At 71.8% G+C, this 55,492-nt stretch carries 51 protein-coding genes and 1 pseudogene (2 of these 52 cut by a window edge); 29 read left to right on the top strand and 23 right to left on the bottom strand.

Annotation, left to right across the window (positions count from 1 at the left end):
• A protein-coding gene (gene galE, locus ACFYQQ_RS13745) for a UDP-glucose 4-epimerase GalE (protein ID WP_355790920.1) crosses the window boundary here: on the bottom strand, positions 1–915 show its 5' portion. 177 nt of this gene lie to the left of the window's left edge; only the first 915 of its 1,092 coding nucleotides appear in the window; its start codon is at positions 913–915; its stop codon lies off the left edge, out of view.
• Positions 916–920: 5 nt separating this feature from the next.
• A complete protein-coding gene (locus tag ACFYQQ_RS13740) occupies positions 921–2,759 on the bottom strand; it encodes a glycosyltransferase (RefSeq protein ID WP_355790917.1) in 1,839 nt (612 codons plus the stop codon).
• A 135-nt stretch (positions 2,760–2,894) separates the two neighbouring features.
• Here ACFYQQ_RS13740 and ACFYQQ_RS13735 point away from each other — a divergent pair.
• A pseudogene (locus ACFYQQ_RS13735) lies at positions 2,895–3,152 on the top strand (TetR family transcriptional regulator); the annotation flags it as partial.
• A 770-nt stretch (positions 3,153–3,922) separates the two neighbouring features.
• On the opposite strand, the gene ACFYQQ_RS13730 reads toward ACFYQQ_RS13735, so the two are convergent.
• Positions 3,923–4,876, bottom strand: a complete 954-nt coding sequence (locus ACFYQQ_RS13730; RefSeq protein WP_356242748.1) for a TauD/TfdA family dioxygenase — start codon at positions 4,874–4,876, stop codon at positions 3,923–3,925.
• A gap of 494 nt (positions 4,877–5,370) precedes the next feature.
• On the bottom strand, positions 5,371–6,117 hold the full coding sequence (locus ACFYQQ_RS13725) for an MBL fold metallo-hydrolase (RefSeq protein ID WP_356242751.1): 747 nt from the start codon (positions 6,115–6,117) through the stop codon (positions 5,371–5,373).
• Between the two features lie 189 nt (positions 6,118–6,306).
• Between ACFYQQ_RS13725 and ACFYQQ_RS13720 the strand changes: the two genes are divergently transcribed.
• Positions 6,307–6,540 carry a MarR family winged helix-turn-helix transcriptional regulator gene (locus ACFYQQ_RS13720; protein ID WP_356164309.1) on the top strand — a complete coding sequence of 78 codons (234 nt, stop codon included), beginning with the start codon at positions 6,307–6,309 and terminating at the stop codon, positions 6,538–6,540.
• A 14-nt stretch (positions 6,541–6,554) separates the two neighbouring features.
• On the opposite strand, the gene ACFYQQ_RS13715 is transcribed toward ACFYQQ_RS13720, so the two are convergent.
• Positions 6,555–7,256: a hypothetical protein gene (locus ACFYQQ_RS13715; RefSeq protein ID WP_356164307.1), complete on the bottom strand. Its 702-nt coding sequence runs from the start codon at positions 7,254–7,256 to the stop codon at positions 6,555–6,557.
• Positions 7,257–7,294: 38 nt separating this feature from the next.
• Positions 7,295–7,978 (bottom strand): response regulator transcription factor, encoded by a 684-nt coding sequence (locus ACFYQQ_RS13710; protein WP_355795770.1) that lies wholly within the window; start codon positions 7,976–7,978, stop codon positions 7,295–7,297.
• A gap of 556 nt (positions 7,979–8,534) precedes the next feature.
• Here ACFYQQ_RS13710 and ACFYQQ_RS13705 point away from each other — a divergent pair.
• Entirely contained in the window at positions 8,535–9,329 is a 795-nt protein-coding gene (locus ACFYQQ_RS13705; protein ID WP_356242756.1) for a GNAT family N-acetyltransferase, read from the top strand.
• An 82-nt stretch (positions 9,330–9,411) separates the two neighbouring features.
• Here the strand turns inward: ACFYQQ_RS13705 and ACFYQQ_RS13700 are convergent, their stop codons facing one another.
• The gene (locus tag ACFYQQ_RS13700) at positions 9,412–10,158 is read right to left on the bottom strand and encodes a TetR/AcrR family transcriptional regulator (protein WP_356242759.1); all 747 of its coding nucleotides are present in this window, start codon (positions 10,156–10,158) and stop codon (positions 9,412–9,414) included.
• A gap of 187 nt (positions 10,159–10,345) precedes the next feature.
• Here ACFYQQ_RS13700 and ACFYQQ_RS13695 point away from each other — a divergent pair, with 187 nt between their 5' ends.
• Positions 10,346–11,305 carry an NAD-dependent epimerase/dehydratase family protein gene (locus ACFYQQ_RS13695; RefSeq protein ID WP_356164299.1) on the top strand — a complete coding sequence of 320 codons (960 nt, stop codon included), beginning with the start codon at positions 10,346–10,348 and terminating at the stop codon, positions 11,303–11,305.
• A gap of 106 nt (positions 11,306–11,411) precedes the next feature.
• Positions 11,412–12,326: an NAD-dependent epimerase/dehydratase family protein gene (locus ACFYQQ_RS13690; protein ID WP_388904577.1), complete on the top strand. Its 915-nt coding sequence runs from the start codon at positions 11,412–11,414 to the stop codon at positions 12,324–12,326.
• 89 nt (positions 12,327–12,415) lie between these two features.
• On the opposite strand, the gene ACFYQQ_RS13685 is transcribed toward ACFYQQ_RS13690, so the two are convergent.
• From ACFYQQ_RS13685 to ACFYQQ_RS13670, 4 genes are all read right to left on the bottom strand, one after another.
• Entirely contained in the window at positions 12,416–12,856 is a 441-nt protein-coding gene (locus tag ACFYQQ_RS13685) for an SPW repeat protein (protein WP_356164295.1), read from the bottom strand.
• Between the two features lie 311 nt (positions 12,857–13,167).
• On the bottom strand, positions 13,168–13,920 hold the full coding sequence (locus ACFYQQ_RS13680) for an anti-sigma factor (protein ID WP_356164293.1): 753 nt from the start codon (positions 13,918–13,920) through the stop codon (positions 13,168–13,170).
• Positions 13,917–14,501, bottom strand: a complete 585-nt coding sequence (locus ACFYQQ_RS13675; protein WP_355787911.1) for a sigma-70 family RNA polymerase sigma factor — start codon at positions 14,499–14,501, stop codon at positions 13,917–13,919. Before ACFYQQ_RS13675 ends, ACFYQQ_RS13680 begins: the two co-directional genes overlap by 4 nt.
• A 154-nt stretch (positions 14,502–14,655) precedes the next feature.
• Positions 14,656–15,249, bottom strand: a complete 594-nt coding sequence (locus ACFYQQ_RS13670) for a sigma-70 family RNA polymerase sigma factor (protein ID WP_356164291.1) — start codon at positions 15,247–15,249, stop codon at positions 14,656–14,658.
• 109 nt (positions 15,250–15,358) lie between these two features.
• Here ACFYQQ_RS13670 and ACFYQQ_RS13665 point away from each other — a divergent pair, with 109 nt between their 5' ends.
• The gene (locus ACFYQQ_RS13665; protein WP_356164289.1) at positions 15,359–16,384 is read left to right on the top strand and encodes a MerR family transcriptional regulator; all 1,026 of its coding nucleotides are present in this window, start codon (positions 15,359–15,361) and stop codon (positions 16,382–16,384) included.
• Positions 16,385–16,543: 159 nt separating this feature from the next.
• Positions 16,544–17,785: an NAD(P)/FAD-dependent oxidoreductase gene (locus tag ACFYQQ_RS13660; RefSeq protein WP_388904573.1), complete on the top strand. Its 1,242-nt coding sequence runs from the start codon at positions 16,544–16,546 to the stop codon at positions 17,783–17,785.
• 50 nt (positions 17,786–17,835) lie between these two features.
• On the opposite strand, the gene ACFYQQ_RS13655 is transcribed toward ACFYQQ_RS13660, so the two are convergent.
• Together ACFYQQ_RS13655 and ACFYQQ_RS13650 are read right to left on the bottom strand one after the other, a co-directional pair.
• Entirely contained in the window at positions 17,836–19,209 is a 1,374-nt protein-coding gene (locus ACFYQQ_RS13655; RefSeq protein WP_388904571.1) for a cryptochrome/photolyase family protein, read from the bottom strand.
• Between the two features lie 100 nt (positions 19,210–19,309).
• Entirely contained in the window at positions 19,310–20,845 is a 1,536-nt protein-coding gene (locus ACFYQQ_RS13650) for an SDR family oxidoreductase (RefSeq protein WP_356164283.1), read from the bottom strand.
• A gap of 149 nt (positions 20,846–20,994) precedes the next feature.
• Between ACFYQQ_RS13650 and ACFYQQ_RS13645 the strand changes: the two genes are divergently transcribed.
• From ACFYQQ_RS13645 to ACFYQQ_RS13635, 3 genes are all read left to right on the top strand, one after another.
• Positions 20,995–21,516 carry a MarR family winged helix-turn-helix transcriptional regulator gene (locus ACFYQQ_RS13645; protein ID WP_356164281.1) on the top strand — a complete coding sequence of 174 codons (522 nt, stop codon included), beginning with the start codon at positions 20,995–20,997 and terminating at the stop codon, positions 21,514–21,516.
• A gap of 139 nt (positions 21,517–21,655) precedes the next feature.
• A complete protein-coding gene (locus tag ACFYQQ_RS13640; RefSeq protein ID WP_356164279.1) occupies positions 21,656–23,755 on the top strand; it encodes an MMPL family transporter in 2,100 nt (699 codons plus the stop codon).
• A gap of 55 nt (positions 23,756–23,810) precedes the next feature.
• Positions 23,811–24,005 carry a hypothetical protein gene (locus ACFYQQ_RS13635; protein WP_356164277.1) on the top strand — a complete coding sequence of 65 codons (195 nt, stop codon included), beginning with the start codon at positions 23,811–23,813 and terminating at the stop codon, positions 24,003–24,005.
• Between the two features lie 110 nt (positions 24,006–24,115).
• Here the strand turns inward: ACFYQQ_RS13635 and ACFYQQ_RS13630 are convergent, their stop codons facing one another.
• The 3 genes from ACFYQQ_RS13630 to ACFYQQ_RS13620 form a co-directional block, all read right to left on the bottom strand.
• Positions 24,116–24,541, bottom strand: coding sequence for an ATP-binding protein (locus ACFYQQ_RS13630; protein WP_356164275.1), 426 nt, complete (start codon positions 24,539–24,541; stop codon positions 24,116–24,118).
• 7 nt (positions 24,542–24,548) lie between these two features.
• Positions 24,549–25,424: an MEDS domain-containing protein gene (locus tag ACFYQQ_RS13625; protein ID WP_356164273.1), complete on the bottom strand. Its 876-nt coding sequence runs from the start codon at positions 25,422–25,424 to the stop codon at positions 24,549–24,551.
• A 183-nt stretch (positions 25,425–25,607) separates the two neighbouring features.
• A complete protein-coding gene (locus ACFYQQ_RS13620; protein ID WP_356164271.1) occupies positions 25,608–26,549 on the bottom strand; it encodes a LysR family transcriptional regulator in 942 nt (313 codons plus the stop codon).
• A gap of 137 nt (positions 26,550–26,686) precedes the next feature.
• Here ACFYQQ_RS13620 and ACFYQQ_RS13615 point away from each other — a divergent pair, with 137 nt between their 5' ends.
• The 5 genes from ACFYQQ_RS13615 (at position 26,687) to ACFYQQ_RS13595 (ending at position 31,071) form a co-directional block, all read left to right on the top strand.
• The gene (locus ACFYQQ_RS13615; protein WP_355794513.1) at positions 26,687–26,770 is read left to right on the top strand and encodes a putative leader peptide; all 84 of its coding nucleotides are present in this window, start codon (positions 26,687–26,689) and stop codon (positions 26,768–26,770) included.
• A gap of 231 nt (positions 26,771–27,001) precedes the next feature.
• The gene (gene sfnG, locus ACFYQQ_RS13610) at positions 27,002–28,126 is read left to right on the top strand and encodes a dimethylsulfone monooxygenase SfnG (RefSeq protein WP_356164269.1); all 1,125 of its coding nucleotides are present in this window, start codon (positions 27,002–27,004) and stop codon (positions 28,124–28,126) included.
• Between the two features lie 34 nt (positions 28,127–28,160).
• Positions 28,161–28,715 carry an NADPH-dependent FMN reductase gene (gene ssuE, locus ACFYQQ_RS13605; protein WP_355784735.1) on the top strand — a complete coding sequence of 185 codons (555 nt, stop codon included), beginning with the start codon at positions 28,161–28,163 and terminating at the stop codon, positions 28,713–28,715.
• Positions 28,716–28,720: 5 nt separating this feature from the next.
• Positions 28,721–29,905, top strand: a complete 1,185-nt coding sequence (locus tag ACFYQQ_RS13600; protein ID WP_388904566.1) for an SfnB family sulfur acquisition oxidoreductase — start codon at positions 28,721–28,723, stop codon at positions 29,903–29,905.
• Between the two features lie 23 nt (positions 29,906–29,928).
• A complete protein-coding gene (locus ACFYQQ_RS13595; protein WP_355791254.1) occupies positions 29,929–31,071 on the top strand; it encodes an LLM class flavin-dependent oxidoreductase in 1,143 nt (380 codons plus the stop codon).
• A gap of 191 nt (positions 31,072–31,262) precedes the next feature.
• On the opposite strand, the gene ACFYQQ_RS13590 is transcribed toward ACFYQQ_RS13595, so the two are convergent.
• A complete protein-coding gene (locus tag ACFYQQ_RS13590; protein ID WP_355791251.1) occupies positions 31,263–31,949 on the bottom strand; it encodes a hypothetical protein in 687 nt (228 codons plus the stop codon).
• Between the two features lie 721 nt (positions 31,950–32,670).
• Between ACFYQQ_RS13590 and ACFYQQ_RS13585 the strand changes: the two genes are divergently transcribed.
• Positions 32,671–33,753, top strand: a complete 1,083-nt coding sequence (locus tag ACFYQQ_RS13585; RefSeq protein WP_388904564.1) for a GNAT family N-acetyltransferase — start codon at positions 32,671–32,673, stop codon at positions 33,751–33,753.
• A gap of 19 nt (positions 33,754–33,772) precedes the next feature.
• On the opposite strand, the gene ACFYQQ_RS13580 is transcribed toward ACFYQQ_RS13585, so the two are convergent.
• Entirely contained in the window at positions 33,773–34,492 is a 720-nt protein-coding gene (locus ACFYQQ_RS13580; protein ID WP_355794057.1) for an alkaline phosphatase family protein, read from the bottom strand.
• 491 nt (positions 34,493–34,983) lie between these two features.
• Between ACFYQQ_RS13580 and ACFYQQ_RS13575 the strand changes: the two genes are divergently transcribed.
• The 7 genes from ACFYQQ_RS13575 to ACFYQQ_RS13545 all read left to right on the top strand — a co-directional run bounded on the left by ACFYQQ_RS13575 (position 34,984) and on the right by ACFYQQ_RS13545 (position 42,662).
• Positions 34,984–36,813, top strand: coding sequence for a glycosyltransferase (locus ACFYQQ_RS13575; protein ID WP_356164257.1), 1,830 nt, complete (start codon positions 34,984–34,986; stop codon positions 36,811–36,813).
• Positions 36,810–37,238 (top strand): hypothetical protein, encoded by a 429-nt coding sequence (locus ACFYQQ_RS13570; RefSeq protein ID WP_355794803.1) that lies wholly within the window; start codon positions 36,810–36,812, stop codon positions 37,236–37,238. The genes ACFYQQ_RS13575 and ACFYQQ_RS13570 overlap by 4 nt, the downstream gene beginning before the upstream one ends.
• A gap of 208 nt (positions 37,239–37,446) precedes the next feature.
• Entirely contained in the window at positions 37,447–38,205 is a 759-nt protein-coding gene (locus ACFYQQ_RS13565) for a glycosyltransferase family 2 protein (protein WP_388904561.1), read from the top strand.
• A 47-nt stretch (positions 38,206–38,252) separates the two neighbouring features.
• The gene (locus tag ACFYQQ_RS13560; protein WP_355786495.1) at positions 38,253–39,497 is read left to right on the top strand and encodes a glycosyltransferase; all 1,245 of its coding nucleotides are present in this window, start codon (positions 38,253–38,255) and stop codon (positions 39,495–39,497) included.
• A gap of 56 nt (positions 39,498–39,553) precedes the next feature.
• Positions 39,554–40,849: a hypothetical protein gene (locus ACFYQQ_RS13555; RefSeq protein ID WP_356164249.1), complete on the top strand. Its 1,296-nt coding sequence runs from the start codon at positions 39,554–39,556 to the stop codon at positions 40,847–40,849.
• A complete protein-coding gene (locus tag ACFYQQ_RS13550) occupies positions 40,846–41,850 on the top strand; it encodes a glycosyltransferase family 2 protein (protein ID WP_356242820.1) in 1,005 nt (334 codons plus the stop codon). The genes ACFYQQ_RS13555 and ACFYQQ_RS13550 overlap by 4 nt, the downstream gene beginning before the upstream one ends.
• Positions 41,847–42,662 (top strand): polysaccharide deacetylase family protein, encoded by an 816-nt coding sequence (locus tag ACFYQQ_RS13545; protein WP_356164245.1) that lies wholly within the window; start codon positions 41,847–41,849, stop codon positions 42,660–42,662. The genes ACFYQQ_RS13550 and ACFYQQ_RS13545 overlap by 4 nt, the downstream gene beginning before the upstream one ends.
• Before the next feature lie 43 nt (positions 42,663–42,705).
• Here ACFYQQ_RS13545 and ACFYQQ_RS13540 read toward each other — a convergent pair whose 3' ends face one another.
• From ACFYQQ_RS13540 to ACFYQQ_RS13520, 5 genes are all read right to left on the bottom strand, one after another.
• A complete protein-coding gene (locus ACFYQQ_RS13540) occupies positions 42,706–43,440 on the bottom strand; it encodes a glycoside hydrolase family 16 protein (RefSeq protein WP_355793169.1) in 735 nt (244 codons plus the stop codon).
• A gap of 218 nt (positions 43,441–43,658) precedes the next feature.
• Entirely contained in the window at positions 43,659–44,714 is a 1,056-nt protein-coding gene (locus ACFYQQ_RS13535; protein WP_355793171.1) for an aminoglycoside phosphotransferase family protein, read from the bottom strand.
• Positions 44,715–45,191: 477 nt separating this feature from the next.
• A complete protein-coding gene (locus tag ACFYQQ_RS13530) occupies positions 45,192–46,406 on the bottom strand; it encodes a glycoside hydrolase family 16 protein (protein WP_356164242.1) in 1,215 nt (404 codons plus the stop codon).
• A 483-nt stretch (positions 46,407–46,889) separates the two neighbouring features.
• Complete coding sequence (locus ACFYQQ_RS13525; RefSeq protein WP_355785143.1) at positions 46,890–47,285, bottom strand: hypothetical protein; 396 nt, start codon at positions 47,283–47,285, stop codon at positions 46,890–46,892.
• Positions 47,286–47,466: 181 nt separating this feature from the next.
• Positions 47,467–48,528: an acyl-CoA dehydrogenase family protein gene (locus tag ACFYQQ_RS13520; RefSeq protein ID WP_355785141.1), complete on the bottom strand. Its 1,062-nt coding sequence runs from the start codon at positions 48,526–48,528 to the stop codon at positions 47,467–47,469.
• Between the two features lie 100 nt (positions 48,529–48,628).
• Between ACFYQQ_RS13520 and ACFYQQ_RS13515 the strand changes: the two genes are divergently transcribed.
• The 6 genes from ACFYQQ_RS13515 to ACFYQQ_RS13490 form a co-directional block, all read left to right on the top strand.
• On the top strand, positions 48,629–48,985 hold the full coding sequence (locus ACFYQQ_RS13515) for a YciI family protein (RefSeq protein WP_355785138.1): 357 nt from the start codon (positions 48,629–48,631) through the stop codon (positions 48,983–48,985).
• Positions 48,985–50,226 carry a sigma-70 family RNA polymerase sigma factor gene (locus ACFYQQ_RS13510; protein ID WP_355785135.1) on the top strand — a complete coding sequence of 414 codons (1,242 nt, stop codon included), beginning with the start codon at positions 48,985–48,987 and terminating at the stop codon, positions 50,224–50,226. The genes ACFYQQ_RS13515 and ACFYQQ_RS13510 overlap by 1 nt, the downstream gene beginning before the upstream one ends.
• A gap of 230 nt (positions 50,227–50,456) precedes the next feature.
• Positions 50,457–51,779 carry an aldehyde dehydrogenase family protein gene (locus tag ACFYQQ_RS13505; RefSeq protein WP_355785132.1) on the top strand — a complete coding sequence of 441 codons (1,323 nt, stop codon included), beginning with the start codon at positions 50,457–50,459 and terminating at the stop codon, positions 51,777–51,779.
• Positions 51,780–52,137: 358 nt separating this feature from the next.
• On the top strand, positions 52,138–53,028 hold the full coding sequence (locus tag ACFYQQ_RS13500; protein WP_355785129.1) for a glycoside hydrolase family 19 protein: 891 nt from the start codon (positions 52,138–52,140) through the stop codon (positions 53,026–53,028).
• Positions 53,029–53,132: 104 nt separating this feature from the next.
• Positions 53,133–54,503: a phospholipase gene (locus ACFYQQ_RS13495; protein WP_388904555.1), complete on the top strand. Its 1,371-nt coding sequence runs from the start codon at positions 53,133–53,135 to the stop codon at positions 54,501–54,503.
• A gap of 130 nt (positions 54,504–54,633) precedes the next feature.
• Positions 54,634–55,492, top strand: partial view of an endonuclease NucS domain-containing protein gene (locus ACFYQQ_RS13490; protein ID WP_355787218.1) — the 5' portion only. The gene runs 257 nt beyond the window's last position; 859 of the gene's 1,116 nt are visible here — the first part of the coding sequence; it begins with the start codon at positions 54,634–54,636; its stop codon lies beyond the right edge, outside the window.

Genomic DNA, 55,492 nt, shown 5'->3' with positions numbered 1-55,492 from the left:
CACGACCTCGTACGGGATCGGCCGGCCGCAGGCGGCACTGAAGGCGCTGACGACGTCCAGCACCGAACTGCCCCTGCCCAAGCCGAGGTTGAACACCCGCATGCCGGGTCCGTCGGTGAAGTGGTCGAGGGCGACGCGGTGCGCCTCGACGGTGTCCATGACGTGGAGGTAGTCGCGGATCGCCGTCCCGTCGGGTGTCCCGTAGTCGTCGCCGAACACGTGCAGCCGCTCCCTGCGGCCCACGGCCACCTGCGCCACGTACGGCATCAGGTTGTCCGGTGTGCCGTGCGGGTCCTCGCCGAGCAGTCCGCTGGCGTGGGCGCCCGCCGGATTGAAGTAGCGCAGGCACAGCACCGCGAACTCGGGTGTGCGGCGGCAGACGTCGGCGAGTATCTGCTCGCACAGCCACTTGGAGGTCGCGTAGGGGTTGGTGGGACGGGCCGGGGTCGTCTCGTCCAGGGGGCCGCGCCCGGCGTCGCCGTAGACGGAGCAGGAGGAGGAGAACACCAGCTGGTGCACCCCGTGTTCGCGCATGACGGACAGCAGAGCGGTCGTGCCGCCGACGTTGGTGTCGTAGTACTGGATGGGCATCCGTGTCGACTCGCCCACGGCCTTGTGCGCGGCGAAGTGCACGACGGCGTCCACGGAGTGTCGGTCGAAGACGGCCGAGAGGGCGCGCCGATCACGGATGTCCAGCTCATAGACGGCACCGACGAAGCGTCCGGCGATCCTCTCCACGCGCGCGAACACTTGCGGGGTGCTGTTGGAGTAGTCGTCGACGACGATCAACTCATAGCCGTGGTCAAGGAGTTCCACGCAGGCATGGCTGCCGATGAAGCCCGCCCCGCCGGTGACGAGGACGGTCGACGGCGTGCCCGACGCCGGGATTCCCTTGTGGTTCGGCCTCGTTCGCACTGTGTTCACCAGCCCAGGACGGCGGCGGCGTACGCCGGGTAGAAGACGATGGCCACCGCCGCGGGCAGCGCCGAGAGAAGGCCGAGTGCCAGCGGCAGCCGTGCCGTGGGCAGGGCCGAGGTGAAGCGGGTACCCGCGGCCCGGGCGGACTCGTGGACGTGCAGCAGTGGTATGGCGACGGCGACCACGGCGTAGGTCACCCCGGCGAGCAGGCAAAGGAAGACGTATCCGGCCGACGGCCCGGTCAGTTCGCCCAGCAGGGCGACCGAGGAGAGCACCACGGCCAGCGTCGCGAAGGGCAGGACCAGCCGCGCGAGCAGCGGTTGCGGCCCGCCGGGGTCGCCCTTGGGGGTGACCTTGAACGTGACCGGGCGCGGGCTCACCCGCTGGGCGGCCGCCCCGAACAGGCCCCAGATGACGAACGGCCAGCGGGCCAGCGCGAACAGCCAGGTCTCCCAGCTGATGAGCGGTGCCGTGCGCGGACGCAGCAGCCCGCGGCGACGCATCAGGAACAGGGTCAGGATCAGCCAGACCGGCATCGACCAGAAATGGACGAGGAAGTCGAAGTAGTTGACGTTCATCCACGGGAGCCCGGTGAGCACGGCGATCGGCGGCAGTGACAGGCCTGCGACGATCATCAGTCCCAGCAGCGGGTAGTACGCCAGCGCGTAGGTGAACCGCAGCTGGAGCAGGAACGGCAGTCGTCCCACGTGGCGCGGCAGCAGACCCGTCAGCATGGTCGTCAGGCTCCGGGACCACTGGTACTCCTGCGTCACCATGTCGGGGAAGTTCAGCGGCCCGTCCCCGTGCGCCTCCGCATCGATGGCGAAAGCCCCGTGCCAGCCCGCCGAGTTGAGCAGGTAGGTGGTGGAGAAATCCTCGGCCAGCTCGGGGCCGAGCCCTCCGATGTCGCGCAGGGCGCGGGTGCGGACGGCGTAGTGGGACCCGATGCACATGGGCGCCAGTCCGTCGCTGTGGCCGAGCTGGACGGCGCCGTGCCAGACGGCCTCACGGTGCAGCCGGCCGCGGGCCGCCCATGAGGTGTCGCCGTTCGCGTCGCAGATGCTCGGCGCGGCGACGTACCCGATGGCGGGGTCGGCGAACGGGCGGACCACCTCGGCGAGATAGGTCGCGGCGGGCACGTGGTCGCAGTCGAGCTGCGCCACGACCTCGTAGAGCTCGTAGCCCCAATGGTCGTAGAAGTAGGCGAGGTTGCCTTCCTTGCAGCGCGTGCGCCGGGGCCAGCCGGCCCGCTGGTAGGCGGCGTCCCCCTGCCGGGAGGACATCCGCACGTGGTGCGCAAGGCACCACAGCGCCGTCTCCTCGGTCGGCACCTCCTCGCACAGCCAGACGTCGTAGGGGTGCGGGAAGTCCTGGGCGAGCATCGCCTCCAGCGTCCGCCGCACGGTCGCCCAGGGTTCCGAGGGCGCCCGCGTCACGGCGAAGGCGACCGGAACGGCGGGGACGGCCAGCGCGGGGTCGACCCGGCGCAGCCGCAGGGCGGTGACGAAGAAGTACGCGGGCAGTGCCGTGAGGTACAGCAGCAGGGCGCTGTTCACGATCAGGCCCACCCAGCCCGCCCGGTGCTCGGGCTGGAGCCACCAGGACCAGAACCAGACGAAGCTCACCAGCCACGCCGCGGCGATCACCGCGAGGAGGGCACGGTCCCGTGCGGGGAGCAGGGGGACGAAGGTGCCGGGGCGGACGCTGCGGCCGGGATACGTGTGCCCGAAAACGGGACCGCTCGCGGCCACTCGGACGACGTTGCCGTCCGAGATCCGCTCCAGATGACGCTCCACCTGGATGAGGTCCGGGGGGTCGGTGACCGGCTTGCTCTGCGCCATGGGGCGACGCCTCCGCCCTGGAAGTGCGGGGGTTTCCGTACACTGATGGCGTACGTTTACGACGTATATGTACGACTTTGCGCCTATTGTTTCCTTACGTCAAACGGTTCCGCCGGGAGCGAGGAGCAGGCAGCCATGCCGAACGGGACAGAAGGCGGCGGGGGCCGCCGGGCCAGTGACCGCGGGCGCTACGGACGGCTGACCAGGGAGCGTGTGCTGGCCTCCGCCCTGGAGATCGTCGACCGCGACGGGCTCTCGGGGCTCAGCATGCGCAAGCTCGGCGCGGAGCTGGGGGTGGAGGCGATGGCCCTCTACCGGTACGCGTCGGGGAAGGACGCCCTGCTCGACGGGCTGGTCGAGGGCTTCTGCCTCGAACTGGAGGCGGAACTCGCGACCGGGCGGCGCCGGACCGGAGGGGAACGCGGCAACCCACCCGCGACGGACGGCCCGGCCGCTCCCGGGCGCCCCGGCGACGTACCCGGCGCGGATGGCCCCGCGAATTCCGCGGGTCCGGGCAAGGAGCCCCCGACGCTCGGACCCGTCGCTCCCGAGGCCCCCGACGAGGGGCCTTTCCCGGGCGGCCCGGACGTGAGTCACCCGGCGGACGGGGGCGGGCCCTCAGGCGCGAGCCTGCCGGCGGACGAGGGCGGTCCCTTGGACAGGAGTGGTCCGGCGGACGGGAGGGGGCCCTCGGACGCGAGCGGCCCGGCCGGGGACGGGTGGGTCCGTGAGTTGCACCGGATCGCGCTCGCCGCCCACCGGGTCGCGATGCGCCATCCCCACGTCGTCCCGCTGCTGGCCACCCGGCTCCTGTCCACGCCGCTGGCCCGCCGCCCCGCCGCGGTCCTGCGCAGCGACGAGCGCGTGCTGGCCCTGCTGCACGACGCGGGCTTCGACGAGGAGCGCACGGTCGCGTTGCACCGGGCCTTCACCGCGTGGCTGCTGGGCTACCTGCTGGTCGAACTGCGCGCCATGGACGACGATCCCGCCGAACCCGACCCCGCGTTCCGGCTGGGACTGCACCGCATCTCCGCACGGGAGCTGCCCCGGCTGCGTGCCGTCGCCGTCGTTCTCGCCGAGCGGGGCGGGCCCTCCGGTCTGGCGGCGGGACTGGACGCGCTGCTCGACCGCTTCCGCTGAACCGCCCGTTGCCCGGGCGGAGTTCAGACGGCGCCGGACGCGCCCGACGGGATGCCGAACCCCGGGTCCGGCACCGCCGCGGGCTCCACCAGCACCGAGGGGCGTCCGTCCACACCGACGGGCACGTCACCGTCGACGGTGACGCGGCGCAGCCTGCGCTCGTGGTCGTCGGAGTCGTCCACGCCGTAGTGCTGGGTCGCCCGGTTGTCCCAGATCGCCACGTCACCGGCCTGCCACTGCCAGCGCACGGTGTTCTCCGGGCGTTCGACGTGCGACTGGAACAACTGGAGCAGCGCCCGCGAGTCGGCGGCGGCGAGGCCGACCAGGCGCTGCACGAAACTGCCGAGCAGCAGCACCCGTTCACCCGTCTCGGGGTGGACACGCACGACCGGGTGCTCGGTGCGGAACGTGGTCGACGTGAACACCCGCTGGTACTTCTCCAGTTGCTCCGGCACGGCGTCGGGGCGCAGCGCCGCGTAGTCGTAGTCGTTGGTGTGCAGGGCACGCAGCGAGTCGGCGAGGGCGCGCAGCGGCGCGGGCAGGTTCTCGTACGCCGTGGCCGTGTTGGCCCACAGGGTGTTGCCGCCGTAGGGCGGGACCACGACCGCGCGCAGGACCGAGAACGCCGGGTACGCGGGCACGAAGGTGACATCGGTGTGCCACTGGTTGGCGCGGCCGCCGTGGTCGGAGTCGATCCCCAGGGCGTAACGCCCGTCCGCGGACGGCACCGTGGGATGGGCGACGGGGGTGCCGAGCAGCCGTCCGAACGCCTCGTGACTCTCCTCGTCGAGGTGGTCCTGGCCGCGCAGGAAGACCACCTTGTGCCGGAGCAGGGCCGCCCGGACGGCCGCCACGGTGCCGGGCGCGAGGTCGCCCCCGAGCCGGATCCCGGAGAGCACGGCACCGAGCCGCCCGCCGAGCCGCTGGACGGTGACCTGCCGGCCGGGGGAGGCGTCGAGCGCGGGTGCGGAGGCCATGGCTGGTTTCCCTTCGGGGACGCGCGAAGACGGAGCGGTCTCGCGGAGGAGGAAGGAGGAGCTGAGGAGCCGCGGAACCGGAGGTGGGGGCGCGGGCTCGGCCCCGAGCGTCGCAGCGCCCGCGAAGACCCGTCAAGGACGGACCGGCCGCCCGACAGGGGCCGCCCCGCGGACGGCTCGGTCCCCCGGAGCCGTCCGTCCCGCACCCGTACATGCCCGCTGACCTGCTGTTTTCTGGATGTCAGGGTGAGGGGCCGGGAAGCGGGCCGACGGCCCGGACGGCGTGCGCGATGTTCACACCGCCGCAACGATGCCGCCGGATCCGGCCCCTCGGTGGGACGTCTCAAGCGGCCCGCCGCCCGGAAACGCCCGCCGGCGCCCCAGCGCGACGACGGCCGGCGCGGCCGCGACCAGCGGCAGCGACCTCCACGGCACGAACGCGGCGGCCGGGCCTTCCCGTGACACCGGCGGCGAGCCGGGCCGCGAACCGCCTCCTAGCCGAGTTCCCGGGCCCGTTGCACCGCCGCGTGCACCGGCCCGCGGTGCACCGGACCGTGCCCCGGCAGCAGCACGTCGGCGGCGAGACCCTCGATGTCCCCCAGCGCCGCGAGACCCTGTTCGCGCTCGGCGTCGAACATGGCGGGCAGCAGCTGCGGACCGCTGACCCGGGACGTGGGGTGCTCGCTGACCAGCGCGTCACCGGAGATCACGACGCCGGCGTCCGGGAGGTGGAAGACACAGTGACCGGCCGTGTGGCCGGGGGTGTGGACCGGCACGGGGCGGCCCGGCAGGTCGAGCGGGCCCGGGGCCGGGAACGGTAGCGGCCGCGTCACGCGGACGTCCGCCTTGCCGCCCGCCCGCAGGGCCCGCACCGACCAGGGCAGCACGCCCGGCCGCCACGCCTGCCGCATCACCTGTCCCACGGACACCTGATGCAGGAACTCGCGCCGCGCGTGCGGGAGTTCGGCCTCGTGCAGATGGACCGGGACGCCGAAGGCGCGGTTCAGGTACTCGGCCGAGCCGAGGTGGTCGTTGTGTGCGTGCGTGATCAGTACGGCGGTCAGTGCCTCCGGCGCGTGGCCCAGGGCCCGCAGTGAGGCGAGGACGGCCGCCCGGTCACCCGGGTAGCCGGTGTCGACCAGCGTGACCGCGTCGCCGTCGGACAGGACGACCCAGTTCGTGTCGCTTCCGTGGACCAGGTGGACTCCGGATGCCACCTGGACGATCGCGTCCTCGCGCATGGCTCTCCCGCGGCTGTGGACCTCGCACGGCCGGGCCGGCCGCGTCAGGGCGAAGCTATCGCGCGCGGATGACGAGCCGATGCGGACCCCGGGCGAGTTCGCGGCGCACGCGCCGACCGCCACCGGTTCCGCGCGCCGACGGCGACTCGACCGTGCGTCGGAGGGACCTGCCGGAGGAGGGACAGGGTCTTGCACGGGCTGATCGCCATGGGCCTGCTCCGGCAGGTTCCCGACCCCGACTCCGCCCGCAGACGGCTGATCCGCACCACCACCGAGGGCCGCCGCGTCCCCGAGCGGGCGCAGGCGGCCATCGCCGTCGTCGAGTCGGTCCTCGCCGACGGCATCGGCAAGGCCGGCGCCGACGCGCTGCGGCAGGCCCTGACCGCCGACTGGGGCCGGCCGCCGTTCGACCCGGCACCCTGACACGGGGGCGGACGTCAGCCGGCCTCCGCCAGCCACGTCCGCCACACGTGCCGCGAGTTCGGCACCCCGGGGCGGTCGAGGATCCACAGGAGGTACCCGGCGTGCAGCCGGGCCCAGGGGTCGTCCGACTCCCGTGCCCCGGCGAGGCGCCCGCGCAGCTCCTCGCCGTCGACGGCCCTGGCCACCCGCACGTACTCCCGGTCCTTGCAGCGGTACGCCCGCCCGACCACGGTCGCGGTCAGGTCCACGAGTTTCGCCCGCACCGTCTCGTCCCCGGCCGCGGCGGCCACGTCCCGGATCAGGGCCTGCTTCGTGCCCCAGGCCTTCGCGTACCGCGTCCACTCCTGCGGGTACCGCGCCTCCCACTCCAGGAACAGCAACGCGTACGGCAGCCCCGGCCACCCCGCGATCTCCGCGCGGTGCGGGCCGTCCCACAGCCCGTCGGGCAGCGACCGCCGCTGGACCGCGACGTACTCGTCGTGCGCCCGCCGCACCGCGGGAGCGTCGAGCGGCGACCGCACTCCCTGCCCCGAGGCCAGCCGCCAGGCCTCGTCGAAGCGCCGGCGGGCGAGGCCGGTGCTGCGCCGGGCGGCGGCCAACCGCTCCTGCGCCGCGTCCCGTTCGGCCGGGTCGGCGGCTATCAGCCCGTACGCCCAGCCCAGACGTTCCTCCCACGCCCGGGCATCGTCGACGCCCGGACCCATCACCTCTGCCATGGCCCGATCATCCCCGAGCCCGGGCCGCAAGGCGACAGTCAGTACGCGGCCGGTGGCGCGGGCTGTACGAGGCCGGACTGGTGGGCGATGACGACCAGTTGCACGCGGTCGCGGGCGTTGAGCTTGGCCATGGTGCGCCGCACGTGCGTGCGCACGGTCAGCGGGCTGACGACGAGCTGGTCGGCGATCTCGGCGTTGGACAGGCCCTCGGCGGCCAGCGCGAGCACCTCCCGCTCGTGGGCGGTGAGCGAGTCCAGCGCCTCGGGGGGTGCGAGCGGGCTCCCCGGCGCCGGGGTGGCGAGGTAGCGGGTGATGAGGGCGCGGGTGGCCAGCGGGGAGAGCAGCGCGTCGCCCCCGGCCACCGTGCGCAGGGCGCTGAGCAGCGCGTCGGCGCCGACGTCCTTGCCGAGGAAGCCGCTTGCGCCCGCCCGCAGGGCGTGGGCCACGTACTCGTCGATCTCCAGGGTGGTGAGGATGAGCACGCGCGTCGTGGCCAGTTCGGGGTCGGCGCAGATGGTGGTGGTCGCGGTCAGGCCGTCGGTGCCGGGCATGCGGATGTCCATGAGGACGACGTCGGGGTGGTGGGCGCGCGCGAGGTCCACGGCCTCCCTGCCGTCGGTGGCCTCGGCGACCACGTCCATGTCGGCGCAGGACTCGATCAGGATGCGGAACGTGGCCCGGAGGAGGGCCTGGTCGTCGGCGAGCAGGACGCGGATGGTCATCGGGTTCGTTCCTCTTCCGATTCCGTGGGGGGTGGGTGCAGCGGGGGCCGGGTGACGCCGCCCGCGCGTTCGGGCGTGCCGACGACTTCGCAGCCGCGGTCCGGCGGGGTCCGCGCGAAGTCCGGCGACGTGCGGGTGGTGCGCGGGCGGGTGTCCGGGTACGGCTCCGGCGTCGTGGCCATGGGGTTCTCCGGTCTGGGACTGAGTCCATGGTGGACGACGCCGTGTCCGAACGGCCGCCGACGACCGCCCGTGTCGGCCGGTGTCGTGGGGGGGGGCCCCGGCCCCCCCCGGGGGCCCGCCCCCCCCCCCGGGGGGGCGGGCCCCCCCCCCCCCCCCCCCCCCCGCCGCCGGGGGGGGGGGGGGGGGGGGGGGGGGGGCCCCCCCCCCCGGGGCGCCCCCCCCCCACGACAGCGGGAGGCGCCGGACGACCACGTCCGCCTCACCCGCTGGGGCCGGTGAGGCGGACGTGGCGGACGCGGCCGGAAACCGTTCCCGGGGAATCGCACCACGTAATCCCATTGCAGGGACTCCCGGCGGGTGCTGGAGTGACCCCATGGATCACGTGGGAGTACTGGCCCTGTTCGACCGGGACATGCGGGAGGGCGCGCGGCCCGACAGCCCGGGAGCCCGGGTGGAACGCGTCGGCAGGGTGGTGCGCCAGGTGGGCGCCGAGCAGGGCTGGAACGGAGTGGTCTGGTCGGACCTGGACGAGACGAGCGCCGACGCGGCGATCGCCGGGCAGATCCGGTACTTCACCGGTCTCGGGCGCGAGTTCGAGTGGAAGCTGTACGGACACGACCGGCCGGACGACCTCGGGCAGCGGCTGCGGGCGGCCGGGTTCACCCCGGAGCCGGAGGAGACGCTGATGGTCGCCGAGCTGGGCGACCTGGCCCTCGACGCGGCGCCGCCGGACGGCGTACGTCTGCTGCCCGTCACCGACAGCGCCGGTGTCGACCTCGTGGCGGACGTCCACCGGCAGGCGTTCGGCACCGACAGCTCGCGTATGCGCCACCAGCTCCTCGCCCAGCTCACCGGCGACGCGGACGACGTCGTCGCCGTCGTGGCCCTCGCCGGTGACGTCCCGGTGAGCGCGGCCCGCATGGAACTCCTCCCCGGCGCCCGGTTCGCGGGACTGTGGGGCGGCGGCACCGTCGAGGGCTGGCGTGGCAAGGGCATCTACCGCGCCCTGGTCGCCCACCGCGCCCGGGTCGCCGCCGACCGCGGGTACCGCTACGTGCAGGTCGACGCCTCCAGCCAGAGCCGCCCGGTCCTCGCCCGCCTCGGTTTCGTGCCGCTGACCACGACGACGCCGTACGTGTACGCCCCCGGTTCGGACGCCCCGGCGTAGACGGCGTCACCGCTCGCAGGCACGCGGGCCGCCCAGGGTTGAGTCCTGGAGGGCCGCCCGTGCCCCGCTCCCGTCCGTGCCGTCAGTCGAGACCGAACGCGTCCGCGAGCGACTCGACCTGTGCGGTCAGCAGCGTGCCGCCGTCGTGCCCCATGCCGTCGAACTGGCCGGACACCTCCAGGCCGACCGCGCCGTGCAGGTGCGACCAGGCGAGCACCGCGCCGGCGAGCGCCACCCCGGCCGCCTCCTCATCCATGTCCCGCGATGCGGCAGGCTCCCCGTCGGCACCACCCGTGCTGCGGGCGACCCAGCCGGCGACCTCGGCGTCCGCGCGCACCCATGCCGTCGTCTGCGCGACCACCGGCCGTACCGCCGGGCCGGGACGCGCCCCGTGGAAGGCGGCGAGGAAGGGCGCGAGCACCGCGCGGGCACTCTCCAGCGTGTCGGGCGGCGCGCTGTAGCCCGGGACCGGCGTGCCCTGGATCAGCAGGTAGCGGTGCGGCTGTGCGACGGCCCACCCCCGGCACCCGGCGGCGAGCGCCCGGACCCGCTCGCGCGCCGGAGCGTCAGACGGGAGATCCCCGGCGGCCGCCGTCACCGCCGCCGCCAGGTCCGCGTAGGCGTCGCGGATCAGATCGCTCAGCAGCGCGTCGCGGCTGTCGAAGTACCGGTACAGCGCGGGCCCGGAGAGGCCCACCTCCTTGGCGATGCGCGTGAGCGCCACCGCGGCCGTACCGCCCTCGGCCACCTGGCGCAGCGCGATGTCCTTGATCTCCGCGCGCGTCTGCTCGCGGTAACGGGCCCTCGGACCCTGCTGACTGCCGGCCACGTACGGCTCCTCTCTCGATCCCGCTACACACCCTAACGAACCGCGAGTGGAAACCACTCTTGCTGCTAGCCATCGCAAGAGTTACGGTGTCTAACAGAAGTGAGGAGCGGTCACCGACACGCCTCTCCCGCACGCCGTGGCTTCCTCCGCGGACCCGTGCGACCACCTCCAGAGACAAGGACCCCGTATGTCCACCGCCACGCACACCTCCCGCGCCCTCCACGTCGTCCTGGGATCCGGGCCGGCCGGAACGGCGCTCGCCCGGGAACTCGTCCGCCGGGGCCACGCCGTCCGGCTCGTCGACCGCAAGGGCACCGGACCCGCCCTCGAAGGGGTCGAGCGCTTCGGTGCCGACGTCGGCACCGAAGAGGGCGCCGCGGCCGCCACGGCCGGCGCCGAGGTCGTCTACCACTGCGTGAACGTCGCCTATCACCTCCAGGTGGAGGTCATGCCGCGCATCCAGGACGCCCTGCTCGGCGCCGTGCACGGCACGGGCGCCCGGCTGGTCGTCCTCGACACCCTGTATCCCTACGGCGAGACCGGGGGAGCGGTGATGACCGAGGAGTCCCCGTGGAACGCCACGAGCCGCAAGGGCCGGATGCGCGCGGACCTCGACGCGAAGTACCTCGCCGCCCACCGGGAGGGCCGCGCCCGCGTCGTCCTCGGCCGGTCCGCGGACTTCGTCGGCCCCGGCGTCCTCAACTCGACGCTCGGCGCCCTGGTGTTCCCCGCCGCCCTGACCGGCGGCGAGGCCGTGGGTCTCGGGGACATCGACCTGCCGCACAGCTACACGTACATCGAGGACGTCGCCACCGGCCTCGCCACCCTCGGCGAACACCCCGAGGGCGACGGCCGGGTCTGGCACCTGCCCACGGCGCCCGCGCCCACCACCCGGGAGGTCCACGCCCTGATCGAGAAGCGTCTCGGCCGCCCGGTGCGCGCCGTGGTCCTGAAGGACGCGGCGCCCTACGGCCCCTTCGACGAGCAGTTCATGGCCGAGTACGCCGAGATGTTCTACCAGCACACGGAACCGCAGATCGTGGACTCGTCCGCCTTCGAGCAGGCCTTCGGGGTGCGGCCCACGCCGCTCGCCGACGCGCTCGACGCGACGCTCGCCTGGTACGGGGAGTGGCTCGCCCGCCAGTGAGCGGGCGCGACGGGAGTGCCGCGAGCCCCGGGGCGTCCGCGTCCCGGCCGCCGCACGACGCGGCGTGGCATGTCACATCCCGGCCCCTCGGATCCGTCCCCTCCGTATGACCACGAACCAGCAGATCCTTCTGGCGGGCGCGAGCGGCGTCCTCGGAGCCCACGTCACCCGCGCGCTGACCGCGGCGGGCCACACGGTCACCGGTCTCGGCCGGGGTCCCGCCAACGGAGTACGGGCCGACCTGACGGACCGGGACGCGCTGCTGCGCGCCGTCGACGGCCGGCGCTTCGACACGGTCGTCCACGCGGCCACGGCGCTGAGCCGGCCGCCCCTGCGCCACCGCGACATGCACGCCACCGACACCCTGCGCACCGACGGCACGGCCCACCTCGTCGAGGCCGCGCGGATCACCGGCGCCCGGCGGTTCGTCGTGGAGTCCATGGTCTTCGGATACGGATACGGCGACCACGGCGCGCGCGAACTGGCCGAGGACGACGACCTGTTCGGGCCGCCGGGAACGACCCCCGAACTGGAACGGCACATCGCCGCGATGCGCACCAAGGAGCGACTCGCGTTCGACGCCCCGGACCTGGAGGGCGTCTCCCTGCGCTTCGGCCTCTTCTACGGGGCCGGCGGCACCGACGCCCTCCTGCCCCTGCTGCGCAGGCGGGCGCTTCCCGTCGCCGACGACCGCGGCCGTGTCCTGCCGTGGGTGGAACTCGCGGACGCCGCGGCCGCCGTGCTCGCCGCCGTGGAGCGGGGCCGCGGCGGCCAGGCGTACAACGTCGCCGACCGCACGCCGATGGGTTTCGGCGCCCATGTCCGGTCCGTCGCCGAGGAGTTCGGGCTGCCGAGGCCGATGACCGTACCGCTGTGGCTGCTGCGGCCGATGTCGTACGCCCACGTCGCGGCCTCGTCCAGCCTTCGCGTGTCCATCGCCAAGGCGGAACGCGAACTGGGCTGGAGCCCCAGGTTCGCGTCCCCGCGTGAGGGTCTGGCCGCACTGGCCGGACACTCCTGAACGCGCGGCCGGGGCGGCCTCCCGTGCCCACCGGCCGGGCCGGACCGGTCCGCGCGAGGCGACCCGGCCCGGCCGGTGGCGTCCTTCCGTCACGCCCGAGGCGTGCTCCGCGTCGCGTTGACGATGCACACCATCCCCAGCACCACGGCCAGCGCCCCGATGATGATGCTGTTCAGGACGACTCCGGTGTCGGGGCTGGAGCCGACGATCCACGGCGAGATGATCATCCAGGTGCCCAGTGCGCACAGGGCGCCGCTCAGGCCGTACATCCGTTCCGGCGAGTTGGTGAATCCGAGCGCCAGCACGCCGATCGCGATGCCCATGATCAGGTTGTGCGCCACGAGCGGGGGCTGGCTCGTCGTGTAGTGGAGTATCCACGGCGACGCGGCGCAGTACAGACCGAGCAGGAACACCGGTCCGTCCACGAGCGCCACGTCGCGGCCACCGAGCAGGCGGGCGTACCGGGCCCGCATCTCCGGGGCGTCGGGGTGACCGGTCATGTCACCCCGGGTGTGCGAGACGTCGGCCATGACTCGTCTCCTTCGCTCTTGACGGGCTCGACCGCTGGGAGAATGTGCGGTAAGCACCGCGTAAGTACCATCGTGCGCTTATTTTTCCTTTATGTGTAGCGGTGCGGTAAAGGGAAAACTCGCCGACAGCGGTGCGTGGACGTGGTGTTCACCGGACCACGGCTGCCGTTCCGGAGGCGAACGCGCAGGTCGAGGGTGCTCGCGAGGAGCCAGGACATGCAGCGTCGCCCGCCGGTCGCGGGGACCGGCGGGCGACGCCTGGGAAGACCGTCGGGGACGGGGCCGCCGCCGCGGACCCGACGGTCCGGTTCTCAGGCCGGCAGCGCCATCAGCGCCACCGGGGACGAGGTCGGTTCGGCGGACCCGCCGGCCGGTTCGACGGTGACGCCCATGCCGGACGCCCCGTCGACGGACCCCTCCATCAGGACCGCCTCCGTCGTGCGGCCGGGGTCCATCAGCCCGGCGGACCGCATGGTCCCCGCGTCGTCGAACCAGAGCTGGTACACCTTGCCGGCGGGCGGCTCGGCCATGCCCGAGGCGATGAACACGGCCTCGTCCAGGCTCTTGGAGACGACGACCGTGCCCCGGGCGCCGTCCGCGAGCTTCGCGCTGCGCGTCCTCGCGTCCGGCGCGCCCAGCACCGAGGCCACCGCGTCCGTACGCTGCTCGGCCCGCTGCGCCTGCTGCCGTGCGTCCTGCGCGCGGTCGTGCTGCCAGACGGTCGTCCCGCCCAGCGCCGCCGCGGTGGCGACACAGGCGGCGAGCGCCCAGCGCGACAGGCCGCGGGCCCGGGCCGCCGACCGCGCGGACCGCGGCGGGGGGACGGTACGGGGAGCGTCCTGGCGGACCGTCGTGATCCGTTGCAGCACCCGGGCCCGGAGTTCCGGGCGCGGTACGGCCGACACCGCGAGGGCCAGCCGCGCGGCCGTCTCGGTGAGTTCGCGGACCTCCTCCGTGCAGGCCTCGCAGTCCGCCGCATGCCGTTCGAAGGCGCCGCGCTCGTCCTCGGAGAGCGCGTGCAGCGCGTACGCGCCGGTCAGTGTGTGCAGGTCGACGGTGCTCACGCCGCCACCCCCAGGCAGTCGCGCAGCCGGATGAGACCGTCGCGCAGCCGGGTCTTGACCGTGCCGAGCGGCAATGACAGCAATTCCGCCACCTCGCGATACGTGAGCCCCCGGTAGTACGCCAGCGTCACCGACTCGCGCTGCAGTTCCGTCAGGGTGCGCAGACAGCGCCGCACCTGTTCGCGCTCCAGACGGGCCTCCACCTGTTCGGTCACCTCGTCGTACTCGGGCGTGCGTTCCAGCAGGGCCGCCTTGTGGTCGCGCGCCACCGAGGCCTCGACCGAGCGCACCCGGTCCACGGCGCGCTGGTGGGCGAGGGTCAGCACCCAGTTGATCACCGAGCCGCGGTCGGGCCGGTAGCGGGCGGCCGTCCGCCACACCTCGACCAGCACCTCCTGCGCGACCTCCTCCGACTGGGCCCGGTCGCGCAGCACACTGCGCACGATGCCCAGCACCGGACTCGCCACGGCGTCGTAGACGGACGCGAAGGCCTCCTGGTCCCCGCGCGCCACCTCGCCCATCAGCTCCTGCAGACTCGGCTCCGTGTACGGGTTTCTCCCGATCTCCACGGCTTCTCTCACGGGACGGTCCTCCAGGGCTTACGAGTGGTACACGATTGATCCGGAGCCGGTGCCGCGGCGGATTGGTCCGCTGCCGGAACCGTCAGGTCCGGTGACTCGCCCTCGCGCCGTCACCGCATCCCGGAACGGGCTGTCAGTGCTTCCTCCGCGCCGGTCACCGCCAGGCCGTCACCTCCTGCTGGAGGCAGCTGCGCAACTGGTGGAGCCCTCGGCGGGCGTGGCTCTTGACGGTGCCCAGCGGCCAGCCGGTGCGCTGGGCGATCTGCGTCTGGGTCAGGTCCTCGTAGAAGGCGAGGTGCAGGACCCGGCGCTGCGGAGCGGGCAGTCTCGCCAGTTCGTGCCGCAGGAGGACCCGGTCGAGGACGGACTCCGGATGCTGGGCGGAATGGTCCGCGGCGGCGAGGGCGGAACCCGCGGCGGCGACCAGGTCGCTGCGCCGGGCCCGCGCGGTCAGGGCGTCGGCGATCTTCCGACGGGTGATGCCGACCAGCCACCCGGCGAAGACACCGCGGTCGGCGCGGTAGCCGGCGCGGCCCCGCCAGGCGGCGAGGAACACCTGCTGGGTGACGTCCTCCGCCTCCCTGGTGTCGCCCAGGGAACGCCAGGCGAGGGTGTGCACCAGCGCTCCCCAGCGCCGGTAGGCGACCGCCAGGGACCTCTCGTCGCCCGCCACGAAGCCCTCGACGAGGTCCGTGTCGGCGATCGTCTCCGCCTCAGGGTCCCTCCGGGGCAACGTAGTTGCCGTCATGACCACGACTCCTCACGGTGGGGCGCAATCCGCTTTTACGGTGGTCTCATGCTCCGAAGCGCACGTACGGAGGACAACTCGCATCGTTTCTGCGTCGTATAGTCGACGCATGAGCGAGAGTGGACCGTCCGGGCGGCTTGCGGAGCCGCCGCCCCCGGAGGCCGGCGTCACCACCGGCGCCCTGGCCCGCCGGCTGGGGGTGTCGCCCACGACCCTGCGCTCCTGGGACCGCCGTTACGGCGTGGGCCCCGCGGTGCGCGCCGACGGACGTCACCGCCGCTGGACGCCCCAGGACGTGGCGATGCTGGAGACGATGTGCCGCCTGACCTCGTCCGGGGTGCCGCCCGCCGAGGCGGCCCGCGCCGCCAAGGAGGCCGCGGGCGCACTCCCGCCGTCACCGGGACCGGCGTCGGCCACCGGGACGGGCGCCCCCGGCCGCTCGCGCGCGGCCGGCGCCCTGCCCCTCGGCAACGCCCGGCAGGAGTGCCGCGGCCTCGCCCGCGCCGCCGTCCGGCTCGACGCCCCCGCCGTGGAGCAGCAGCTGGCCTCCCTGGTGGAACTGCACGGCGTGGTCGCCACCTGGGAGGACGTGATGGTGCCGACGCTGCACGCCGTCGGACGCAAGTGGGAGTCGTCCGGGGACCGGTACGTGGAGGTGGAGCACCTGCTGTCCTGGCACATGTCCACCGCGCTGCGCCGTGCGACCTGGCCGGCCGGCCCGAAGACCGCGGACACCGGGGCGGGCCCCGTCGTCCTCGCCTGCGTCCCCGGAGAACAGCACACCCTGCCGCTGGAGGCACTCAACGCCGGACTCGCCGAAGCCGGCCTGCCGACACGGATGTTCGGCTCGGCCGTCCCCGCGGAGGCCCTCACCGCCGCCGTGGGGCGACTGGGCCCCTCCGCCGTCGTGCTGTGGTCCCAGGCGCGCTCCACCGCCAGCCTCCCGCTGGCGCGGCACGTCGCGGGCACGCGCTGGGGCGTCAAGGGCGCGCGCCGCAGGCCGGTCGTGGTGCTCGGCGGCCCCGGCTGGGCGGGCCACCGGACCCAGGGGATGCTGCGGCCCCCGGGGCTGCGGGACGCGCTCGCCGCACTGGCCGGCACGTACGGCACCGGCGCCCAGGAGGCACACACCTGACCGTCCCGACGGCCCGACGACCTCGGGCGCTCCCGCATCCATGCATCCGCGGAACCGGGGCAACGGGAAGAACGGGGTGCGGCACGTGCGCGACCGCGTACGGCGGATGCCCGCGGGCGTCCCGCCGGGACGCCCTCCACACTGTGAAGGGTGGTAGCCATGGCCGGGACCCGCGCAGCGGCGGACGTGCTGGTGGTCGGAGCGGGTCTCGCCGGCCTCGCCTGCGCCCGGGACCTCATCGACTCGGGGCTGACCGTCCGCGTCCTGGAGGCGTCCGACGCGGTCGGCGGACGCATGCGCACCGACCGGGTGGGCGGCTTCACCGTCGACCGCGGCTTCCAGGTCTTCAACACCTCCTACCCGCAGGCCCGTCGGCGGCTGTCCGTGCGCGACCTGCGCCTGCGGCCCTTCACCCCCGGGGTCCTCGTCCACACCGACGAGGGCAGGCTCCGCTTCGCCGACCCGACCCGCACGCCCCGCATGGCGGCCGATCTGCTGCCCGGACGGCTCGCGGGCCCCCGCGACCTGCTCGCCCTCGGCACCCTCTCGGCCCGCGACATGCTCGCGCCGGCGCGCCTGCTCAAGCGCGGGCAGGATCGCACGACCCGGACGGCACTGGCCGCCGCCGGGTTCTCCGAGGACTTCGTGGAGCGGTTCTTCCGGCCGTTCCTCTCCGGCGTCTTCCTGGAGGACGAGCTGGAGACCTCCAGCCGCGTCTTCCACCTGGTCTGGCGCAGCATGCTGCGCGGCACCCTCTGTCTGCCCGCCGACGGCATCGGAGCCGTGCCCCGTCAGCTCGCGGACGCCCTGCCTTCCGGAACGGTCCGCCTGGAGTCCCCCGTGGACAGCCTCACCGACGAGGGGGTCCGGCTGAGCGCGGGCGACGAGGTCCCCGCGCGCGCCGTCGTGGTCGCCACCGGGCCGGGCCCCGCCGCCGGACTGCTGCCCGAGCTCGACCTCCCGCCCTACCGCGTCGTCACGACGTACTACCACGTGGCGGAACGCTCACCGCTCGCCGAACCGACACTGCTCACCGACACCAGCCGCCGCTTCCTCAACACGTGCGTGCTCAGCGAGGTGGTCCCGGGCTACGCGCCACCCGGCTCCTCACTGGTCGCGACCTCGGTCCTCGGCGGCGACGACGAGGGCCGTGAGGCCGGCGTACGCGACGCCCTCGCGGAGGTGTACGGGACGCCGACGGACGGCTGGCAGCTGCTGACCGTGCGGACCGTGCCGGACGCGCTGCCCGCCATGCCGCCCCCGCAGCCGCTCAGCCGCCGTGCCCTCGTCGCCCCGGGACGCTACGTGTGCGGGGACCACCGGGCCACCGGCTCCGTCCAGGGAGCCCTCGCCAGCGGGGCACGGGCCGCCCGCGAGGTCCTGCGGGACCTGGGCCGGTAGCCGCGCGGGCCCGGCGGACCGGGCCTCCTCGGGCCGGGGTGGCGTTCCGCTCAGCCGCCGCTGCGGGCCTGCTTGAATCGGGCCAGCCCCTCCGAGAGCTCGACGACCGGGCCGGGGTAGTCGAAGGCGGCGCGCTCGGCGCCCGCGAGTTTCCAGGGCTCGTGAACGGCGGAGGCGTCCAGCCCCGCGAGTTCGGGCACCCAGCGCCGTACGTACGAGCCGTCGGGGTCGTAGCGCTTCGCCTGGATCACCGGATTGAGCACCCGGTTGGGCCGGGTGTCCGTGCCCGTGCCCGCGACCCACTGCCAGTTGAGCTGGTTGTTGACGAGGTCGCCGTCGACCAGCAGGTCCAGGAAGTGCCGGGCCCCGACGCGCCAGTCCACGTACAGCGTCTTCGTCAGGAAGCTCGCGGTCAGCAGCCGGCCGCGGTTGTGCATCCAGCCCTCGTGGCGCAGCTGGCGCATCGCCGCGTCGACCAGCGGGTAACCGGTGCGCCCCTCCTTCCAGGCGGTCACGTCCCGCTCGGCGGAGGCGCCGGACCGCCAGCGGTCGTTCCGCGGGCGGTAGTCGGCGGTGGCCGCGTCCGGTCGCGCGGCCAGCACCTGGTGGTGGAAGTCCCGCCAGGCGAGCTGCCGTACGAAGGCCTCGGAGCCCGGTCCGCCGGCCCGGCGGGCGCGGTGGACCAGCTCGACGGGCGAGAGCGTCCCGAAGTGAAGATGGGGCGAGAAGCGTGACGTGGCGTCCCCGGCCAGGTCGTCGTGCCGGTCCTCGTAGCCCGCGATCCCGTCGCGCAGCCAGGACGCGAGCCGCTTGCGCGCCTCCGTCTCACCGCCGGTGGCCAGCCCCTCGGAGGTCCCCGGCGTGGCGTCGCGCGAGGGCAGCGGCTCGGAGTGGACGCCCTCGGGCACCCGGACCTGCCGGGGCGCGCCGAGGACGTCGCGCAGGTGCTGTTGGGACCAGCGCCGGAAGTAGGGGGTGAAGACGGAGAAGTGGTCGGCGGAGACCGGCGTGACGGTCCCCGGCGCGACCGCCGTGATCACGGTGTCGTGGACGTGCAGTCGGCACCCCTCCGCCTCCAGCGCGGCCCGCAGCCGCTCCTCCCTGCGGTGGGCGTAGGCGCTGACCCCGGCCGCCATGTGGACCTCGTCGGCCTCGGCCTCGGCCACCACCTTGCACACCTGGTCGACGACGTCCCCCGAGCGCACGACGAGCCTGCCGCCCCGCTCGCGCAGCTGGGCGTCGAGGTCGGCCAGGCAGTCGGCGAGGAACGCCAGCCGGTTGGGCGCGGTGAATCCGGCCGCGTCGATGGCCGCGTCGCGCACGAACAGGGGCACCACCTCCGCCGGGCCGTCGAGCGCCGCCCGCAGCGGCGGATGGTCGTTCAGGCGCAGGTCGGAGGTGAACAGGACGACCGAGACGTTCATGGTGCGACTCCGGTGCGGGCGGCGGGGAGGGGACGACCGACTGATTCGGGCGCGGCGCCCCCGGCGGATGCGCGGGTACGGGCGGGCCGTCGCGCCGCGGTCACGGGGCGTGCGAGGGCGCGGGCTCCGGCGCGCCGGCGGTGGCGTCCCTTTCCGCGGCCCTGGCGATGTTGCGGGCCATCCCGCCGAAGACGACGGCGTGGAAGGGCGAGACGCTCCACCAGTAGGCGTGTCCCAGGAACCCGCGTGGATGGAACAGCGCCCTCTGCCGGTAACGGGTCCGCCCGTCGTCGCCCACCTCGGCGTACATCTCGAGCCAGGCCAGGCCCGGCAGCCGCATCTCGGCGCGCAGCCGCAGCAGATGACCGGGCTCGATCTCCTCGACGCGCCAGAAGTCCAGGGAGTCGCCGACCCGCAGCCGGGCGGCGTCGCGGCGGCCCCGGCGCAGTCCCACCCCGCCCACCAGCCGGTCCAGCCAGCCGCGGACGGCCCAGGCCAGCGGGAAGGAGTACCAGCCGTTGTCCCCGCCGATGCCCTCGATGACCCGCCACAGCGCCGCGGGGGAGGTGTCCACCGTCAGCTCGCGCCGGTCCGTGTAGAGGCTGCCGCCCGCCCAGTCGGGGTCGGTGGGCAGCGGGTCGCTGGGCGCGCCGGGCACGGACGCCGACGACCACCGCGTCGTCACCTGGGCGTCGCGCACGCGCTGCAGGGCCAGCCGCACCGCGTCGTCGAAGCCGATCGGGCGCCCCGGCGGGTCGGGGACGTACCGCGTGATGTCGTGCTCGTGGCACACCACCTCGTGGCGCAGCGACTCGGTGAGCGGGCGGGCGATCGACCGCGGCACCGGGGTCACCAGCCCGACCCAGTGGCTGGACAGCCGGGGAGTCAGCACGGGCACGGGCACGATGAGACGACGCGGCAGACCGGCGATCGAGGCGTAGCGGCGCATCATGTCGAGGTACGTCAGCACTTCGGGGCCGCCGATGTCGAAGGCGCGATTGACGTCGGCGGGCATCCGGGCGCTGCCGACGAGGGTGCGCAGCACGTCCCGTACTCCTATGGGCTGGATGCGGGTGTGCACCCAGCTCGGGGTGACCATCACCGGCAGCCGCTCGGTGAGGTAGCGCAGCATCTCGAACGACGCGGAGCCGGAGCCGATGATGACGGCGGCCCGCAGGACGGTGGTGGGCACGCCCGAGTCGAGCAGGATGCGGCCGACCTCGGCGCGGGACCTGAGGTGCGGCGACAGCTCCTCCTCTGGCACGCCGTCGGGGGTGAGGCCGCCGAGGTAGACGATGCGCCGGACGCCCGCGGCGCGGGCCTGCTCCCCGAAGACGCGGGCCGCCCGGCGGTCGGTGTCCTCGAAGTCCTTTCCCGTGCCGAGCGCGTGCACCAGGTAGTACGCGACGTCCATGCCGCGCATCGCCTCGCCGACCGACCCGGCGTCCGTGACGTCGCCGCGCACGACCTCGGCGTCGCCCGCCCAGGGATAGTCGCGGAGCTTGGCGGGGGAGCGGGCCAGACATCGGACGCGGTGCCCCGCGGCCAGCAGTTCGGGGACCAGCCGGCCCCCGATGTAGCCGGTGGCGCCGGTCACCAGACAGTTCAGGCCGGGGCCGGCCTCGTCAGCGCTCATCGCTTCTCCGCTCACCATGTCGTCCGTTTCCGTCGGCCCCCTTCACGATCTCTTCCACGCGGAGGGCCCCGGCGGATGCGCGCGTGTACTCCGTCCGGGGCCGGGGCCTTCGCGCGCGGGCGGAACGCGGACTTCTATAGGCTGATCGCGTGGCTGGACGAGACGACGGTGACGACCGTGCGCGTGACCGCGAGCGCGACGGCGACCCGGCGCGCACCGGTACGGCGCCCGCGGACCTCCGTGCCTTCGCGGTGCAGCTGCGCCGGATGAACGGTGAGATCAACCGCCTGGTGCACGGGTTCGCCGGCGAGCACGGTCTGCACGCCACCGACATCCAGGCGCTCGCCGCGATCCTCGACTCGGCCGAGCCGCTCACGCCGGGGCGGCTGCGCGAGCACCTCGGGCTCACCTCGGGCGCCGTGACCGCCTGTCTGGACCGGCTGGAGCGGGCCGGTCACGTCCGCCGGGTCCGGGAGAGCGCCGACCGCCGCGTCGTCCACGTCCACTACGTGCCCGACGCCCGGTCGGCGGCGCGCGCGCACTTCCGGCCCCTCGCGCAGGCCACCGAGACGGTCCGCTCGCGCTTCGGCGAGGAGGAGCTGTCGGTGGTGCTCCGCTTCCTGACGGCTCTCAACGAGGAGCTGTCCACCGTGCGGTCACCCGGCCGCTGAACCGCCCGCCCGGTGCATCCGGGCGGGCGCCTGGTCCGGAACAAGAGGGCGTGGGCTACGATCCGGACCCACTATTTCTCAATGATTGAGATTGTTTTTCATTGAGATACCTGATAGCTGTACTCGTCCCTGGAGAACCATGTCCCCCCTCACCCCGCGGCGAGCCCGATGGCTGCTCCCCCTCGTCCTGCTCGTCGCCTGGCTCGGTATCGGCGCGACCCTGGGGCCCTACGCCGGAAAGCTGGGCGATGTCGCCACCAACGACCAGGCCGCCTTCCTGCCCCGCAACGCCGAGTCGACCAAGGTCATCGCCGAGCAGCGCGCGTTCCGGCAGAGCGAGACACTGCCCGCGATCGTCGTCTGGACCGCCGACGGCGCCGAGCTGACGGCGCGGCAGCGCGCCGCGGCCACCCGCGCCCTGGCCTCCCTCGCCGGCGCGCCGGGCGTCGTCGGCAAGGTGTCGCCCGCCCTGCCCTCCGAGGACGGCGAGGCCCTGCAAGGAGTCGTCCGGCTGGAGCCCGGCCTCGGCGAGGAACTGCCCACGGCACTCGACCGGATCCGCACGGCCGCCGGACAGGTCCCCGGTGCGACCGTCGAGATCGCGGGCCCCGCCGCCAGCCAGGCCGACCTGTCCGACGCGTTCGCCGGCATCGACGGGCTGCTGCTCGGGGTGGCCCTGCTGACCGTTCTGGTGATCCTGCTGCTCGTCTACCGCAGCCTGCTGCTGCCCCTGGTCATCATGATCGGCGCGGTCTTCGCGCTCGGCCTCGCCTGTGCCGTCGTCTACGTCCTCGCCGACCACGACGTCGTACGCGTCGACGGCCAGGTGCAGGGCATCCTGTCCATCCTCGTCATCGGCGCCGCCACCGACTACGCGCTGCTGCTGACCGCGCGCTACCGCGAGGAACTCGCCGCCCGCGACGACCGGTTCACGGCCGCCAGGGCGGCCCTGCGCCGGTCCTGCGGCGCCATCGTCGCGAGCGCCGGGACCGTGGCGCTCGGCCTGCTGGCCCTGCTGCTGAGCGACCTGACGAACAACAGGGCCCTCGGGCCCGTCGGCGCCATCGGCATCGTCTGCGCCGTACTGAGCACGCTGACCTTCCTGCCGGCCGCGCTGGTCCTCCTCGGTCCCGCCGCCTACTGGCCGGCCAAGCCCCGCTCCGCCGAGGCCGGCGGAGGCGGACATGGCATCTGGCGCCGGGTCGCGGCGCTCGTGGACCGCGCGCCCCGGAAGGTGTGGGCGTCCGCGCTGGCCGCGCTGTTCGTCTGCGCCGCGTTCGCACCGGCGCTCACCGCGCGCGGGGTCCCCCTGGACGAGACCTTCGTCAACGACGCCCCCTCCGTCGCCGCGCAGGAGACCCTCGGCCGTCACTTCCCGGGCGGCTCCGGCAACCCGGCCGTGGTCGTCGCCGACGCGGACCGCCTCCCGCGGGTCACCGCGGCCGCGCGCGGTACCGAGGGCGTCGTCTCGGCCGTGCCGGTCACGGCGAGCGGACGGCCCGGCGGGGGAGACCCGCAGGTCGTCGACGGCAGGGCGCGCCTCGACGTCACGCTGCGGGCCCCCGCGGACAGCGACGCGGCCAAGGACACCGTGGCGCGGCTGCGCGAGGCGGTCCACGCCGTGCCCGGAGCGGACGCGCTGGTCGGCGGCTACACCGCGCAGCAGTACGACACGCAGGACACCGCCGAGCGCGACCGCACGCTCATCGTCCCCGTGGTGCTCGCCATCATCCTGCTCATCCTGACCGGACTGCTCCGCTCGCTGCTGATGCCGGTCCTGCTGGTGGCCACGGTCGCCCTCAACTTCCTCGCCACGCTGGGCGTCTCCGCCCTCGTCTTCCGGCACGGCTTCGGCTTCACCGGCACCGACGCCTCCGTCCCCCTGTACGGCTTCGTGTTCCTGGTGGCCCTCGGCGTCGACTACAACATCTTCCTGATGTCCCGGGTCCGCGAGGAGTCGCTGCGCCACGGGGTGCGCCAGGGCGTGCTGCGCGGACTGGTGGCCACGGGAGGTGTGATCACCTCGGCCGGTGTGGTGCTGGCGGCCACCTTCGCGGCCCTCGGCGTCATCCCGCTGGCCTTCCTCGTCCAGATCGCGTTCATCGTCGCCTTCGGCGTGCTGCTCGACACGCTGGTCGTGCGGTCCCTGCTCGTACCGGCGCTCGTGCGGGACCTCGGGCCCGTCGCGTGGTGGCCCGGCCCGCTCAGCCGCAGGCGCGAAGGCGGCCGACAGGAGTGACATGTCCCGGCGGAACGCGGGCAGCCGGTATGTACGAAGTTGCCAGGCGGAGTCGATGGTGGAGGTGTCTGCCGGTATGGGTGCGAAGGTGTTGGAGCGGTTTCCAGCGGGGTCTCCGCGCGGATCGTGGCCGGCGGAGGAGTACGCCGCCCGCCGCCGGGCCGAGGGTGAGCCCGCCACCGTGGTGATGGACCTCAAGTCGGACGCGTTCCTCGTGGTGGTCCCGGCGCGGGACGACGACCGCGGCTGAGTACGACGTGGGGCAGCGGGGTGAGGGCGTCGCCGCCCCCCGACGAGGAGTGGTCGCGGGCCGGTGCGGGAGCCCGGCCCGTAGCTCGCGGGACGCGGACGCCGCGGGCGTCAGAGCAGCCGCATCGCGAAACTGACGGTCGTCCCGTGGGCGCCGGGCGTGATGGAGAGCCGGTCGGCGACGAGCCGGGTCAGCCACAGTCCGGCGCCCTCCGCGGACGCCTTGGGGGCGTGGGGGAGGTCCGCGAGTACGGCCTCGGTGCAGCCGGGGCCCCGGTCGCTGATCCGGCACTCCAGTTCACCGCCCCGCCGCAGCAGGACCAGCGTCCCGTCCCCGCCGCCGTGCTGGACGGCGTTGGTGGCCACGGCGTCCATGGCGACGACGAAGTCGTCGCGCCGCGGCTCCACGAGCCCGGCCAGCGTCGCGTGCCCCTCCACGAGCACCCGCAGGCGCGGGAGGTCGCCGCTCGCGAACCGGCTGTGCAACAGGACGTCGTGAGGGGTCGGCGCATGCCCGTCACCCGTGTCCAGAGGCATGGGCCGATCACCCGGACACTTCGATGTCGGCCGGTCGCGCACCCAGGCGGCTCAGCAGGGTGGCGTGACGGGCGGAGCAGCGGATCCGCACCCGGTGCCCGGAGTCCCCGTCGAGCAGCCGGACCAGATCCCGCGCGCACCGCACGCTCAGGAACTCGACGCGCCGCAGATCCATCGTGACCGGGACGTCCCCGACGGCGCGGTCCAGGGTGTCCCGCAGCGCCCGGACGAAGTCCGCCCGGGTGGTCAGGTCGGCCTCACCGACCACGTGGAGCGTCCTTCCCGCGTGCAGACATCTCAACTGCCCGATCCGGGTGAGGAGATCACGGGGGTGCGCGTGCCGCATGGTCCGCAGCACGGGCTCCTCGAAGCGGTCCTCGTCGTAGGCGCAGATCTCGCTGTAGAAGCCGTCGGCGAACAGATGCCCCGCCCGCCGCTCCCGGTCCATCATCGCCTCGACGTCGGCCCCGAGGTCCGCCACCCAGCCCATGTCGATGTAGGTGCGCAGTCCGGTGAAGCCTTCGTCCCGCGCGCTGCGGGTCTCCTCGGTGATCCGCTCCCACTGCCGGTCCGCCGTGAACTTCGCCTCCGGCATGATGAGTTGACGCATGCTGCTCAGTGACAGCCGTCCCGTGCGCCGGGCCGTGGCCAGCAGCGGACCGGGCGCCTCCTCGAAGGCCGACCAGACCTGGCTCTCCGCCAGGTGCGGGGGCCCGAAGACGATGACCTTCTCGCCGCGGGCCAGGCCCGCCCACACGAACGCGGACATCACGTCCCGGCCGTGGGTGTCACCCTCGTAGCCGAAGAACGCGTGGTCGCCCGGCCGCATCTGCTGGACCGGAATCGTTCCGGGATGTCGCGTGTTCTCCTCGTGCTCGCTCATGAGCAGGCCCGTTCACCTCCCGACTGCTGTCGCGGTGCTACACAGCGTAGTGGCGGGGGCGGACGCGCAAGGGGGAACGACGAGTTCGGTGCCACGCGCCCGCCGAAGCGGTACGGTGCGCTCCCTCCCCTTCTTCCACCTGTCGGTGCGGGCGCGCCGAACCCACGTGCCGGGCCGCCGAGTTCAGGCCGGTGCCCCCGTCGGTCGGTCCGGGCGCCTCAGCGACCCGCCCAGCGCGGCGGACCTGCGGACGAACGCCTCGTGCAGGTCGTGGGCCGCGCGCGGGACGGACTCGGCCCGGCGGCGCCGCAGCATCAGCAGGACCCGGGTCGTGTCGTCGTCGAGCGGACGGTAGGTGATCGCGCCGCGCCGCTCCAGCGGGTCGCCGACGACGCTGAAGTCGGGCAGCACCGTGCAGCCGAGGCCCTCGGCGACCATCAGCTTGCCCATCTCGGCGCCGTCGGTCGAGTACGAGAAGACGGGCCCGTGCCCCTCCAGGAGCCGCCGGACGTAGCGGTGCATGACGTAGCCCGAGCGCATCGCGATCAGCGGTTCGTCGAGGAGGGCCGACGCCGGCACGACCGGCAGGGCGGCCAGGGGACTGTCCGGATGCAGACACAACACCGGTCGCCCGCGCAGGAGTTCCGTGCTCTCGAAACCGGCCGGCATGTCGTCGCCGTCCAGGTGGTTGACCAGCCCGAGGTCGAGGCCGCCCTCCGCCAGGGTGCGATGGATGTCGGACTGCTGCGCCCCCACGACCTCCACCTGCGTCATCGGGTGGGCCGCGCGGAACTCCCGCACGGTGGGAATGAGCAGCGGCACCGTCGCCGCGTTCACCGTGCCGACGCGGACCATACGGCTGATGCGGTGCTGCTCGCCCGCCGCGCCCCGCAGCCGGTCCACCGCGTCGAGCACGTTGATGATGTGCGGCAGCAGCTCGCGGCCCTCCGCGCTCATCCGCGCGCCCGAGCGTTTGCGTTCCAGCAGATCGACTCCCAGTTCCCGCTCCAGATTGCGCACCGTCTCGCTCAACGCGGGCTGCGAGAGATGGAGTTCCTCGGCGGCCCGGCGCAGGGAACCGAGCCGGGTGACCGCGGCGATGTATTCCAGCTGCTCTGTTCGCACGGCAGTAGAATGCGGGTGGCGCGGCACGGGGTTCAAGGGTTTCCCTGTCACGCCTTCGTGAAATTCGGCGGTCCGGATGACGAGACCGCGCCGCCGTTCCTTGACGGCCTCGACGGGCGGCTGCGACGATCGACGACATGAAGATGCGACTGGACCTCACGCGGCGACGCCATGTCGACCTCGCGCGTGTCTCCAGCTCCTTCTGTTGTCGCGAAGCCTGACGATTCCCGACGGTAGGGTCCCCTTCGCACCGGCGACCGCCTCACCTCACAGCGGCGTCCGGCCCGGCCCCTTCCACTCGCACAAGGACCGGCTCCGCCCTTTTCCGCGCGGCGCCGTCTTTTCCTCGTGACCGTCGCGGCTCATGAATTCCGAAGCCGTCCGCATTTCCCCGTGAGAAATGCCGGGCCTCCTTTCGTCATGCCTTCCTCCAGCACGCCGGGAGCATCTCCGTGTCCGCAACAGAACCCGTCCGATTCGCCTACTGGGTGCCGAACGTCAGCGGCGGCCTCGTCACCAGCAAGATCGAACAGCGCACCGACTGGGGCTACGACTACAACCGCGAACTCGCCGTCCTCGCCGAGAACAACGGCTTCGACTACGCCCTCAGCCAGGTCCGCTACATGGCAAGCTACGGCGCCGAGTTCCAGCACGAGTCGACCAGCTTCAGCCTCGCCCTGCTGCTCGCCACCGAGCGGCTGAAGGTCATCGCCGCCGTCCACCCCGGCCTGTGGCACCCCGGTGTCCTCGCCAAGCTCGGCGCCACCGCCGACCACCTCTCCGGCGGCCGCTTCGCGGTCAACGTCGTCAGCGGCTGGTTCAAGGGCGAGTTCACCGCCCTCGGCGAGCCCTGGCTGGAGCACGACGAACGCTACCGCCGCAGCGAGGAGTTCATCCGCGCCCTGCGCTCCGTCTGGACCGAGGACCACGCCGAACTCGCCGGCGACTTCTACCGGCTGCGGGACTTCACCCTCAAGCCCAAACCACTCAACACCCCCGAGCGGCCGCATCCCGAGATCTTCCAGGGCGGCAACTCCACCGCCGCCCGCGCCATGGCGGGCCGCGTCTCCGACTGGTACTTCTCCAACGGCAAGGACTTCGAAGGCGTCACCGAGCAGATCGCGGACGTGCACAAGGCAGCGACCGAAGCCGGGCGCACGCCGCCGAAGTTCGGCCTCAACGGCTTCCTGATCGCCCGGGACACCGAGGCCGAGGCGCGCGAGACCCTCCGTGAGATCGTCGCCCGCGCCGACACCGAGGCCGTCGAGGGCTTCGGGGCCGCCGTACGGCAGGCCGGAGCGTCCACCGCCGACGGCAAGGGCATGTGGCAGGACTCCGCCTTCGAGGACCTCGTGCAGTACAACGACGGCTTCCGCACCGGACTGATCGGCACGCCCGAGCAGGTCGCCGAGCGGATCGTCGCCTACAAGCGCCTCGGCGTCGACCTCCTCCTCCTCGGCTTCCTGCACTACCACGAGGAGGTCGAGTACTTCGGCCGCCGGGTGCTGCCGCTCGTACGCGAGCTGGAGAGCCGGCTCCCCGACGGCGAGGCCGCGTCCGCCCCCTCGCACGCCTGACATCCACCGACCTCCGCTCACGAAAGAGGGCCCCATGGCCACCGTCCTGTCCGTCTCCGGCAGTCCCTCCGCCTCCTCCCGCACCGCGAAGCTGCTGCGCCATCTCGACGCCCGGCTGGCCGCCCAGGGACACGAGGTGATCCCGCTCGACATCCGTACGATCCCCGCCGAGGCCCTGCTCGGCGCGGACTTCAGGCACCCGGCCATCGTCGAGGCGACCGCGCTCTTCGCGCGCGCCGACGGGGTCGTGGTCGGCACACCCGTCTACAAGGCCGCCTACTCCGGTGTGCTGAAGGCCCTGCTCGACCTGCTCCCGCAGTACGCGCTCACCGGCAAGACGGTCCTCCCGCTCGCCACCGGCGGCAGTACGGCACACGTCCTCGCCCTCGACTACGCGCTCCGCCCCGTCCTCAGCTCCATGGGCGCCGCGCACATCGTCCAGGGCTGGTTCACCCTCGACAAGGACATCACCACGGGGGAGGACGGCCAGATCTCCGTGGCGCCCGCGGCCGCCGAGGCCCTCACCCAGGTCGTCGACCAGTTCGCGGCGGCCCTCGGCCGTACGCCCCTGCTGGCCGCGGCGGGCTGACCCCCGTGTCCGTCCCCGTGATCGCCGACGACGCCGAGGCACTGGCGGTGGCCGCCTCGCTCGCGGAGGAGTTCCGCGCCGGTGCCTCGGCGCGGGACCGTGAACGCCGGCTGCCGCACGCCGAGTTGGAGCGGCTCTCCGTCTCGGGACTGCTGGCCGTCACCGTGCCGGCCGAGCATGGCGGGGCGGACGTCCGCCAGGAGACCCTCGCGGAGATCTTCCGCCTGCTGGCTTCGGCCGACGCCAGCCTGGCCCAGATCCCGCAGAGCCACTTCGTCTACGTCAATGTGATCCGCCGTCAGGGCACGTCCGAGCAGCGGAAGTTCTTCTTCGCCGAGGTGCTGGCCGGGCGGCGCTTCGGCAACGCCCAGTCGGAGGCGGGCACCCGGCACGTCCAGGACATCCGCACCCGGCTCGAACCGGCCCCCGACGGCTCCTACGTCCTGACCGGCGTCAAGCACTACTCCACCGGCGCGCTCTTCGCCGACTGGATCCCGGTCCTCGCCCGCGCCGAGGACGACGACCTGCACGTGGCGTACGTCCCGCGCGAGGCGCCGGGGGTAACCGTGGTGGACGACTGGGACGGCATGGGCCAGCGCACGACGGCCAGCGGCACCGTCCGGCTGGACGCCGTGCCCGTGCCCGCCGACCGGGTGGTGCCGCACCACCTCACCTTTCGCGGACCGCAACTCCACGGAGCGGTGGCCCAGTTGCTGCACGCCGCCAGCGACACCGGCATCGCGGCGGGCGCGCTCGCCGAGGCGGTGTCCTTCGTCCGCACCAGCAGCAGGCCCTGGTTCGAGAGCGGTGCCGACAGCGCCGCGGAGGATCCGCTGCTGATCCAGCGGATCGGTGAACTGGCCGTCCAGGTAAGGGCTTCCGAAGCGCTCCTGTCCGCCGCGGCGCGCGCGGTCGACACGGCCCGGGCCCGGCTCACCGACGCGTCGGCGGCCGAGGCCTCGGTCGCGGTGGCCGCCGCGAAGGCGCACGCGGCCGCCACCGCCGTGGAGGTCGCGGGAGCCGTCTTCGAAGTGTCCGGAACCCGTTCCGCCCTCGACTCCCTGAACCTGCACCGTCATTGGCGGGACGCCCGCACCCACACGTTGCACGACCCGGCCCGCTGGAAGATCCAGCACATCGGCCGGTACGTGCTCAACGGAACCCTTCCCCCGCGTCACGGACTCCTCTGAGTCCCCCACGATCGGAGACCCCCGTGCCCCTCACCTTCCACTGGTTCCTGCCCACCAACGGAGACAGCCGGCATGTCGTCGGCGGTGGCCACGGCACCCCGGCCACCGCCTCCGGCCGGGACCGGCCGCCGACCGTCGGCTATCTGAGCCAGATCGCGCGCGCCGCCGAGGACCTGGGATTCGTCGGGGCACTCACCCCCACCGGCGCCTGGTGCGAGGACGCCTGGCTCACCACCGCGATGGTCAGCCAGCACACCGAGCGGCTGAAGTTCCTGGTCGCCTTCCGGCCCGGCTTCGTGTCCCCGACGCTCGCCGCGCAGATGGCGTCCACCTTCCAGCGGCAGACCGGCGGCCGGCTCCTGCTCAACGTGGTCACCGGCGGCGAGAGCCACGAGCAGCGGGCCTACGGCGACTTCCTCGACAAGGACGCCCGCTACCGCCGTACCGGCGAGTTCCTGCAGATCGTGCGCGACCTGTGGGAGGGCAAGACCGTCGACCTGTCCGGCGAGCACCTGAAGGTCGAGGACGCCCGCCTCGCCCGGGTGCCCGACCCGGTCCCCGAGATCTACTTCGGAGGCTCCTCTCCCGTGGCCGGCGAGGTCGCCGCGCGGCACGTGGACGTCTACCTCACCTGGGGCGAGCCGCCCGCCCAGGTCGCCGAGAAGATCCGGTGGGTCCGTGGCCTGGCCGAGAAGGAGGGGCGCCGGGTGCGCTTCGGTATCCGGCTGCACGTCATCACGCGCGACACCTCGGAGCGGGCCTGGGCCGAGGCGCGACAGCTGCTCGACGGGTTCGACCCGGAGACGGTGAGGTCGGTGCAGGCAGGACTCGCCCGCAGCGAGTCCGAGGGCCAGCGGCGGATGCTCGCCCTGCACGGCGGCGGACGGGACGCTTTGGAGATCCACCCGAACCTGTGGGCCGGGATCGGCCTGGTCCGGGGCGGCGCGGGCACCGCACTCGTCGGCAGCCACGACGAGGTCGCGGAGCGCATCGTCGAGTACCACCGCCTGGGCATCGACGAGTTCGTGCTGTCCGGCTACCCGCACCTCGAAGAGGCGTACTGGTTCGGCGAGGGCGTACTCCCGCGCCTGGCGTCCCAGGGCCTCTGGCACCACCCGTCCGCCCCGTCCCCGACCCCCACGTCCCAGGTGCCTTTCACGAGCTAGTGTCCTGGGCACGGCCACGGCATCGACCGCTCAGGGGAGCCGCTTCAGGGAGCCCTGCTCCAGCATCCTGTTCCCGCCCCCTGAGAGGCGTGCGCCTGGGCCCGACGGGCGCACAGCCTGGCACTCGCGTACAGGGATCCGAAGTCAGCGTCGAGACCGTCCTGGTCCGGGCGAGGCGCACCACCTCGCCGTCACCGGGACGTTTCCCGGATCACGGCAAGGAGCGCCCGGTCAGTCGGGAGACCGTCGGCGTCGAAGGCGCGGTGGCGACCGAGGTGTTCGATTCGTCCGCCGGTGCAGGTCGTCTGCAGGTACTCCGTGAGCCAGACGTCAGGCGTCGGCACCATCCGCGGTAGTCCGAACGACTCGGGCATCTCGTTCTCGCCGCTGTCGAAGAACATCACCTTGCCGGTCCGGGCCCAGAGCCCTCGAAGCAGGTCGGTGGCGGCTTCAAGACCCAGCCCCCGCACCAGGTGATGCCAAACGGACAACAGGAGGGTGCAGTCGGTCGCCGGAAGAAGGGCGAGTGTGTCGGGGCGAAGCTCGAGGTCCATCACCGCGACGTTGTCCAGCTGGTTCCGTCGTACGGCTGTCATCGCTGTCCGAACGCTTTTCGGATCCGACTCCAGTGCCACGGAGGGTATCCCGCGCTTGGCTAGCTTGATCGGGAAATAGCCGACGTTTGCGCCTACGTCCATTGCGCTCTCCACCTCGAGCCGCTCGACGACCGGCTCCATCGCCGCCCATCGCGACCCGGTACCGACCGATCGCTTGGCCTTCCGCACGGGTATGCCTGGGACCGGCTGGTAGATGCCATCGGGCAGTGCGTCGAGCTTGAGGCGGACCAGATCGATCGCGTCGTCGAGCTTGCGACGCATGCTGCGCAACAGTCGAACCGAGGGGAATCGCTGATGGAGGCGCACCATCCGCGTGGAACTCTGAGTTCGGTCCAATTGGTGCACGGGTACCTCTATCGACTGGCGATATTATTCCGGTCGCTAGTATTCCTGACTTAAAGTGATAATACCTTTCACCTTGGCGTTCCGCAATTTGGCGTAGAGGGAGAGACCGGGGGGTTGCGTTCGCCCCGGCGCCGACCGCGGCGGCGGCTTGTCGCCGCCGCTCGTGAGGATCCACCAGTTCACTTGCCCCCTCCGTCGGGAGCCACGCGGCCGGAGCGTGACCAAGGTGCGGCCTGCTGAGTGATGGAGAACGCGTCGAGCCAGGTGGCAGCGCTTGGTCGGCGGGAGTGACGGAGCACTGATTACCTGGATCCCGACCTGCTCGGAATTCTATTTGCGCCACTGATTCCTATGACGATGCCAGTCGACCTTACGAACTCGACAATTACGGCGGGATCGTCGTGCCGCCGGAACACCGACATGGTTGGCCCTCCCGTCTGATCGCCCAAGATGCCGGCCCTCCGAGTGGGGCATCGGAGTTCCTTTCGCTGCAAAGGCCCCCGGAATGGACGTCCGGCACCCGATCCCACCGAGATGCCCGGCCCGGATGCCCCGCCTAGCATCGGTGGTGGGCACGTGGGTCCTCGGTCCGCGAGCGTCGTCCTCGCGGGACCCTTGCGCCGGGCGGGAGAGGCCCGTGAACGCACCTGCTGAGCTCGTGATCGACACTCCGGCCGGTCTCGCGCACATCACCACACCGGCTCCACGCGCCGTCTGGTGGGAGTTGGCGGGCAAGGATCCGGACACCAACCCCAGTCAGACTCCACTCTGGCTGGAGTGCCTGTGCGCCACAGGGCCGTACCGGGACGCGAGCCGCCTCTACGAGTTCGAGCGAGGCCGACGCCTCGTGCTCCCCATGGTCGCCAGAAGACACCGCCCGCGGATCCTGGGCGTGGAGGAGTCCTGGCCTGCCCAATGGGGCATAGGAGGGCCGGTGTGCGCGGAAAGCGTGAGTCCGGCGGAGGCACGTGCGGTCCTCGCGGACCTCGCGCGGCTGCGCGCGCTCCGGGTCGGTGTGCGGCTGCGGCCGACGGACCAGGCCGCATGGGCGAACGCCGCGACCGGCTTCGATCTCGAGCCCCACATGACGCAGATGGTGAATCTCGACGGTGGCTTCGGCACCGTCTGGGAGGAGCGTTTCGGACGTCGTAGGCGGCGGGACATCCGACGGGCCGAGCGCTCGGAGATGGACGTCGAGGTGGATCGCGGCGGCCGGCTGGTTCCTGCCTTCTACCACCTGTACCAGAAGTCGATCGTGCGCTGGGCCGAACAGCAGCACGAACCGCTGGCATTGGCCCGCTGGCGCAGAACGCGGGAGTTCCCTCTGAGCCGGCTGGAAGAGGTGGCTGCCCGGTTCGGTGACCGGTGTGCGATCTGGATGGCCTGGCGCGCCGGTGAGCCCGCCGGGGCGTGCATCGTCCTGCGCCACGGTGGTCACGCCAAGATGTGGCGCGGCGCTATGGACCGCGAACTGGCGCATCCGGTGCGCGCCATCCCCCTGCTCTACGGGCTGGCGATCGAGGACGCATGCGAGGCCGCCTGCCGGACGTTCGACATGGGAGAGTCCGTCCCGCAGTCCTCGCTCGCCGAGTTCAAGGCGGGGTTCGGCGCGGAGTGCTTCCACTCTCCGCGGCTCCTCCGGGAACGGCTTCCCGTCTCGGCCGCCGATCGCCGGCTGCGGACGGCCGTCAAACGCCTGATTCGCTTTCAGGACCCCTAAGGTCTCCTCCCTCCCGTGGTCACCCCACGTCGACGGGTTCCGCATCGTCGCTGTGATGAAGGGGTTTCAGGCCGTAGGCGTCCAACATCATGCCCAGCAGTCCGAAGTGACTGTTCGGTTGGGCATGGTCGCCCTGCCGGACATGTTCACCCACCAGGATGGTGGGGACATGGTTGGGTCCTTTCGCATCGTCCTCGTCCCAGGTGACGACCAGCAGACTGTTGTGGGTCATCGCCCATTCGGCGTAGCCGCCGAGATTGTTCCGCAGCCAGGTGTCCGCCTGCCGCACACCGCCGTCGTGCATGTCGTGTTCGAGGTCCGGGACGACGAACGCGACCGTCGGCAGATCCGTGAAGTCGCGAGGGAACGCGGTCCACGGGCGGTTGGCGGACGCGGGAAGGTTGTCGAAGTTCACCCACGGGTTGTGCCTGCGCACGTAGGCGCCGTCGGCGCAGCCGGTGAACCCGACGCGCGGCATGCTCTGCGCATAGCCCACGAAGGTGTGGCCGGCTTGGAGGAGTTGAGAGCCGAGATTCCGCGACGTGAGTCTGTGCGGGCAGGAATCGTCGTCGACCCCCAGGAAGGAGCCCGAGAAGAGCGCCAGGTAATTGGGCTGACTGGGGTGGGTGAGTGCGTAGAACTGGGTGAGGGAGGCCCCCTGCCGGGTCAGTTGGTTGAGGTACGGGGCCTCCGCGCTTCCGATGACGGCGCCGTACGGCTGATCCTCCTCGATCACCACGACGATGTGGTCCGGCCGGGGAAGCCCGGTTCGACCCGGTGAGTCGTCACAGCCCGCAGTGGTCAGGAGCGACGCCATCACGGCCGCCCATGCGAGGAGTTTTCTCGCCGAACGGCGTCCCGGCCCCAGTCCTACGCCTCTCACCTGTGGCTTCACCGCTCTCTGTCCGGGGGCCGTTTCGACGCGCGCCGCGCGCGACCGCCGCGAACCGCCACTTGCAGCAATCGGAAATACCGTCACAATCGGTATTGATACCTCTTCCTGGTCGACATCCAGCGCTGATCTGGACCGACAAGCGGGGGTGCCGACGGACGTGTCGCCTACGGCCGTCGTAACGGGGCGGGAGACCGACAGGCCGGAACCGGAAGGTGCCACATGCGTCGAGTCAACGCCTCCGTCGGCCGTGGGAGGACGGCCGGTCCCCTCGAGGAGTCGGCGTTCAGCGTCCTGAGAGGCGTCGTGGGAGTACCGGTTCCCCGGGAGACTTCTTCATGGGCAAGCTCCAGACGCTGACAGGCGGGCGCGTGGCGTCCTTCACCAACGCCGCGGTCCGGCGGCCCGGTGCCGCCGGGGAGCGGCGCCCCTCCGACCGGACCACGGCGCTCCAGTGGGCGACGCGCCTGATCCTTCCCGCTGCTCTCGCCCTCTGGCTGCTGTCCCTGCGCCACGTGGATCTCGCCGGGATGCGCGACTACGGTCTGCTGCAGGTGCTGCCGGTCCTCTTCTGGGTCGCCGTCGGCCTGCTCACCCTCGGCTTCTGCCTGGCGCTGACCGGCCGACGAACCGGCGGTGGATGGTTCGCGGGCTACGTCCTGGGGCTGATCGCGGTCATCCACGCGACCCCCACACTGCTCTATCCGACACTTCGCTACAGCTGGGCATGGAAACACGTCGCGGTCGTCGACGCGGTGATCCGCAACCGCGGTGAGGTACCCAACGCGGACAAGCTCGCCCTTTACAACCAATGGCCCGGATTCTTCGACCTCAACGCGTTCTTCGTGCAGGCCGCTGGTCTGGACTCGGCGCTCGGCTACGCGATCTGGACCCCGCCCGTCTTCAACGCCGTGCTGCTTGCTCCCTTGCTGCTGCTCTACCGGACCGTGACCCGCGACCGCCGGCTGATCTGGGGGGCGGCCTGGGTCTACTACTCGTGTTCCTGGGTGGGGCAGGACTACTTCGCCCCCCAGGCCTTCGCGTTCCTGCTCTTCGTGACGGTGATCGCCCTGATCATGGGGCAGTTGCCCACCTCCGCGCTGTACGGTGCGGACGGCATCCACAAGGACCGATGGCCTGTGGGCCGATTCGTGCTGGTCATGGTGATCGCAGCCGTCATCGTGTCCTCGCACCCGCTGACACCACTCATGCTCATCAGCGCACTGGTGGTGCTGTCGCTTCCGCGGCGCAACCGACGGGCCGTACTGCCCGCCCTGGCCGGTACGGTCCTGCTCACCGTGGCCTGGGACGCCACCGTCGCCCGCCCCTACATCTCGGCGAACCTGAACGACTTCCTGGGCGCGCTGCTGAAGCCCGACACCAATGTCGTCTCGGGGCTGGCCGCCCTCGGCACCGCGGCCCCGGGCCACGTCGTGGTGGCGTGGGTCGACCGGAGTCTGTCCGCCACGGTCTTCCTGCTGGCGGGCATCGCTTTCCTGACCCGCCCCTGGGTCCGCCGCACCGGCCTGCCCCTTCTCGTCGTCGCTCCGCTTCCGGTCCTGGCGGCGAATGCCTACGGCGGAGAGATGATCTTTCGCGCCTATCTCTTCGCACTGCCTGCGGCCTCGTTCCTGATCGCGGCCCTCCTCCGCAAGCCGGGCCTTCGGCCGCGCCTTCATGTGCCGGCCGTCTATCCCGTGCTGCTCGTCCTCCTCGCGGGACTCATGTTCGGTTACTACGGCAAGGAATCGGCGAACTACTTCACGAAGGACGAGGTGGCTGCCGGACGTTTCGTCGCGGCCACCTCGCCGCCCGGATCCACGATCGTCTCCCTCACGTCGGCCGTGCCCGGCCTGTACCTGCACTACGACCAGAACGCCCAGGTGCAGTTGGACGAGCAGGACATCGGCGACCGACGGCGCCTGGTGAAGGATCCGGTGAAGGGCTTGGCGGGCTTCGTCCAGCGGGCCACCCCGCAACAGCCCGCGTACATCATCCTGAGCCGGGCCCAGGCGGCCGACATCTACCAAAGAGGAGCTCTGCCCGCCAATACATTGCTGCGCCTGGAATCGGCCCTGTCGAAGAACCGGGACTACATCCCCGTCTTCCGCGGCAAGGACGTGGTGGTCTACCGGTATCAGGGCGCGAAGGGCGGAACGGGACGATGACCTCTCTGCGGCTGGGACTCGCGCTGTCCGGCTGGGCGGCTCTGGCGGTGGTCACCTTCCTGCCGGACGCCCTGATCCTGCGCGTCGTGGTGACGACGGCGTTCTTGATCGCCTGTCCCGGGCTGGCCGCCTCCCGTCGGGCCCGGGCGGGCACCGTGGGCGCCACGGACCGCACGGCGGTTCTGGAGGGGGGTGTCCTTGCCGTGACGGTCAGCTTGTCGATGGCGGTGCTCGTCGCGGTGCCCCTGTTCCTGAGCGACGCGTTCACCGTCACCCGGGCGCTGCTCGCGCTCGCCACCGCCACAACCGTCCTGGCCCTGATGACGTGGCCGGGCGGACATCGGCGCCGGGCACCGCGAGTCACTCCGGGCGCGGACCCAGGGACGGCTGACCCCGGCCGGCCGGAGCTGCCGGCCTCGGACTGAGGCGCCGCTGCGACCTCGCCGAGGTGCCGCAGGCGTTCACGTGAGGCGTCGCCACGGTCCCGTAGGCCCGAAACACCCGCTCAGCCCCCGCCTGCCCGGCGGGGGCGGTTTTCGAGCCCTCTTCCTGTTCGCTTGACTCCACTCGCAAATCGGGCGAATGTGTATATATACGTTGTAAATATATGTTGTAGGTGTCACTCGGAGACGCATGATCATGTACAACGAACCGATCACCAGTAGCGACCGGGAAGCCGGGGCACAGGCCGCCGTCAGCCTGGTCATCCCTGCCCTCAACGAGGCGCGCAACATCGCGTGGGTATTCGAGCAGATCCCGGCCTGCGTGGACGAGGTCATCCTGGTCGACGGCGACTCCACCGACGCCACGATCCCCATGGCGCAGTACTGCCTGCCGACCGTGCACAGTGTGCGACAGAGCGGCCGTGGCAAGGGCAATGCGCTGCGTACCGGCTTCCTCGAGGCCAAGGGCGACTACGTGGTGATGATGGACGCCGACGGCAGCATGTCCCCCGCGGAGATCCCCCACTTCGTGCACTTCCTCGACCACGGCTACGACTTCGTCAAGGGCTCGAGATTCGTCGCGGGCGGTGGCTCGCTCGACCTCACCCCCATCCGCAAGATGGGCAACCACGCGCTCCTGATCGCCACCAACCGGCTGTACCACGCCCGCCTGACCGATCTGTGCTACGGCTTCTGCGCCTTCCGCCGCAGTTTCCTCGACCAGCTCGACCTGCATGCCGCGGGCTTCGAAATCGAGGCCGAGATGATCGTGCACGCCCTGCGCTCCGGCCTGCGCATCGCCGAGGTCCCCAGTCTGGAACTGCCCCGGCGCAGCGGCTGCTCGAACCTCCACGCCATATCCGACGGACGCCGGGTACTCCGCACCCTGTTCGCGGAACGGCCGGGCGCCCGGCCCTCCGCCGCTCGCGCCGAGAGGAGCTCGGCGTGAGGTCCGCCCCGGTCCGCTCCCCTCTCCTCCGGCCCCCGGTGCCAGTGGTGGACATCGATCTGGCCCGTCCCGGCGAGTTCCGGCTGCCCGGTGACCGGGGCCAGGTCCGGCCACAAGGACAGGCCCGGGCACTCGTACGAATGCACGGTCGTCCCCTGGGCATGGTCAGCGCCGCGGACACCTCCGGACCCGACGGCCTGTGGCGGGCGCTGGCCGGCGCAGCGCACGTGGAACTGGCAGGGCAGCTCGCGCGGCACCGCGCCGAGGACCGGACCGGACCGGACGACGGTGCCACGGAAGAACAGTGGCGGGCGGACCGACCCCAGGCACTCGACCGGACACCCGTCATCAGCGTGATCGTGGCCACCCGTGACCGGCCGGAGAAACTGCGACGCTGCCTGCAAACGCTGCTGCGCTCGCAGTACCCCGAGTTCGAGATCATCGTGGTCGACAACGCCCCAGCCGACGGTGCGACCGAAGCCCTGGTCCGCAGGGACTTCACCGGACGGGTCCGCTACGTCCACGACCCCGTCGCCGGGCTGGCGCGTGCCCACAACCTGGGGCTCGCCAAGGCGCGCGGATCCGTCGTCGCCTTCACGGACGACGACACGCTCGTCGACCCCGGATGGCTGTCGGCGCTGGCCGAGACCTTCGCACGGGACACGCGGATCGGCTGTGTCACCGGACTGATCGTGCCCGCCGAACTGGAGACCCCGGCCCAGAACGCCCTCGAACTGCAGGGTGGTTTCGCGAAAGGGTACGTGGCGCGCAGCTGGTCACTGATCGATCCGCCGGCGGACCCGCTGTTCCCCTTCACCGCCGGACGCTTCGGCTCGGGCGCCAACATGGCATTCCGTACCGACGTGCTCCGCGCCCTGGGCGGCTTCGACCCCGCGACCGGCGCCGGGACCCCAGGCCGGGGTGGTGACGATCTGCTCGCCTTCTTCGAGATCCTGACGGCCGGTCACACCCTCACCTACCAGCCGAGTGCCATCGTCTGGCACTGCCATCGCCGCACACGGGACGCCATAGCCGCTCAGGCGTTCGGCTACGGTGCCGGCCTCGGTGCCTATCTCACCGGCGCGCTGCTGAGGAACCCGCGTCTGCTGCCCGCACTGCTGCGGCGGCTGCCCCGCGGCATCCGCTACGCCATGACCAGATCGCGCGACCGCGGCGCCCATCCCGAGGCCGAGTGGTCCCGGCGCTTGGCGCTCCTGGAAGCACGGGGGATGGTCTACGGCCCCTGCGGGTACCTCCGCGGACGGCTCACGGGCGCTGACGCGGGAAGCTGATGGTGAGCGCCTTGGGAACCAGCCCGATCGCCGACTCGGCCGCGAGACGCGCCGGAATGCGACGACGCCCCCTGGGCATGCTGCGCGCCGGTATCGGCGCCGCGCTCCCGCGGGAGCGCGTACTGCGCACGGGACACGTCCTCGCGTTCAGTTCCCTCATCAACGCCGCCTTCGGCTTCTTCTTCTGGATCTTCGCGACGCACCTGTACGACGAGCGGACCGTGGGCCTGAGCTCCTCGGCACTCGCCGCGTCCCTCCTGCTCACAGGCATCGGGCAGCTCAACCTCAACGACTTCCTGGTGCGGTTCGTACCGACCGCCGGCCGCCGTACCCGCCGACTCGTCCTCACCTGCTACGCGACCAGCATGTCCTTCAGCGTGGTGGTGGCCGTGGCGTTCCTCGCGCTGGTACCGGTGGTCGCGCCGAGGCTCAGTTTCCTCCTGTCCCCGGTCACCGCGATCTGCTTCGTGGTGGCCACGGCGGGCTACGCCGTGTTCGTCCTGCAGGACGGCGCGCTCACCGCGGTCCGTCTGCCGGGCTGGGTCGTGGGCGAGAACCTGATCTTCGCCCTCGCGAAGATCCTGCTACTCGCTCTGGGCGCCGCCCTGGGCCTCTTCTCGGGGATCCTGCTGTCGTGGGCCGGAGCTCTCGTGATCTCGCTGATCGTGGCCAACTCCGTTCTGATACGCAGGGGGATTCCCCGCCACGAGCGGGAAAGGCAAACCGTGCCACCACCGCCCCGCATGCTCGGCTACGCCGCGGCCGACTGGTTCGGCGCCCTGTTCCGGGTAGCCGCGTACACCCTGGTCCCGCTGATCGTGCTGAACAAGCTCGGCGCCGAACAGAGCGCCTACTTCGCGGTGGCCTGGAGCCTCGCCTATGTGCCCTATCTGCTCGCCCGCAACATGGGGACGTCGCTGCTCGCGGAGTCAGTGCGCGGGCCCGAACGACTCGTGGAGCAGTCCCTGCGCGTCCTGCGCCACTCGGGTCTGCTGCTCGGCGGAGTCACGGTCGTCCTGGTCGCCGCGGCTCCACAGATCCTGTCGCTCTTCGGTGCCGCGTACGCGGCCGAGGGAACCACGCTGCTGCGGATGCTGGCCCTGTCCGCCCTGCCGAACCTGCTGCTGAGCGTGGCCATTGACGTGGCCCGGGCGCGGCGGCGCCTGCGCTGGGCGGTGGCGCTGCAGGCGGCGATGTGCGTCCTGGTGCTCGGGCTCACCCCGCTGCTGCTCACGGAGTTCGGTGTCGTGGGCGCAGGCATCGCCTGGCTCGTCACCCAGTGCGTGATCGCCGTCTTCCTGCTCGTTTCCTGGTCCCGCTGGCTCGTCCCCGTCGCTGAAGGGTCATCATGAACAGCGCACTTCCAACCGGTCGCACCGTCCCCACCCTGTCGGTCGTCATCTGCGCCTACACCCTCGACCGGTGGGACGACCTGCGGGCCGCGATCGGGTCGGTACTGGTCCAGGACCCGCCGGCCGACGAGGTCGTGCTGGTGGTGGACCACAACCAGGACCTCCTGGAGCGGGCCGCGCGGGAGCTGTCCGGCGTCCGAGTGGTGCGCAACCAGAGGCGGCGCGGTCTGTCCGGGGGCCGCAACACCGGAGTGGCGGTCTCAGGTGCCGACGTGGTTGCTTTCCTCGACGACGACGCCACTGCGGAACCGGGCTGGACGGGCCGCCTGCTGGCCCCCTACGGCGATCCCCGCGTCATGGGCGTCGGCGGGTTCGTCCGGCCGCGGTGGGCCTCCCGGCGACCGGTGTGGTTCCCGCCTGAATTCGACTGGGTGGTGGGCTGCTCCTACCGGGGACAGCCCCGACAGGCCGCCCGCGTCCGCAACTTCATCGGCGCCAACATGTCCTTCCGCCGGAGGGAACTCATCGCGGTGGGCGGCTTCCTCGACGCACTCGGACGCGTGGGCAGCCGTCCGGTGGCGAGCTGCGACGAGACCGACCTGTGTCTGCGGATCGCCGCCCGCAGCCCGCAGGCCGTCCTGATGTACGAACCTGCCGCCGAGGTACGGCACCGGGTCCCCGAGTCCCGCGCCAGCTGGGCCTACTTCCGCAACCGCTGCTACATCGAAGGGCTGTCCAAGGCGCTCGTAGCACGGCGCTGCGGCAGCGGACCGGCGCTGGCCAGCGAGCGCGCGTACGTGCGGTCGACCATCCCCAGGGCCCTCGCCCGCAACCTGACCGGGATCCGGCGCCCCGGCGCGCTGCGCACGATCGGGGCACTGTCCGGGGGTGTGTGCGCTACCGTCGCCGGTTACCTCGTCGGATCGGTCCGGCCGCTGGGTTCCCAGGACCTCTCCCGGAGGCAGGAAGCAGCGAAGTCACCTGCGACGGCCGGCTCATGAGCGGGGTACCCGTCTTCCTCTATCACGCGGTGTCGAACGACTCGCCGCGCTGGCTGGCGCAGTTCACGGTGAGTCCCCGCACGTTCGTGGAGCACCTGGACATGATCGCCGACAGCGGACTGCGCGTGATCCCCTTGCGGCAGCTGGTCGCGGCACTGCTCGGCGGCCCTCCGGTGCCACCTCGGTCGGCGGTCCTCACCTTCGACGACGGATACGCGGACTTCGCCTCCACCGTGGCTCCGCTGCTCGCCGCACGGGGACTCGGCTCGACCCTGTACGTGACCACAGGCGCCCTCAGCACCGCTGGACGGCCGTCGGGCGGCGGGCCGTTCCCGTCCGCGGCGACGCTCAGCTGGGCCCAGGTCAGGGAACTGGACACGGCGGGGGTCGAGATCGGTGGACACACCCTTACCCATCCGCAACTGGACACGTTGCCCCCGACATCGGTGCGGGAGGAGGTGGCCGGCTGCAAGCAGCGGATCGAGGACGAGCTCGGGCACCGTGTCGACTCCTTCGCCTACCCACACGGCTATTCCAGCCCGCGCGTTCGCGCGCTGGTACGGGAGGCCGGCTGGATCTCGGCCGCCGCCATCCGCTCGACGTCGGCCTTTAGTTCGGAGAGGGACGATCCGCTGCAGTTCGCCCGGCTCATGGTCCGGGCGGACACGGGTCGGGACCGTTTCGCGCTCTGGACCAGAGGTGGGGGAGCCCCCGTGGCCCCCTTCCCCGAGGGACTGCGGACCAAGGGCTGGCGGGCCTACCGCCGGGCGAGAGCGGCGACCGGTCGGCCGTATCGGGCGATACCCGCGTGACCATCGACCGGGCGCCGCAGTCGCACGGACCGCTGACGGCGTGTCAACGCTGCCAAATTCGAACGAAGTCCACGAGCATGCGCGCCGAGACGCTGTCCGCGGACGGCGCGTAGGGCAGGCCGACGGCCAGGTTGAGGATGACCTCCATGGGCACGTGGGGAATACGTTCCGGGTCGGTCACGCGGAACCGTTCGACCCCATCCACGTACCAGACGAGTCTGTCCTTCTCCCAGAGCACCGCGAAGACGTGGAAGCCCTCGGCGAACCCGGCCGCGGTGAAGGTCCCCCTCTGCTTCCTCTTGGCGCCCTCGGCGTTCCGCCAGTGCACGAACATCGCCAGCTGATTCGGTGAGCCGAGGAACTCCATGATGTCGATCTCGGGTGGGGTGTAGCGGCTCGCGGGCATCATCCAGAACTCCGGTGCCATCCCGGCCTGCGCCGGGATGTGGATCGCCGCCTCGAAGTAGCCGTAGGTGAAGGTCTCTCGTGGCTGGGCGTACCAGTTGTCCCGGCCGGTGGAGATCATGCCGGACGCCCAGGGGTAGACCTTTCCGTCGCTGCCTGGCGTGGCCCTGCGCTGGGCGGTGAGGGTCAGCTTCCCCCCGCTCACGGCGACCTGACCGGGCTGGTACCACTCCAGTTCGTTGTTGCTGCTGATGGTGCAGCCGCGCTCGTTCCAGTCGTAGCACGTGGTCCAGCGGTCCGTGGCGAGACGGGAGCCGTCGAACTCGTCGTGGAAGGCCATGCGCCAGTCGCCGGGTACCGGAGGCCGCGGCACCTCCGCTCCGGGCGTCGAAGTGCAGCCGCCGCATGCCACCGACAACAACATGAGCACTCCGAGCACCACACCCCGTGACGTCATGGACGGGTGCGCATCCCGGCCGCGACGGCGCCGGCCACTCGGCGCGCGGCGAAACCACTGCTCGCGACGAACCGCAACACGGGGCCGAAGGCGCAAGCGGCAGCCAGTTTCGTCTCGCGCGGCGCCGAGGCGGGTCACGGCCGCGTACCGGCCCAGCGGGCGCATTCGTCGACCACGGGTGCGACCGTGTGCGTGAGCCAGCCGTAGCTGCGGCCGAACCTCGGAGACTTGCGGACGTTGTTCGCCACATGCCACAGCCAGCTCAGCAGGGGAATGGCCACCGGGTCGGCGACACCGTGGTCCGGGTTCAGTCCGGCGAGGGCGAGCAGGGCACGGTCGGCGTCCGGTACCCGGCCGGCGCGCAGCGTATCGGCGACCAGGCCACCCAGCGGGCGGCCGGTCAGGGTACTGCGCAAGGCCATGACGAAGGAGTAGGCGTCTATCTCGCACGGCCCGTCGGCGCGGCCGCTGCTCCAGTCGAAGACACCGGTGACCTGGAGGGGGTCGCCGTCGAGCAGCACGTTGCCGGGGTGGTAGTCGCCATGGGTCCAGCCCTCGGTCAGCACAGCTCCGGCCAGGGCCGCGTCCAGCCGGTGGCGCAGGGTCTCGAATCCGGCCGCTCGCCGACCGGACCGGTAGAGAGGCATTCCGGCGGAGAGGGCGGTCAGCTGCGACTCGCACCAGGCCGGGATACGGTCGGCCGCTTTGCGGCCACGGCCGGTGGCGGCCCGCAGCTCGGCCAGCAGCCGCATGGCGGGAGCTGCGACGGCGAACGGGTCCTCAGGGGCGTCCAGGATCAGTCGTTCAGCCGGAATGCCCGGGAGCCGGCTCTGGGCAACGGTTCCCGAGGGTTCGGAAGAGCCGACGAGCCGGGGCAGGAGAGGATGCCAGGGAGCGAGTCGGTTGTCGGCCTCGAGTTCTTGCAGGACTTCCCGCTCTCGCGCCATGACGTGGGCCCCGGCCTCATTCCTGGGGTGCTTGACCACTAGTCTTCCTGCGCCGTGTCGCAGCTCGAAGACCAGCAGGCCCGCCTCGGGCAGCGAGGGTCGCCGGACCACGGTGATGTCTTTGCGACCGGCGCCGCGCATGAGCCAGTGAGCCCGGAGGCGGTCGTCGAGGCCTGCCAGTGCGCGCGGGAAGTAGAGGGGCAGCAAACCGGAGAGCGAGGACATCTTGGCGGGAGTCTTCATACCAGACCTTGCCAGGCCTTCCGCTGCACGACCCGCGCATGCGGGGAATCCATGAACGGGGTCGGTATGCAGCCGTCGAAGCTATGGAATAGCTTGAGAACTTCTACCCATATCGTACCTTTCCGGACGAGATTCTCGGAATGGACCGTAGCGGTGGGCTTGCTGGAGTGGTGCCCGTGCTCCTTGCCGAATCGGCAACCATCCGCTGCATCGCGGCAGGCTGGGCGAGGTGCGCACGGTCTGGCGGGCCGGATCCTGGCGCCGTTCAGTCTGCTCCGCACCCGGCCACCAGTGGCGCCGTGGACGTGACCAAGGCGTGCGAGCAGGCCGATGCCGTAGCCCTGCAGCGCACCGATTGGCCCCAGTGCCAGTACATGACCACTCGCCTCGTACATCGCCCGTCCCATGGCATCGGCGCTTCGGGGGCCGATGCCATGGGACGGGCGTGAGTCGCCGTCGCCCGGGGCGTCGACGGGATCAGCGCTGCCAGGCCCTCACGTAGTCGACCATCATGTCCGCGGGGACCAGGTTGGTTCCGCTGTGACTGGGGTTGATGGCGTTGTTGAGGATCAGGTACATCGGGGCGGAGGTGACCCCGGAGGTGATCTGACCGACCTGCTTGCCGTCGTAGTAGTACGTAACGGAACCCTGCTTCCATTCGGCGCCGAAAGTGTGCCAGCCGCCGGAGTAATTGCCGGAAGCACAACCTCCCGGACCGCCTGCCGTGGAATGGAAGTGATAACAGGCCGAGCCGCCCAGGCCCTCCAGGACGTCCAGCTCGCCATCCGTCGGCCAGTTCTGTCCGTCCAGCCAGAAGGACGGCCAGTTGGCCATCTGCGTTCCGGAGGAGGGCGTATAGATGCGGGCCTCGAAAGCGCCGTAAGTGAACTGTGCCTTTCCGTTGCTGGTCACCAGGCCGGAAACGTTGGGATACGTCTTGCCGCTGACGGTGGTCGGCTTTGCGATGAGCTTGAGATGGAGGGAGCCGTCGCCGACAGTGACCTGGGACGGAGAATAGGCGGACCCTTCAGCGGAGTTGGGCGGCTTGGTGTCGCACTCGGAACAACCGAACCAGTTCGAGTTCCACTTGGAACCGTCAAGCTGGGTGCCATTGAACTCGTCACTGAATACAGGGCGCCATGCGCCGGCGATACCCACGGGCGCAGCGGCGTTCGAGGGCGGCGCAGAGGATGGTGCGCTGGGGGTGGGTGTAGCTGTTGGAACGGGAGGCGGCGATTGCGTAGGGGTGGACGCAGGAGTCGAAGCCGTCGGCGTCGGTGTTGGCGTCGTTGTGGAGCCGGTGCCGGAGGTGAAGGACTTCACCGGGGAGAGGCTGTGCCAGTTGCCGTGAGACTTGTACGCGACGAAATATGTGTAGGCGCCCGCCGGGAATGTACGCGAGCCCGAGGTGTACGTGGTGGGCGTGGTCCTCAGAGTGGTCGCGGTGGCCCCGGGGAAGTCGTATTGACCGCCATCGGCGGATCGCACGGCGACAGTCAGCGCCTGTAGTTTGACTGTTCTGATGCCATGGACCGTGGCGGTGGCTTTGGTCTGTCCGTTCGCGGCCGCCGATACGGACAGGGAATCGACCACGATGTTGGTGGTGGCGGCATCCGCCGGGTCTGTTTGTGTAAGGAGCCCTCCGACCACTGCGGCAGTGGCGAGCGAAAGTGCTGCCAGCTTCGTTCGCATAGCGCGCGAACGACGGTGCTTCGGCGTATCAAGTGTGCAATTCATTGGCATGTACGCGTGACCTTTCGCCCCCATGTGGCAGTCGAGCCATGATCGAGAGGTGAGTGGTGGAGGACTGAATGGTCATGGACTCTGCGTGAGGCGAACCCAATCCGCAAGTGCTCGACCGACGCCGAAGCATGCCTGTAATCCTTCGACATTCCTGTCGGGCAGCCGAGTTGGCCAACTCGAGGCGGATTCAGTGATGTCCGACACGTCAGAAATAATTCGGGCATAAGGGTCGAATTATGCGCGTCTGGTGTTCAGTGACCGACGGGGCCACGTCGCGGACAGGCCCGCTGCGGCTGCCGCCGTTTCCTGTCTCTGACCCAGGATGCGAGGAGCGGCTGCCACTTGAACTCGCCCTCGCCGCCTTGCCGTCGACCAGGGGCCGCTGGACGGGCAATGGCGGAGCGGGGTGTCGTAACCCCCGCGACGTGCGGGTCACCTGTCGAGGAACCGGTGTCTGGTGCCCGCCGGCGAGGTGAAGAGCCGGCCATCACGGACCTGCCATTCGCTCGTTCCGGCAATTTCGTGGCTGACGAGGAACAGGCCTTGGACGAGGTCTCCGTCATCGTCGGAAGCGGGGATCCGAGCGATCTCCTTGATCTGGTCGGCGAACCAGTCCACGGCGGACTCACGGATGTCAGCCCCGTAGAAGATGTAGTGGGCCCAGTTGACGTGTCGGCGCGGGGAGCCCCACCCATCGGAGTAGTGGTCGTCCTCATGAGAGGAGATGACCTTGCGGACGGCGGCGAGTTGCGTCGCGTCGCACTCCAGCCCCCCTCTGATCGACTCGTACACGCCCATGAGCTGTCCTCTCTTGCTCTCCAGCAGCACTCCGACAGCCTTCGGCTGACGTCGGCTGCGTAGGCAACCCGGTCGGCGGCCCGCCGCAATTTCACGGCGTCGGACTGCATCTGGTCCAGGTACCTGTCCCCGGGGATGGTGCCGTCCGCCGGCCAGGCACCCCGCGTCCGGGTCCGGGGGAGCCGTCAGCCGAGCCGAGCCGGGTGGCCGCTCAGGCCTCGTCCTCGGGAGTCGCGAGCGCAGCGAGGTGCGCCGTGCGTACCTCGGTCGTCTGGCCCTGCACCAGCAGGAACAGCCCCTCCCGGGCCAGCCGTTGCGCCGGGCCGGCGAGGTCCATCGACCGTCCGCCGCCGGCCACGACCGCCGCCGTCGTGGCCGCCCGCATCAGGTCGTAGGCCCGCGTCTTGCAGGCCAGCCGCTCCGCGACGCGCTCCTGCGGGTGGGGATGGTCGGCCAGCGCGTACGCCTGTTCACGCACCCGGCCCAGCCGGGCACGCAGGTCACGCGCGGTCTCCCCGGCGACGGGATCGCCGTCCAGCAGCGCGAGCGCCGCCTCCGCGACCCCGAAGACGGCCGGGGAGGCGTTGGTGTTCCTCGGCCGGTCGGCGGCCGCCCACGTCTCGAACGGCACGCGCAGCGCCACGGCCTCCTCAGGGAGCCACAGGCCGTCCAGCGCGAGGGAGACCGTGCGGGAGGCGGTGAGCGCCGCCAGCCGCATCGGCGGCGACGGACGCAGCCCCGGCTGCTCGCGTGCCTCCGTGAACGCGAACAGCGCCTCACCCGACTCGGTCACACCAGCCAGCAGCATCACATCGTTCAGGCCCCAGCCCGTGTACCAGGGGACCGTCCCGTCGAAGCGCCGCCCGCCGCGCTCCCGCGTCACCCGGACCGGCACGCGCGGAAACGCCCGCAGCTGCGCGTACGCCACCCCCGACAGCAGCTCCCCACGCGCCAGAGGACCCAGCAGCCGCTCCCGCACCGGCAGGTCGCTCCTGGCGAGGGTCTGCACCGGCGTGTGGTGCTGGGTCTGGACGAACCACGTCGAGCAGCACGCGCCCGCGAGGATCTCGGCGACCTCCCGGGCCACCGCGGCGGGCGCGGCCGACCCGCCGTACTCCACCGGTGCGCTCACCCCGAGCAGCCCCGCCCGCCTGATCGCGTCGAGGTGGCCGGCCGGCACTCCCTCCTGGTCCACCCGCTGCGCAGCGGGCGCCAGCAGCTCGGCCGCCAGCCGCCGCGCACGGGTGACGAGAGGGTGCGGTGCGGTGGTCATCGGAGAAAATCCTCCCGGTGTCGTCGTGTCCGGTGTCGATCCCGCGGTCTCCCGTTCGTGTAGGCAGTGACAAGCGGGTCGACACCGAGGAGGACACGTCATGAAGCACTACCTGTTGAGCGTGATGCAGCCGGTGGGAGAGCCGCCTGAGCCGGAGGTGCTGGAAGAGATCATGCACAGGGTGGAGGGGTTCCACGCCGAGCTGCGCGCCGCCGACGCCTGGGTCTTCGCCGGAGGACTGCACGGCCCGGAGACGGCCACCGTGCTGCGGGCAGGTGAGGGCGGCGACGTCCTGGTCACCGACGGCCCCTACACGGAGAGCAAGGAGTACCTGGGCGGGATCTGCCTCATCAAGGCCCCCGATCTCGACGCGGCCCTCGACTGGGGCCGCAGGGCGGCGCGGGCGACCACGCTCCCGATCGAGGTGCGCCCGTTCATGGGCGAAGCCGACGGCTGATGGAGACCACCGGCGCGGAGATCGAGGCCGTGTTCCGCGCGGAGTACGGCCGCGCCGTCGCCGTGCTCGTCCGCTTCCTCGGCGACATCGACCACGCCGAGGAAGCGGTCCAGGACGCGTTCACGACGGCCGTGCGGACCTGGCCGGAGACCGGTGTGCCGCCGAGTCCGGCCGGCTGGATCATCACCACCGCCCGCAACCGCGCCGTCGACCGGCTGCGGCGCGAGTCCTCGCGGCAGAGCCGGCACGCGGAGGCGGCCCGCCTGTACGCGCCGGACGCACCGGCCGAGGAGGGCCCCGTGCGCGACGACCGGCTCCGTCTGATCTTCACCTGCTGCCACCCGGCCCTCTCCCGACAGGCGCAGGTCGCCCTGACCCTGAGGCTGCTCGGCGGTCTCACCACCGCGCAGATCGCCCGCGCCTTCCTCGTGCCCGAGCCGACGATGGCCCAGCGGCTCGTCCGGGCGAAGGCCAAGATCCGCGACGCCCGCATCCCGTACCGGGTCCCGCGCGACGCCGACCTGCCCGACCGCGTGGCAGGGGTGCTGGCCGTCGTCTACCTCGTCTTCAACGAGGGGTACGGCGGCCGGCCCGACCTGTGCCGGGAGGCGATCCGTCTGGGGCGCCTGCTGACCGAGCTGATGCCGGACGAGCCCGAGGCCCTGGGGCTGCTCGCGCTGATGCTGCTGGTGGAGTCCCGGCGTCCCGCGCGTGAGACCCCCGACGGGGAGCTGGTTCTCCTCGCCGACCAGGACCGCTCCCGCTGGGACCGCGAGCTGATCGCCGAGGGGCAGGAACTCGTACGCCGGTGCCTGCGCCGCGACCGGCCCGGCCCCTACCAGATCCAGGCCGCCGTCAACGCCGTCCACAGCGACGCCCCGGACGCCGCCGCCACGGACTGGTGGCAGATCCGCCGGCTGTACGACCAGCTCATGGCCCTCGCCCCGAGCCCGGTCGTCGCCCTCAACCGCGCCGTCGCGGTGGCCGAGACGTCCGGTCCGCAGGCCGCCCTCGCCCTGACCGGACAACTGGACCTGGACGGGTACCACGCCTACCACGCCGTACGGGCGGATCTGCTGAGCCGCCTGGACCGGCGGGCGGAGGCGGCCCAGGCCTACGAGGCCGCCCTCGCGCTGACCGCCAACCCGGGGGAGCGTGCCGTCCTGGAACGCCGCCGGAGGGAGCTGGACGAGCGCCGCACGGACCCAACCCCGCCCGCCCCGCCCGCCGAGCCTCCCTGACGCCGACCGGGGCGGAGATGGAGCCCGTTCACGCACCCCGCGGTCCGTGAATGCCGTACGACTCACCGACGCACAGAGCGGGGACGAGCCGACGGCCGCGCGGAAACACGGAGGCCGGAGTGCCCGGAATTTATTTGGGCACATGAAAGGTTGGTATATACATCGAGACGTCCGACCAGCTCACGAGCACCACGCGCGGCTTCACGGCCGCGCCCGACCAGCGAGGCACCGTGAACCACTCCACCCCCGAGCAGCCCGCCGACGTCGTCGCCCGGCTGCGCGCCACCTTCCGCTCCGGCCGCACCCAGCCCCTCGAATGGCGCACGAGCCGGCTGAAGCAGCTGCGCGAGCTGCTCACCGCCCACGGTGAGGACCTCGCCGCCGCGCTCCACGAGGACCTCGGCAAGAGCTCCACCGAGGCGCATCGCACGGAGATCGACTTCACCATCCGCGAGATCGACCACACCCTCGAGCACCTGGACACCTGGCTGCGCCCCGAGTCCGCGCCCGTCCCCGCACACCTCGGCACCGACGCCACGGCGTGGACGCGGTACGACCCGCTCGGCGTCGTCCTGGTCATCGCCCCCTGGAACTATCCGGTGCAGCTCCTGCTCACGCCGCTGCTCGGCGCGCTGGCCGCGGGCAACACGGTGGTCGCCAAGCCCAGCGAGCTGGCTCCCGCCACGTCCGCCGCACTGGCCCAACTGCTGCCGCGCTACCTGGACACCGACGCGGTCGCCGTCGTCGAGGGCGGCGTCCCGGAGACCACGGCCCTGCTGGCCGAGCGCTTCGACCACATCTTCTACACCGGCAACGGCACCGTGGGCCGCGTCGTCATGCGGGCCGCCGCGGAGCACCTCACGCCGGTCACCCTCGAACTGGGCGGCAAGTCACCGGCGTTCGTGGACCGCGACGCGGATCCGGCCGTCGTCGCCGACCGTCTCGTGCGCGGCAAGTTCCTGAACGCCGGGCAGACCTGCGTCGCACCCGACTACGTGTTGACCGACCCCGCGACCGCGCGCGCCCTGGAGCCGGAGCTGGCCCGCGCCGTCGAGGCCCTCTTCGGAGCCGACCCGAGTACCTCCCCGGAGTACGGACGGATCGTCAACGAACGGCACTTCGACCGGCTCGGCGCCCTGCTCGACTCCGGGCGGACCGTGATCGGCGGCACGTCCGACCGGGCCGCCAAGTACATCGCGCCGACCGTGCTGGCCGACGTCGATCCCGCGTCGCCCGTGATGCGGGAGGAGATCTTCGGCCCGGTCCTGCCGATCGTCACCGTGGCGGACCTCGACGAGGCCATCGGCTTCATCAACGACCGCGACAAGCCGCTGGCGCTGTACGCCTTCACCAAGTCGGACGACACGCGCCACCGCCTTGCCGCCGAGACGTCCTCCGGCGGCCTCGGGTTCGGTCTCCCGCTGGCTCATCTGACCGTCTCCGACCTGCCGTTCGGCGGAGTCGGCGAGAGCGGCATGGGTAGCTACCACGGGCGCTACTCGATCGACACGTTCAGCCACCGCAAGGCGGTGCTGGAGAAGCCGCTGCGCTGAGCCGCGCGACGACACGGCCCGGGTCCGTCGAGGACGGCCCGGGCCGTCGGCGTGTGCGTGCCAGGCAGTGGCCGTGAGCCCGCCGGTGTCCGTGAGTTGTCCGGTGTGCGTGGGGCCGGCGGAGGCGGTGAGTCGCTCAACCTCCGCCCGTCGGGGGGCGGTTCGGTGCCAACGTTGTCAGATCCGACTGGTCTACACCCTTGACTGGTACAGACCAAAGCGGTTGAGTGTGGCCTCACAACCCCCCACCGCGGCCGCCCCCGACGCCGTGGCCGGCGCGGTCCGGCGCGTTCGTGCGGGCCTGCTCCGCTCCGCCCTGTGCCGGGCGCGGCCGTGTTCGCGAAGGAGTCGATTTCCTGTGTCGAGACGCCGAATCTCCGCCGTCATGGCCGCCCTCATCATCGGCACGGCCGCGCCGGTCCTCATGCCGGCCGCGGACGCGTCCGCCGCGTCCTGTTCTAGCTACCCCTCCTGGGTCGCCGGGAAGTCCTACGTCACCGGCAACATCGTGCGGTACACCGACGGCAAGGCTTACATCGCCGAACACGACAACCCGGGCTACGACCCGACCATCAGCACCTGGTACTGGGAGCCGTACGCCTGTGACGGCGGGTCCACCACGCCCTCCGACGGCTTCGTCGTGAGCGAGGCGCAGTTCAACCAGATGTTCCCGAACCGGAACTCGTTCTACACGTACAACGGGCTGAAGGCCGCCCTCAGTTCCTACCCCGGCTTCGCGAACACCGGCAGCGACACGGTCAAGAAGCAGGAGGCCGCCGCCTTCCTCGCCAACGTCAACCACGAGACCGGCGGTCTGGTCCACGTGGTGGAACAGAACACCGCCAACTACCCCCACTACTGCGACTGGAGCCAGCCCTACGGGTGCCCGGCCGGCCAGTCCGCGTACTACGGCCGCGGCCCCATCCAGCTCAGCTGGAACTTCAACTACAAGGCCGCGGGCGACGCGTTGGGCATCGACCTGCTGCGCAACCCCAACCTGGTGCAGACCGACGCGTCCGTGGCCTGGAAGACCGGCCTCTGGTACTGGAACACCCAGAGCGGACCGGGCACGATGACGCCGCACAACGCGATGGTCAACAGCGCGGGATTCGGCCAGACCATCCGCAGCATCAACGGCTCGCTGGAATGCGACGGCAGGAACCCGGCGCAGGTCCAGAGCCGGGTGGACGCCTACCAGCGGTTCGTGCAGATCCTCGGCACGTCGGCCGGCGGCAACCTCTACTGCTGAGTAATCCCGCCGGTTCTGCACTGTCAGGTGCATGGCAGGTGCGGCATCCTGTGTTCGCCTTCGCTCCTCCCCGTCGTCCGGCACGGAAGGACACCGTCACAGTGATGCCGCATCCCCGCCCCCTGCGCCCCCTGCTCGCCGTCACCGCCGCAGGCGCGGCGCTCGCCTCCGTCCTCCTCGGCCCCGGTCCCGCGAGCGCCGCCGACGTGCCCGCCGCCGGCGCCTACTACGTCCAGAGCGCGACCACCGGTCTCAACGCCGCCGACAGCGGGGGAGCGGTCGTGCAGCACAACCCCAGAGGCGACGAGGACCACCAGCGGTGGACGCTGCGGGCCGGTGGATCCTCGTACGTCCTGGAGAGCGCCGACAGCGCGGGCAGCTGTCTCGGCCGCTCGGGGGACCAGGCCAGAACGGCGCCCTGCGACAGCGGCGACGCCGCGTGGGAGGTCATCCCGGCCGGGTCCGACCGGTACACCCTCAAGGTCCCCGGGGCGGACCGGTACCTGACCGTGGGCGCCGCGCCGGCCGGCTCCACCTACCCGGCCCAGCTGGTGGTCGGCGCCGCCGGGGACCTCGCGGCCTTCTACCTCACCCCCGTGGACCCGGTCACCTCCCCGATGCCTCCCGAGGACCGGCGCACCCTGGACCAGGTCACGTTCCTCACCGCCCACAACGCCTACGCCAACGGAGTGGACGGCGGCTTCGCCCCGCCCTTCGTCAACATGTTCCCGAACCAGAGCCGCGGCATCGACCGGCAACTCGCCGACGGGGTACGGGGTTTCATGCTCGACATCCACCAGACCCCGGACGGCGCGATCCTCTGCCACAACAGCTGCACCCTCGTCAGCAGGCCGGTCGCTCTGTGGGTCGACCTCCAGCGCATGGTGAACTTCCTGAAGCAGCACCCCGACCAGTTCGTCACCGTGTTCCTGGAGGACTACGTCGACCCCGGCGTCCTGCGCGCCGAACTCGCCCGCGTGAACGGCCTGTCCGACGTCCTCTACCGCCCCGACCGGACCGGCGTGCGCCAGAACGGCTGGCCCAGGATGGCCGACCTGCTGGCCGCGGACGACCGGCTGCTCATCTTCACCGACCACAGCCGCGCCGCCGACGAGTCGGCGGGCCTCACCCGGGACAGCTTCGGCGTCATGTACCAGCGGGAGTGGACGGTGGAGAACTACTGGTCCATGGGATCAGGGCTCGGTTCCTCCGACTGGTCCTGCTACAGCCGCTGGTACGACATCCCGCTGACCCGCACGGAGGGCGCCTTCCGTCGGCTCTTCGTCATGAACCACTTCCGCGACGCCACGATCGCGTCCACGGCCTCCACGGACAACACCAAACTCGCCGACCGCGCCCAGCGCTTCTGCCGCCCCGCCGCCCGAAAGAAGCCCAACTTCCTGGCCGTGGACCGCTACGACCTCGGCAACCCGACGGCAGCGGTGAACACGTTGAACACGTACACGTATCCGTAGAGGTTTCGGGGTGCGGCAGTTCGGCGACGGGGCCCGGCGATCGCGGGCCGCGTGTGAAGCCTCGGCGGCATACTGTCCCGAGCCATGACCGGCGGACGGGACCTGTCATGCGACCGGAGGGGGAACCGAGATGCCGCTGGAGTTCGGACTGTGGCGCGTGGACGACAAACCCGTGCGCGTCCTCAAGCGGCCGATGCCCCTGGAGTCCCGGCTCGAGGAACTCATCGAGGCGGATCCCGGCATCCTGGGGCATCCGCTGCTGCTGATAGGCCGTCAGGTTCCTACGCAGTACGGCAAGGTCGTCGACCTGCTCGGCATGGACGCCGAGGGGGGTCTGCACGTTCTGGAGCTCAAGAGGGACCGCACACCGCGCGAGGTGGTGGCCCAGGTGCTCGACTACGGTTCCTGGGTCCAGGCGCTCACCAACGAGCAGATCCGCGAGATCTACTCGTCCTACGCTCGTGGCAGGGGGCTTCCGGAGGAACTGGACGAGGCGTTCGCGCTGCGGTTCGGCGGCACCCCGCCGGAAGCGCTCAACGCGACCCACGCCCTCACCATCGTCGCGAGTGAGATCGACGCGGCCACGGAGCGCATCGTCACGTATCTCGCGTCCGGGTTCCAGGTGCCGGTCAACGTGCTCTTCTTCCGCTACTTCGAGGACGAGGGCCGCTCCTACCTGGCCCGTACCTGGCTGATGGACGAGGCGGAGACCGCGGCACCGGCGGCCGGAGGGAAGGGGCGCGGAAAGCAGGAGCCGTGGAACGGGACGGACTGGTACGTGTCGTTCGGCGATGAGCCTGGCGGCCGGAACTGGGACGACGCCTGTCGCTACGGATTCGTGTCGGCCGGCGGCGGGGAGTGGTTCTCGCGGACGTTGCGCTCCCTGCCACTCGGGGCGCGAATCTTCACCCACATACCCAAAGTGGGATACGTGGGTGTCGGCACGGTCTCCGGGGAGGCGCAGCCCTACGAGGACGCCGTTCTCGAAG

It is taken from the genome of Streptomyces sp. NPDC005496, from assembly GCF_042872045.1.
Taxonomy (GTDB): Bacteria; Actinomycetota; Actinomycetes; order Streptomycetales; family Streptomycetaceae; genus Streptomyces.
The sequence above is the reverse complement of the archived record's forward strand: the minus strand, read 5'-3'. Positions and strand labels throughout refer to the sequence as shown.

What these genes read in the sequence shown, in the direction of transcription:
- ACFYQQ_RS13740 (WP_355790917.1), bottom strand. Translation starts at nt 2,759, where the DNA reads ATGGCGCAGAGCAAGCCGGTCACCGACCCCCCGGACCTCATCCAGGTG.
- ACFYQQ_RS13730 (WP_356242748.1), bottom strand. Translation starts at nt 4,876, where the DNA reads ATGGCCTCCGCACCCGCGCTCGACGCCTCCCCCGGCCGGCAGGTCACC.
- ACFYQQ_RS13725 (WP_356242751.1), bottom strand. Translation starts at nt 6,117, where the DNA reads ATGCGCGAGGACGCGATCGTCCAGGTGGCATCCGGAGTCCACCTGGTC.
- ACFYQQ_RS13715 (WP_356164307.1), bottom strand. Translation starts at nt 7,256, where the DNA reads ATGGCAGAGGTGATGGGTCCGGGCGTCGACGATGCCCGGGCGTGGGAG.
- ACFYQQ_RS13710 (WP_355795770.1), bottom strand. Translation starts at nt 7,978, where the DNA reads ATGACCATCCGCGTCCTGCTCGCCGACGACCAGGCCCTCCTCCGGGCC.
- ACFYQQ_RS13705 (WP_356242756.1), top strand. Translation starts at nt 8,535, where the DNA reads ATGGATCACGTGGGAGTACTGGCCCTGTTCGACCGGGACATGCGGGAG.
- ACFYQQ_RS13695 (WP_356164299.1), top strand. Translation starts at nt 10,346, where the DNA reads ATGTCCACCGCCACGCACACCTCCCGCGCCCTCCACGTCGTCCTGGGA.
- ACFYQQ_RS13690 (WP_388904577.1), top strand. Translation starts at nt 11,412, where the DNA reads ATGACCACGAACCAGCAGATCCTTCTGGCGGGCGCGAGCGGCGTCCTC.
- ACFYQQ_RS13685 (WP_356164295.1), bottom strand. Translation starts at nt 12,856, where the DNA reads ATGGCCGACGTCTCGCACACCCGGGGTGACATGACCGGTCACCCCGAC.
- ACFYQQ_RS13670 (WP_356164291.1), bottom strand. Translation starts at nt 15,249, where the DNA reads ATGACGGCAACTACGTTGCCCCGGAGGGACCCTGAGGCGGAGACGATC.
- ACFYQQ_RS13665 (WP_356164289.1), top strand. Translation starts at nt 15,359, where the DNA reads ATGAGCGAGAGTGGACCGTCCGGGCGGCTTGCGGAGCCGCCGCCCCCG.
- ACFYQQ_RS13660 (WP_388904573.1), top strand. Translation starts at nt 16,544, where the DNA reads ATGGCCGGGACCCGCGCAGCGGCGGACGTGCTGGTGGTCGGAGCGGGT.
- ACFYQQ_RS13655 (WP_388904571.1), bottom strand. Translation starts at nt 19,209, where the DNA reads ATGAACGTCTCGGTCGTCCTGTTCACCTCCGACCTGCGCCTGAACGAC.
- ACFYQQ_RS13650 (WP_356164283.1), bottom strand. Translation starts at nt 20,845, where the DNA reads ATGAGCGCTGACGAGGCCGGCCCCGGCCTGAACTGTCTGGTGACCGGC.
- ACFYQQ_RS13640 (WP_356164279.1), top strand. Translation starts at nt 21,656, where the DNA reads ATGTCCCCCCTCACCCCGCGGCGAGCCCGATGGCTGCTCCCCCTCGTC.
- ACFYQQ_RS13635 (WP_356164277.1), top strand. Translation starts at nt 23,811, where the DNA reads ATGGTGGAGGTGTCTGCCGGTATGGGTGCGAAGGTGTTGGAGCGGTTT.
- ACFYQQ_RS13630 (WP_356164275.1), bottom strand. Translation starts at nt 24,541, where the DNA reads ATGCCTCTGGACACGGGTGACGGGCATGCGCCGACCCCTCACGACGTC.
- ACFYQQ_RS13625 (WP_356164273.1), bottom strand. Translation starts at nt 25,424, where the DNA reads ATGAGCGAGCACGAGGAGAACACGCGACATCCCGGAACGATTCCGGTC.
- ACFYQQ_RS13615 (WP_355794513.1), top strand. Translation starts at nt 26,687, where the DNA reads ATGAAGATGCGACTGGACCTCACGCGGCGACGCCATGTCGACCTCGCG.
- ssuE (WP_355784735.1), top strand. Translation starts at nt 28,161, where the DNA reads ATGGCCACCGTCCTGTCCGTCTCCGGCAGTCCCTCCGCCTCCTCCCGC.
- ACFYQQ_RS13590 (WP_355791251.1), bottom strand. Translation starts at nt 31,949, where the DNA reads ATGCGTCGCAAGCTCGACGACGCGATCGATCTGGTCCGCCTCAAGCTC.
- ACFYQQ_RS13575 (WP_356164257.1), top strand. Translation starts at nt 34,984, where the DNA reads ATGGGCAAGCTCCAGACGCTGACAGGCGGGCGCGTGGCGTCCTTCACC.
- ACFYQQ_RS13570 (WP_355794803.1), top strand. Translation starts at nt 36,810, where the DNA reads ATGACCTCTCTGCGGCTGGGACTCGCGCTGTCCGGCTGGGCGGCTCTG.
- ACFYQQ_RS13565 (WP_388904561.1), top strand. Translation starts at nt 37,447, where the DNA reads ATGATCATGTACAACGAACCGATCACCAGTAGCGACCGGGAAGCCGGG.
- ACFYQQ_RS13555 (WP_356164249.1), top strand. Translation starts at nt 39,554, where the DNA reads ATGCGACGACGCCCCCTGGGCATGCTGCGCGCCGGTATCGGCGCCGCG.
- ACFYQQ_RS13550 (WP_356242820.1), top strand. Translation starts at nt 40,846, where the DNA reads ATGAACAGCGCACTTCCAACCGGTCGCACCGTCCCCACCCTGTCGGTC.
- ACFYQQ_RS13545 (WP_356164245.1), top strand. Translation starts at nt 41,847, where the DNA reads ATGAGCGGGGTACCCGTCTTCCTCTATCACGCGGTGTCGAACGACTCG.
- ACFYQQ_RS13535 (WP_355793171.1), bottom strand. Translation starts at nt 44,714, where the DNA reads ATGAAGACTCCCGCCAAGATGTCCTCGCTCTCCGGTTTGCTGCCCCTC.
- ACFYQQ_RS13530 (WP_356164242.1), bottom strand. Translation starts at nt 46,406, where the DNA reads ATGCGAACGAAGCTGGCAGCACTTTCGCTCGCCACTGCCGCAGTGGTC.
- ACFYQQ_RS13520 (WP_355785141.1), bottom strand. Translation starts at nt 48,528, where the DNA reads ATGACCACCGCACCGCACCCTCTCGTCACCCGTGCGCGGCGGCTGGCG.
- ACFYQQ_RS13515 (WP_355785138.1), top strand. Translation starts at nt 48,629, where the DNA reads ATGAAGCACTACCTGTTGAGCGTGATGCAGCCGGTGGGAGAGCCGCCT.
- ACFYQQ_RS13510 (WP_355785135.1), top strand. Translation starts at nt 48,985, where the DNA reads ATGGAGACCACCGGCGCGGAGATCGAGGCCGTGTTCCGCGCGGAGTAC.
- ACFYQQ_RS13495 (WP_388904555.1), top strand. Translation starts at nt 53,133, where the DNA reads ATGCCGCATCCCCGCCCCCTGCGCCCCCTGCTCGCCGTCACCGCCGCA.